Raw genomic sequence first — 42,615 nt, forward strand, 5'->3', positions numbered from 1 at the left:
CACAACCGGCACACGGGAACACCCACCACCCGCTCGCTGATCGCCTACGACCACTGACCCGAGCACTTCGGACTTACTCGTCTAGGCCCTGTCGTTCGGACATGCCAGGCGCCCCGGGCCCGCCATGATCCGAAAGACACGGCCCAGACGCCGGGCCCGGCTCGCGGGCGGTGACCGCCGGGCTGCCGCTGCCGGCTGACCCTGACGTACTCTCGTGTCCCGTCAGGGTCAGCCTGTTCGAGCTAGTCGAGGGACTCACGTGGCAGAGGCGGAGAGCATCATCGGTACGCCGGAGGTCGGGGACGACGCCCAGCCGGAGTCCGCCGCGCCCAGGGGGCGCCGGCGGATCGTCGCGCTGCTGGTCGTCGCGCTGCTCGCCTACCTGCTCGACTTCGGCAGCAAGATGCTGGTCGTCGCGAAGCTGGAGCACCAGCCGCCGATCCGGATCATCGGTGATCTGCTGAAGTTCGAGGCGATCCGCAACCCGGGCGCCGCGTTCGGCTTCGGCGAGGCCTTCACCATCATCTTCACCTGCATCGCGGCCACCGTGATCATCGTGATCGTGCGGCTGGCCCGGAAGCTCTACAGCCTGCCGTGGGCGATCGCGCTGGGCCTGCTGCTCGGCGGCGCGCTGGGCAACCTCACCGACCGGATCTTCCGTTCGCCGGGGGTGTTCCGCGGTGCCGTGGTCGACTTCATCGCTCCCGCGCACTTCGCCGTCTTCAACCTCGCGGACTCGGCGATCGTGTGCGGCGGCATCCTGATCGTGCTGCTGTCGTTCAGGGGTCTGGACCCGGACGGCACCGTCCACAAGGACTGATCCGGGTCTCGTCGCGGGCTCTTCGGGGGCTCGTCACGGGCTCCCGGCGGGTTCGTCACGGGCTCATCGCGGGACGGGTGCGCCGTCGAGTCCTGCATACTCGACGGGTGAGTACGATTCCCGAGATCCGCACCCTGCCCGTTCCCGATGGCCTCGAAGGCGAGCGCGTGGACGCCGCCATCGCCCGTATGTTCGGTTTTTCCCGGACGAAGGCGGCCGAGCTCGCCGCCGCGGGGAAGGTGTCGGTCGACGGCAGCGTCGTCGGGAAGTCCGAGCGCGTGCACGGCGGCGCCTGGCTCGAAGTCGAGATGCCCGCGCCGCCGCGGCCGGTCGAGCTCGTCGCCGAGCCGGTCCCCGGCATGGAGATCGTCCATGACGACGACGACATCGTCGTGATCATGAAGCCGGTGGGCGTCGCCGCCCACCCGAGCCCCGGCTGGACCGGCACCACCGTCATCGGCGGCCTCGCCGCAGCCGGCTACCGGATCTCCACCTCCGGTGCCTCCGAGCGCCAGGGCATCGTGCACCGCCTCGACGTCGGCACGTCCGGCCTGATGGCCGTCGCCAAGTCCGAGCGCGCGTACACCTCCCTGAAGAACCAGTTCCGCGAGCGCGTCGTCGACAAGCGCTACCACGCGCTCGTCCAGGGCCACCCGGACCCGATGAGCGGCACGATCGACGCGCCGATCGGCCGCCACCCCAGCGCGGACTACAAGTGGGCCGTGACCCAGGAGGGCAAGCCCTCCGTCACCCACTACGACCTGATCGAGGCCTTCCGCGCCGCCTCGCTCCTCGACATCAAGCTGGAGACCGGGCGCACGCACCAGATCCGCGTGCACATGTCCGCGCACCGCCACCCGTGCGTCGGCGACCTCACCTACGGCGCCGACCCGACGGTGGCGAAGCGGCTGGGTCTGACCCGGCAGTGGCTGCACGCGGTGCGGCTCGGCTTCGAGCACCCCTCGGACGGCCGGTGGGTGGAGTTCGAGAGCACCTACCCGGCGGACCTCCAGCACGCGCTGGACGTGATCCGGGCGGAGAGCGAGTGACCTCGGCCGCCGAGGTCCGGGTCGCCGTCTCGGAGCAGGACCTGAAGGCCTGCTTCGCCGTGCGGACCGAGGTGTTCGTGGTCGAGCAGTCCGTGCCGGAGTCGATCGAGTACGACGCGTACGACGCCGTCGCGGTGCACGTGCTGGCCGTGTCGCCGCACGGGGAGCCCCTGGGCACCGGCCGGCTGCTGCACGGACCGGCCGCGCTCGCCAAGACCGGCGGCGACCCGGCGGTCGGCTCCCTCGGGCGGCTGGCCGTGCGCGAGGCCGCGCGCGGTCTGGGCGTCGGTGTGGCTCTGGTACGGGCGATCGAGGCCGAGGCGCTCCGGCTCGGCCTGTCGGCCGTGGACCTCGGCGCGCAGACGCACGCCCTCGGTTTCTACGAGGCGCTGGGGTACGAGGCCTACGGCCCGGAGTTCGAGGACGCGGGCATCCCGCACCGGGCGATGCGCCGCGGCCTGCCGTAGCCCCGGCCGCGCGGGTCCGGGGGCCGCGGAGTGTCGCCGGACCGCCGGGCCCGTCCTCTGCTCCGGCGGGGGCGGCCGAGCAGCCAGGTGGGGGAGGCCACGTCGGGGCGGGCTCATCCGCGCCCGGACGTGGGGCAGGGTGATGGAGTGGATCAGCTCGCTCTGCTTTTCGTACTGCTGCTCGGCGCCGTGGTCAGCGTGCCGCTCGGGGACCGGCTCGGGCTGCCCGCGCCCGTCCTGATGACGGTCGGCGGGGTCGCGCTCGCCCTGGTGCCGGCCGTCCCGAACGTCGACATCCCGCCCGAGTACATCCTGCCGCTCGTCCTGCCCCCGCTGCTCTACGCCTCGGCGCAGCGCACCTCCTGGCGGCAGTTCGCCGCCAACGTCCGGCCCATCCTCCTGCTCGCCGTGGCCCTCGTCTTCGTCACGACGGCCGCCGTCGCCGCCGTCGCGCACGCCGTCGTCCCCGGCCTGCCGCTCGCCGCCGCGGTCGCGCTCGGCGCCCTCGTGGCCCCGCCCGACCCGGTCGCCGCGACCGCCGTCGCCGGCGCGCTCGGGCTGCCGCGGCGCATGGTGTCGATCCTGGAGGGCGAGGGCCTCTTCAACGACGTCACCGCCATCGTCCTCTACCACGTGGCCATCTCCGCCGCCGTCAGCGGCACCTTCTCCTGGCCCGACGCGCTGGGGGAGTTCGTCCTCTCCGCGGTGGTCGCCGTGGCCGTCGGGCTCGGACTGGGCTGGGCCACCAACGCGCTCATGAGCAGGCTCGGCGACGCCACGCTCCAGATCGGGCTGACGCTGCTCGTCCCCTTCGTCTCGTACGTGGTGGCCGAGGAGCTCCAGGGATCGGGGGTGCTGGCCGTACTCACGACGGCACTGTTCCTCGCCGAGTACGCCTCCGACGCGGACGACGTGCTGGGGCGGCTCGCCGGGCACACGTTCTGGGAGGTCGTGGACATGCTGGTCACGGGCGTGGCGTTCGGGCTGATCGGCCTGGAACTGCACAACGTGTTCGGCGTCGCGGCCGGCCGCGAGTGGGAGATGGTCGGGTGGGCGGCCGCCGTGACCGCGGTCGTGGTCGGCGTACGGCTGCTGTGGCTGCTGCCGGCCGGCTGGCTGGCCAAACGGCTGCACAAGCGGCGCGACTACGACGAGGAGATCCCGCTGAGCTGGCGGGAGAGCGTGGTCATGTGGTGGGCCGGGATGCGCGGAGTGGCCTCGGTGGCCCTGGCGCTGGCCATCCCGCTGAAGGTGGACGGCGGGGCGCCGTTCCCGGCGCGGGACCAGATCATCTTCATCGCCTTCGCCGTGATCATGGTGACGCTGATCTGCCAGGGGCTGACCCTGCCGCGGCTGGTGCGGCTGCTGGGCGTGGAGGCCGACGAGGACGCCGAGCGGGAGACGGAGCGGAGGCTGGCGATCCGCGCGGCGAAGGCCGCGAAGCGGAGGCTGAAGGAGATCGAGGAGGTGGAGGACCTGCCGTCGGACCTGGTGGAGGTGCTCTACCGGCGGGCGTACGACGTGGGGGCCAGGATCAGCCCCGACATGGTGGACGAGGAGCGGCGGGAGGCGTACGCGAAGCGGGTGGAGCGGATCCGGGACGTCCAGCGGATCCAGCGGGAGATGATGTCGGCCGCCCGGCACGAGGTGCTGGCCGCGCGCAGCGAGCCGGGCGCGGACCCGGAGATCGTGGACCGGGTCCTGCGCCACCTCGACGTCCGCAGCCTCCGCAGCAGCTGAGGGTCCGGCCCTGACGGCGGCCGGGGGTCAGACCTCGTAGCGGGACGGGGCGAAGAGGCCGGGGTTCGCGGCGATCCACTCCGAGGTGCGGGCCAGCCCCTCCGTGAGGCGGACCCGCGGCTTCCAGCCCGCCCACTGCCGGGCACGGGAGTTGTCCGACAGGAGGCGCTGGACCTCACTGCCCGCCGGCCGCAGGCGGGACGCATCCACCACCACCTTCGCCTCGCGGCCCGAGGCCGCGATCAGCGCCCGCGCCAGCTCCCCGATCGAGATCTCCTCGCCGGTGCCGAGGTTGACCACCTCGCCCAGCGCCCGGTCGCACTGCGCCACCGCCAGGAAGCCCTCGGCCGTGTCCGTCACGTACGTGAAGTCCCGCGTCGGGGTCAGCGAGCCCAGCCGGACCTCCCGCGCGCCCGCGTGCAGCTGCGCCAAGACCGTCGGGATCACGGCCCGCGCCGACTGGCGGGGCCCGTACGTGTTGAACGGCCGGACCACGGTCACCGGCAGCTCGAACGCGTGGTGGAAGGAGAGCGCCATCATGTCCGCGCCGATCTTCGACGCCGAGTACGGGGACTGCGGCTGGAGCGGATGCGATTCCGCTATCGGGGCCGTCAGCGCCGTCCCGTAGACCTCGCTGGTGGACGTGTGCACCAGGCGGCGCACCCCGTGCCGGCGGCAGGCCTCCGCCATGTTCTCCGTACCGGTCACGTTCGTCTGCACGTACGCGCCCGGCGAGGCGTAGCTGTACGGGATCCCGATCAGCGCCGCCAGGTGGAACACGGTGTCGCAGCCCTCGACCGCGTCGCTGACCCGGCCCGCGTCGCGGATGTCGCCCGCCCACATCTCCACCGGCCCGCCGGGGTCGGCGAGGTGGTGCGCCAGGTGGCCCTTCTGCGCGTACGGCTTGTAGTGGACGAAGGCGCGGACCCGGGCGCCGCGCTCCACCAGCAGGTCGACCAGGGTGGACCCGATGAACCCCTCGGCTCCGGTGACGAGGACCGTGCGGCCGGTCCAGGGGTTCACGGTGTTCGCTGCGGTGTTCATACGTGCTCCAAGGTGGGAAGGGGGAGGCCGGCCACGCGGAGGACCTCCGCCGCCAGCAGTTCGGCGGCCCGGGCGTGCGGGCCGGGGTCGGCGGCCCCGGCCATGGAGGCCAGCCGGGCCGGATCGGCCAGCAGCGGGCCGAGGAGGACCGCCAGCCGGTCGGCGGTGGTCGCGTGGTCCGGCAGCAGCAGGCCCGCCCCCGCGTCGACGAGGACCCGGGCGTTGTGGGTCTGGTGGTCGCCGGGGGCGTGCGGGTACGGGACGAGCACGGCCGGGACCCCGGTCGCCGCCAGCTCGGCCACGGTCGCGGAGCCGGCCCGGCACACCACCAGGTCGGCGGCCGCGTACACGAGGTCCATCCGGTCCAGGTACGGCACGGCCCGGGCGATCCGCTGCCCGCCGCAGGCGGCGAGGTCGGCGGCGGTGTCCGCCAGCGCCCGCGGGCCCGTCTTGATCAGCAGCTGTACGTCGTCCCGCCCCTGCCAGAGCCCGGCCAGCCCGACCGCGGCCCCGGTCAGGCGGACCGCGCCCAGGCTGCCGCCGTTGAAGACGACCAGGCGGCGGCCGTCGGGGACGTGCAGGGCCCGCCGGGCCTCGGCGCGCAGCGCCGCCCGCTCCGGCCGGGAGCGCTCCGCCAGCCGTGCGAGGGCCGCCGAGATCGGCATTCCGGTGGTCAGCGCCCGCGCCCCGCCCGCCAGATGGGTGCGGCTGCGGTCGAAGGCCACGGCGACGTGCGGGGTGAGCCGGGCCGCGAACCGGTTGGCGCGGCCCGGCACCGCGTTGGACTCGTGGATGAGGGCCGGCAGCCCGGCCATCCGCGCCCCCAGCACGGCCGGCGCGCTCGGGTAGCCGCCCATGCCGACGACGGCGTGCGCGCCCTGGGCCCGGATCACCGAGCGCGCCTGCCCGGCCGAGCGCAGCAGCGCGGCCGGGAGAAGGTAGCGCTTCGCGCCGAGCGAAGGGTCGAACGGGATCATGTCGACGGTGTGCAGGCGGAATCCGGCGCCCGGGACCAGCTCGGTTTCCAGGCCCCGCTCGGTCCCGATGAACGAGACCACGGCATCCGGAACGGCCGCGCGCAGGGCCTCGGCGAGGGCGAGCCCGGGGTAGATGTGGCCGCCGGTGCCGCCCGCGCCGATCACCACGGACAGGGGTCGGAGGGAGGTGCGTCGTGTGGTCATGGGCGCAGCCTCCCGGTGCGCCCTAAGAAGGTTCTAAGAGGTCGTTTTATCCCGCTGTTTCATCCCGGCATGGGATGGTTCGTGGATATTTTTGGGTCGCGCCAGGAGATGGTGTTCTCGCCGGTGATGCGGCGGGCCATGAGGTCGGTCATGGCTAGGCTGACCAGGGCTTCGGAGCGGGTGGTCAGGGTTTCGTAGTCGCGGGCCAGGCGCCGGCGGAGCATGAGCCAGCCGTAGGTCCGCTCCACTGCCCAGCGCTTGGGGATCGGGGTGAAGCCCCTGGTCCCGGGCTTGCGGACGGTGATTTCCATGTCGATGCCGAGGGCGGCGGCATGCTCGACGAGATGCTGACGGTAGCCGCCGTCGACCCACACCTTCCGAACGGTGGGGTGTTCGGCTGCGACCTGGTCGATGAGGCGGGTGCCGGCGACGGAGTCCTGGACGCTGGCTGCTGTGACCAGCACCGCGAGGAGGAGGCCGAGAGTGTCGGTGACGATGCTTCGTTTGCGGCCCGCGATCTTCTTGCCCGCGTCGATGCCCTGACTTGCGGCAGGCACGCTGGTGGAGGTCTTGACGCTCTGCGCGTCGATCACACACGCCGATGGCTGCGCGTCCCGTTCTTCCTTCTCCCGCAGCAACTGGCGGAGGAGGCCATTGAGCTGGGCAAATATCCCCTCCTCCGCCCACCTGGCGAAGTAGCCGTAGACGCTTTGGTGCGGCGGGAAGTCATGCGGCAGGTAGGCCCACTGACAGCCGGTGCGGTCCACGTAGAGGATCGCGTTCATGATCTCGCGCAGGTCATGCCGCGGTGGTCGGCCGAAGTCCAGAGCCCGGCCACGGCGCTCGAAACGCCACGCCGACAGCACCGGCTCGATCAACTCCCAGCGAGCATCGGACAGATCACTCGGATACGGACGTCGCGTCGTCATGAATCCGGCGTACCGCGACGGACCGAGTGCGCCCAGGCGCACAGCCGCGACACCCGAAGCACGGGCCACCGAGGGCCGGACATCCTGGAATGAGACGGGAACAGGACCCGTCCCGCCCCACTCGCCACCCCACCCGTCCCACAGCCATCCACTGCATACGTGGCCACGACCGCACCACGACCGATCATCTTGAAAATCACACCAAAATAGGCTGATGAAGATTAAAACGACCTCTAAGAGGTTCTCTCAGAACCGTTTGGCAGGCTTTGCCCCATGAACACGGGCACGGGTGGCGCGCAGCGGATCCTGGTCGTGGACGACGAGCCCGAGGTGCGGGCCGCCGTCCAGGACGGGCTGGCCGTCGAGGGGTACGAGGTACGGGGGGCCGGCGACGGGCTGGCCGCGCTGTCGGAGGTGGCACTCTGGCAGCCCGACGCGGTGGTGCTCGACGTGATGATGCCCGTACTGGACGGGCTCGGGGTCTGCCGGCGGCTGCGCGCGCTGGGCGACCGTACGCCCGTACTCGTCCTGACCGCGCTGGACTCGGTCAGCGAGCGGGTCGACGGGCTGGAGGCGGGCGCCGACGACTACCTCGTCAAGCCGTTCGCACTGGACGAGCTGGTGGCCCGGGTCCGGGCCCTGCTGCGGCGGGCCGCACCCGATCCGGCCGGTGCGGCCCCGCTCGGCTTCGCCGACCTCGTACTCGATCCCGGGACGCGGACCGGCAGGCGCGGCGGGCGGCCGCTGGAGTTCAGCCGGACCGAGGCGGCGCTGCTGGAGCTGCTGCTGCGCCATCCCGGGCAGGTGCTGCCGCGGGAGCTGATCTTGGAGCTGGTGTGGGGGCGGGACTTCGGCCCGGACTCCAATTCCCTCGCGGTGTACGTGGGATACCTGCGGCGGAAGCTGGAGGCCGACGGTGAGCCGCGGCTGGTGCACACCGTCCACGGGGTCGGCTACCGGCTGGGAGCGGCGTGAGCGGCGGCGGCCGCGGCCGGCGCCGGCTCGGGGCGGCCTGGCGCAGGCGCCGGCCGCTGCGGACCCGGCTGGCGCTGGCGGCCACCGCGGCCGTGGCGCTGGTCGCGGTCGGGGTGTGCGCGGCGGCCTTCCTCGTCGTACGCAGCGCCCTGTACGAGCAGCTGAACCTGAGCCTGACCCAGTCGGCGCGGCTCGCGGCGCAGCGCAACCCGGACTCCGGGCCGGGGACCCTGGCCGGGGAGTGCCGGTTCCTGGCGGCGCCCGCCTGCGCCGAGGTGGTGCCGGCGGACCCGGCGAAGGACCCGGCGGCGCCGTACCTGCTGCCGGTGGACGCGGGGACGCGGGCGGTGGCGGCCGGGCGGCGCGCCCCGTTCTACACGGACGTCGTGCACGCCGGGCATCCGGCGCGGATGCTCACCACCGACTACGCGAAGGGGCGGGCGCTCCAGGTCGCGCTGCGGGCCGGCACCGTCGAGGACGGGATCGAGCAGGCGGCGTGGTGGCTGGCGCTGATCGGCGCGGGCGGCGTGCTGGTGGCGGCCGGGCTCGGGTACTGGGTGTCGCGGACCGGCCTGGCCCCGGTGACGCGGCTGACGGCCACCGCCGAGCGGATCGCGGCGACGCGCGATCCCCGGCACCGCATCGAACTGCCGCCGCCCGGGCCGCCGGGCTCGCCTGCCCGGGAGGACGAGATCACGCGGCTGGCCGGGAGCTTCAACACCATGCTGGCCGAGCTGGAGCAGTCGGTCACGGCGCAGCGGCGCCTCGTCGCGGACGCCTCGCACGAGCTGCGGACCCCGCTGACGGCGCTGCGGACCAACGCCGAGCTGCTGGCGAGGGGGGAGCGGCTGACGCCGGAGCAGCGCGAGCGGGCCTCGCTGGCGCTGGGGCGGCAGCTGCGGGAGGTGACGGGGCTGGTGAACGACCTGATCGAGCTGGCCCGGGACGAGGAGCCGCAGCCGCTGGTGGAACAGGTGCGGCTGGCCCCGCTGGTGGAGCACTGCGCGGCGGCGGCCCGGGCGCACCGGCCGTCGGTCCCGGTCCGCGTCCGCGTGGACGAGGTGGTGGTGGCGGGGGTGCCGGCGAGGCTGACGCGGCTCCTGTCGAACCTGCTCGACAACGCGGCGAAGTTCAGCCCGGCGGGGGCTCCGGTGGAGGTGGAGCTGGTGGCGCGGGCCGGGGGCGGGGCCGAGCTGACGGTACGCGACCACGGGCCGGGCATCGCGGCCGAGGACCTTCCGTACGTCTTCGACCGCTTCTACCGGGCGGGCGCGGCGCGGGCCCTGCCGGGCTCGGGGCTGGGCCTGGCGATGGCCCGCCAGATCGCCCGGGCGCACGCGGCGGAGCTGGTGGCGGAGGCCGCCCCGGGCGGGGGCGCGCTGTTCCGGCTGACGTTCTGAACCGGAGACCCGCCCCGGCCGTCAGGACGCGCCGGGGCGGGGGTCCGCCGGGGCGGTGGCGATGCGGGGGAGGGCGTACGGGTGGTGGGCCAGCAGCCAGCCGATCAGGCGTTCGCGGACCAGGCAGCGGACCGTCCAGAGGTCCGTGCCGTCCTTCGCCGTGACCACCGCCCGGACCTGGATCGTGTGCGGGGTGGTGTCCGTGACCGCGAGGGTGCCGGTCCGGCCGTCCCACTCCGGAATCCCCCTCAAGATCTCCTGGAGCCGCTCCCGCATGAGGTCCAGCGGCGCGCTGTGGTCCAGGTGCCAGAAGACCGTTCCGGTCATCTGGGCGCCGCCGCGCGACCAGTTCTCATACGGCTTTCCTGTGAAATACGACACAGGCATCGTGATCCGCCGCTCGTCCCAGGTGCGGACCACCAGGAAGGTCAGGGTGATCTCCTCGACCGTTCCCCACTCCTTGTCCACCACCACCGTGTCCCCGATCCGCACCGTGTCGCCGAAGGCGATCTGCAGTCCGGCGAACAGGTTGCCCAGCGAGGACTGGGCCGCGATGCCCGCCACGATGCCGAGCAGGCCCGCCGAGGCCAGCACCGAGGCGCCGACCGCCCTCATCGGCGGGAAGGTGAGCAGCATCGCCGACACCGCGACCACCACGACCACCGCCGTGACCACCCGGTGGATCAGCGTCACCTGGGTGCGCACCCGCCGCACGCGCGCGTCGTCCGGGTTCTGGGCGGCGTAACGGGCGTACGAGGAGTCCACGACCGCCGTCGCGATCCGCACCAGCAGCCACGCCGCCGAGCCGATCAGCACGAGGGTCAGCGTGCGGCCGACGGCGAAGAGGTACTCCCGCGGGATCCCCGCCCGCCGGTGCGCCCCGTACAGCAGCGTCGTGCACAGGACGAGTTGGAAGGGCGGGCGGCAGTGGCGCAGCCGGGCCCACAGCGAGGTCTCGTCGTGCCGGGCGTCGGTCCGGCGCAGCAGCAGGTCCAGCAGCCATCCGGCGAGCAGGGTGACGACCAGGGCCCCGCCGACGACGGCGATCGGGCGCAGAACGGTGTCCGTGTCCATGCACGTCAACGTAACCGGAACGCGGGCTCCGGCCGCTCGCATTCAACGAATGGCACGATGGGGTGCATGAACATCGTGCTTTTCCATTCGACGTACGGGCTGAGGCCCGCGGTGCACGCGGCGGCCGACCGGCTGCGCGCGGCCGGTCACCAGGTCAAGGTGCCGGATCTCTTCGAGGGGCGCACCTTCGAGACCGTCGAGGAGGGCATGGCGTACCGGGACGAGATCGGGCGCGACGAGCTGCTGAGGCGTGCGGTGCTCGCCTCGGCCCCCCACTCCGACCAGGGGCTGGTCTACGCAGGCTTCTCCTTCGGCGGCTCCGTCGCCCAGCACCTGGCCCTCGCCGACGAGAAGGCGCGCGGGCTGCTGCTCCTGCACGGGACGGCGGACTTGGACGAGGACACCGCGGTCGACGAACTGCCGGTGCAGCTGCACATCGCGGATCCCGACCCGTTCGAGACGCACGACTGGCTGACGGCCTGGTACCTGCGGATGCGGCGGGCGGGCGCGGACGTGGAGGTGCACCGCTACCCCGGCGCCGGGCACCTGTTCACGGACCCCGGCCTCGACGACTACGACGCCGAGGCCGCGGAGCGGACCTGGAAGGCCGCCACCGGCTTCCTCGACTCCCTGTAGGCGCCGCGGACAAGAGTGAGGGGCGGGGCACCAGTGCGTGCCCCGCCCCTCACCGCCGACGCCTCATCTCACGCGGCGACTAGCCGCGGTACGCGCTCCACATGCTCTTCATGCGGGACACCTGACCCGCGGTGAACTGGTACATGCAGGAGTCGTACGTGTAGTCCATGAAGTTGTGGATCGGGTCGACGCCCGCCTTGCTGGTGCAGCTGTCGCGGCCGGTCGGGCACTCGAAGGCCGCGCTCTTCTCGGCCGGGGTGTCGGAGACGGAGTCGCCGCTGCCCGAGCAGCCGCCCTGGAAGGTGTGGTACAGGCCCATCCAGTGGCCGACCTCGTGGGTGGCGGTGTCGCCCTCGTTGTAGTTGGCGGCGGAGCCGCCCGGCAGCGAGGTGTTGAGGATGACGACGCCGTCCATCTTGGGCTGCGAGGCGTAGGAGCTCGGGAAGGTCGCCCAGCCGAGGAGGCCGCCGCCGAGGTTGGCGGTGTACAGGTTGAGCGCGTTGGAGCCGCCCTTGCGCAGGGCGTTCTTCATGTCCGTCTCGGCCTGGGTGCCGTCCGAGACGTTGTACCAGGCGGCGTTGTCGGTGTAGTCGGTGGAGACCAGCGAGAACTGGTAGCCCGAGTCGACGTTGCCCGTGCCCTTGCCGCTGTACGCGGCGTTGAGGACCGCGATCTGGTTGCTGATGTCCGTGGCGGTCAGCTTGCCGGCGGAGCCGGACGTGATGACGTGGACGTACACCGGGATGGTCGTCGCGGCGGTGGCCTCGGCGGCGCGCATCTGGCGCTGCGGGCCCAGCTCGGCGCTCTTCTTGGCCAGGTCGGCGTCCATGGCCTTGACCTGGGCGTCCGTCACCTCGTTGGGGTCGGCCGCGCTCTTGTCCTTCGGGCGGGCGACGCGGGCGTTGGCGGAGGCGGTGCCGGCGTCGGCACAGGCCTCGGCGCCGGTCTTGGGCGCCGCGGCCACGGTCGTGGGGGCCGTGAGCGGGGCGAACGCCAGGGTTCCGGCCAGAACGGCCGTTCCCATGAGGCGGCGTCGGAGCATGGGGGATATGCGGGCGGAAGCGCGCACGTTGACTCCTCGCGGAAGCGTGGTGGGGGGTGAGGGAGTTCCTCACGCTGGCGCGAAGCTTATGTGTCCATGTCATGCACTGAGCAAGCCCTTTGCGTAAAAGATTTGTTGCGTCTGATGACGAAGGGGCACCTGGTCTGCACCAGGCGCCCCTTCCAGCAGGAGATTTGACGGGTCGTCAATAGGACCTCAGCCCACCGGCTGGTACGACCGCTCCACCTTCTGCGTGCCGTTCGCCGTGCGGTACGAACGGGTCCACGCGGCGGTGGCGGCCGGATTCCGCTTGTCGGACACGGCGTAGTAGTCCATCTGCGAGCGCTCGGCCGTCACGTCCAGCACCCCGTAGCCGTGGGCGTCCATGTCCAGCCACTTCACGTGCCAGTTGGCGGCCTTGACCGCGGCCTCCGCTACGAGCGAGGCGGTGTCCGCCGGCACGTGCAGGAGGTCGTCGATGTTGTCGGAGGTCACCGACGTCACCACGAACTCGGTGGCCGCCGTACCCGAGCCCGGGTAGGTCGCCATGTTCATCGGGACCTCGTTGGCCCAGGCCATGTGGATGTCGCCGGTGAGGAAGACCGTGTTCTTGATCTTCTGGTCCTTGAGGTGGTTCAGCAGCTCCTTGCGGTCGTCCGTGTAGCCGTCCCACTGGTCCACGTTGATCGCGAGGCCGCCCTCGGGCAGGCCCAGCAGCTTCGCCAGCGGCGCCAGCAGGTGCGCGGGCAGCGAGCCGAAGGCCACCGGTGAGATCATCACCGAGGTGCCGACCAGCTTCCAGGTCGCGTTCGAGCTCGCGAGACCCGACTTGAGCCAGTCCAGCTGGGCCCGGCCGGTGATGGTGCGCTCGGGGTCGTCCACCGCGCCGCTGCCGACCTTGGCCTGCTGGGAGCGGAAGGTGCGCAGGTCCAGCAGGTGCAGGTCGGCGAGGTTGCCGAAGCGCAGCCGCCGGTAGACGGTGCCGGCCGTGGAGGTGCGCACCGGCATCCACTCGAAGTACGCCTGCTTGGCGGCGGCCGCGCGGGCCGCCCAGTCGCCCTCGGTGGCGGGGGTGTGGTTCTCGGCCCCGCCCGACCAGGAGTCGTTGGCGAACTCGTGGTCGTCCCATATCGCGACGATCGCGTGGGCGGCGTGCAGCGCCTGGAGGTCGGTGTCGGTCTTGTACGTGCCGTGCCGGGTCCGGTAGTCGGCGAGGGTGAGGATCTCGTGCCGGGGCTCGTGCGCGCGTACGACGTACTTCGCCTCGGGGTAGGCCCCGTTGGCGTACTCGTAGATGTAGTCGCCCAGGTGCAGGATCGCGTGCAGGTCGGTGCGGGCGGCCAGGTGGCGGTAGGCCGAGAAGTAGCCGGCCTCCCAGTTGGCGCAGGAGACCACGCCGAAGCGGACCCCGGGGGTGCTCGCGTCGTGGCCCGGTGCCGTCAGGGTGCGCCCCACCGGGGAGACGGCCGCGCCCGCGGTGAACCGGTAGAAGTACGGGGTCTGCGGCCGCAGTCCGCGGACGTCCGCCTTGACCGTGTGGTCGGTGGCGGCGGTCGCGGTGACGGAGCCGCCGGCCACGATGCGGGAGAAGGCCTTGTCCTCGGCGACCTCCCAGGTCACCTGGGTGGCAGGGCCGGCGCCGGAGCCGGGCACGGCTTCGGGGGTCGGGGTGACGCGGGTCCACAGCAGGATCCCGTCGGGCAGCGGGTCACCGGAGGCGACGCCGTGCAGGAAGGCGGGCCCGTTCGAGGCCGCCGACGCGGGGGAGGCGCCCAGGGCGGCTGTCGCGAAGGGCGCGAGGGCGGCGGTGGCCGCAGCGGCCTTGACGACCGTACGGCGGCGCGGGGTCGCCGCGGTGGCGGAGGGGAGATGACTGGTCACGGACCGGCATATTACTGACGGGTACACCCAGGGGAACACCCCTCGTAAGGCAACGGGCGGGCGAACTCTTCGAGTGCGCCCGCCCGTTGCCCCACCGGCCTGTTCGGCGGGTCAGCCCGCGAGGGCCTTGTCGACCTCGGCCGTGAACTCCTGCGGGGTCATCTTGACCTCGACCTTCTTGCCGTCCATCTTCAGCGACGGGGTGCCCGTCATGCCGCTCTTGTCGAAGACCTTCGACATCTCGATGGCCCAGCGGTTGTACGTGCCGTCCTCGACGGCCTTCTTGAACTCGGCGTTGCCCTTGAGCGCCGGCACCTGGTCCGCGATCTTGAGCAGGTAGTCGTCCTTGCCGAACTTGTCGTCGCGCTCCTCGGGGTGGTTCTCCTTGGAGTACAGGGCGCTCTTGTACTCCAGGAAGGCCTCGGGGCTGACGTTCAGGGCCGCGCCCAGCGCGCTCAGCGCGTTCTTCGCACCGGTGCCGCCGAAGCCCTTGTCCAGGAAGGTGGCACCGATGTACTGGATCTTGTACTTGCCGGCGTCGACGTCCTTCTTGATCTGCGGGCCCACGGACTGCTCGAACTGGGAGCAGACCGGGCAGCGCGAGTCCTCGTAGACCTCCAGGGTCTTCTTGGCGTCGGCCTTGCCTATGACGACGGTGGTGCCGTTGTCGCCCGAGGTGTTCTTCGGGGCGACCAGGGTCGCGTCGGCGGCCTTCTCCCACTCGCTCGGCTTGTTCGACTGGACGACCAGGTAGCCGACGCCGCCGGCCACGGCCAGGACGGCGACGACGGCGCCGGCCACCAGGACCTGGCGGCGCGCCTTCGCCTTCTTGGCCTGCTTCTCGCGCTCGGCGCGCAGCCGCTCGCGGGCCGCCGCCTTGTTGGCCTGGCTGTTGCGTGAACTCATGGTGATCTCCGTGGGGTGTGGCGGGGGAAAGGGGACTGCGTACGTGGGTCAGGCGCAGACGAGCGCGCCGCGTACGGGAGGTCCCCGGCGGCCCACGGAGTGGGCGGGGAAGCGGGTACGGGCCCCCGCGCCCGCCGGGGCCGGGCGCGGCATCCGCCGCACCGGGCCGAGGGCGGCGACCGCCGAGGCCGCCGCCAGCAGCAGGGGCCGGAACGCGGAGGCGGCCACCGCGCGCAGCAGCTGGCCCAGCGCCTTCTCCCCGTACCGCAGCCAGGCCGCGGCGAGCAGCCCGACGGAGACGTGGGCGCCGAGCAGCAGCCACGGGGTCCAGGCCCCGGCCGAGGCGAGCAGGGCCACCGGGTCGGGGACGGCCCCGGGCACCTCGGCCAGCGGGCCGCCCAGCGGCGGGCCGCCGCACAGTTCGTCGAAGCCCATGGCCCGCAGCGGCCCGGCCACGGGCCCGCCGGCCGGGCCGTAGCAGACGTGCTGTCCGGCCGTGAAGACCGTGTCGGCCGCCAGCTCCAGCGGAACGAGCAGTCCGGCGATGGGGCCGAAGCCCCGCTCGCGGCCGGCCAGCGCGTACGTGAGCAGGAACACGCCGGCGAAGGCCCCGGCCGCGAGGGCGGGGGGCAGCGGGACGCGGGACATCAGGACGTGCGAGCCGGCCGAGAGCAGCACGACGAGCGCGCTGAACAGCGCGGCCCGCAGCCCTCTCAGTCCTGCCCTCGATATGTCCATCGCCGCGAGTCTGCCACGAGACCCTGTGAGGAGGGGTCCCAGGCCCCGGAACGGCCGGTTCCTGCGGCCCCTCCCCGCTGCGCCCGGTGCGTGGGCCCGTCAGCGCGTGATGCGGCCGTTGCGGAACAGGTCCACGAAGATCTGGTGGTCGGCGCGGGCCCGGGCCCCGTACGCGTGCGCGAAGTCGACCAGCAGCTCCGCGAAGCCCTCCTCGTCGGCGGCGATCACCGCGTCGATGGCCCGCTCGGTGGAGAACGGCACCAGGGAGTGCCCGCTCTCGGCCTCGTCGGCCGCGGCGTGCATGGTCGCCGTCGCCCGGCCGAGGTCCGCGACGACGGCCGCGATCTCCTCGGGGTCGTCCAGGTCCGACCAGTCCAGGTCCACCGCGTACGGGGAGACCTCGGCCACCAGCTGGCCGGAGCCGTCCAGCTCCGTCCAGCCCAGCCACGGGTCGGCGTGGGCCTGCAGGGCCCGCTGGGAGATCACCGTGCGGTGCCCCTCGTGCCGGAAGTAGTCCCGTACGGCCCGGTCGGTGATGTGCCGGGAGACGGCCGGGGTCTGCGCCTGCTTGAGGTAGATCACGACGTCGTTCTCCAGGGCGTCGCTGTGCCCCTCCAGCAGGATGTTGTACGAGGGCAGGCCGGCCGAGCCGATCCCGACGCCGCGGCGGCCCACCACGTCCTTGACACGGTAGGAGTCGGGCCGCACCAGGGACTCGTCCGGCAGGGTCTCCAGGTACCCGTCGAAGGCGGCGAGCACCTTGTACCGGGTGGCCGCGTCCAGCTCGATCGAGCCGCCGCCGGAGGCGAAGCGGCGCTCGTAGTCGCGGATCTCGGTCATCGAGTCCAGCAGGGAGAAGCGGGTGCGGGAGCGGGCCGAGCGCAGGGCGCCCAGCAGGGGGCCCTCGGCGGTGTCCAGGGTGAAGGAGGGCACTTCCTCGTTCTTGGCGCCGGTGGCCAGGCGGTGGATCCGCTCGCGGTAGGCGGCCGCGTAGGTCCGCACCAGGTCGCTGATCTGCTCGTCACTGAGCGCCTTGGTGTAGCCGATCAGGGCGACGGAGGCCGCGAACCGCTTGAGGTCCCAGGTGAAGGGGCCGACGTACGCCTCGTCGAAGTCGTTGACGTTGAAGATCAGGCGGCCGTTCGCATCCATGTACGTGCCGAAGTTCTCGGCGTGCAGATCGCCGTGGATCCACACCCGGCCCGTGCGCTCGTCCAGGTAGGGCCCGCCGTGGCGGTCGCGCTCCAGGTCGGCGTAGAAGAGGCAGGCCGTGCCGCGGTAGAAGGCGAAGGCCGACGCCGCCATCTTGCGGAACTTGACCTGGAAGGCCGCGGGGTCGGCGGCGAGCAGCTCACCGAATGCCGTGTCGAACACATCGAGTATCTGCTCGGCGCGCTGCTCGTTCGTCGTCTCGGGGACCGCCATGGCGGGTGCCTCCTGGTGGCGCGGGTGGTTCGTTTTTCGGACAGGTGTCCTTGGGTCTGCAACGGATGAAGGTACCGGTCGGTGCCCGGCTCGTGTCATTCCACCGACGTAGACTTCGAGGCTGCCCCCCTCGTTCCCCCCGGAGGTCTGCCACCGTGACCAAGCCGCCGTTCACGCACCTGCACGTCCACACCCAGTACTCGCTGCTGGACGGTGCCGCGCGGCTGAAGGACATGTTCAACGCGTGCAACGAGATGGGCATGACGCACATCGCCATGTCCGACCACGGCAACCTGCACGGTGCCTACGACTTCTTCCACACCGCCCAGAAGGCCGGGATCACGCCGATCATCGGCATCGAGGCGTACGTGGCGCCCGAGTCCCGGCGCAACAAGCGGCGCATCCAGTGGGGCCAGCCGCACCAGAAGCGCGACGACGTCTCCGGTTCCGGTGGCTACACCCACAAGACCATCTGGGCCTCCAACGCCACCGGCCTGCACAACATCTTCCGGCTGTCCTCCGACGCGTACGCCGAGGGCTGGCTCACGAAGTGGCCGCGGATGGACAAGGAGACCATCTCCAAGTGGTCCGAGGGCCTGATCGCCTCCACCGGCTGCCCCTCCGGCGAGGTGCAGACCAGGCTGCGCCTCGGCCAGTTCGACGAGGCCGTGCAGGCGGCCTCCGACTACAAGGACATCTTCGGCGAGGGGCGCTACTTCCTGGAGCTGATGGACCACGGCATCGAGATCGAGCGCCGGGTGCGCGACGGGCTGCTGGAGATCGGCAAGAAGCTCGGCATCCCGCCGCTGGTCACGAACGACTCGCACTACACGTACGCGAGCGAGGCCTCCGCGCACGACGCCCTGCTGTGCATCCAGACCGGCAAGAACCTCTCGGACCCGGACCGCTTCCGCTTCGACGGCACGGGCTACTACCTCAAGTCGACCGACGAGATGTACGCCATCGACTCCTCGGACGCCTGGCAGGAGGGCTGCGCCAACACGCGGCTGGTCGCGGACCAGATCGACACCGAGGGCATGTTCAAGTTCCGCAACCTCATGCCGAAGTTCGACATCCCGGAGGGCCACACCGAGGTCAGCTGGTTCCGCGAGGAGACCATGCGCGGCATGCACCGCCGCTACCCGGGAGGCATCCCGGAGGACCGGATGAAGCAGGCCGAGTACGAGATGGACACGATCATCTCGATGGGCTTCCCCGGCTACTTCCTCGTGGTCGCCGACTTCATCATGTGGGCCAAGAACCAGGGCATCGCGGTGGGCCCGGGCCGAGGCTCCGCGGCCGGCTCGATCGTCGCGTACGCCATGGGCATCACCGACCTCGACCCGCTCACCCACGGTCTGATCTTCGAGCGCTTCCTGAACCCCGAGCGCGTCTCCATGCCCGATGTCGACATCGACTTCGACGAGCGCAGGCGCGTCGAGGTGATCCGGTACGTGACGGAGAAGTACGGCCAGGACAAGGTGGCCATGATCGGCACCTACGGCACCATCAAGGCCAAGAACGCGATCAAGGACTCGGCCCGCGTGCTGGGCTACCCGTACGCCATGGGCGACCGGCTCACCAAGGCCATGCCCGCCGACGTCCTCGGCAAGGGCATCCCGCTCTCCGGCATCCTCGACCCGGCCCACCCCCGCTACAGCGAAGCGGGCGAGATCCGCTCGATGTACGAGAACGAGCCGGACGTGAAGAAGGTCATCGACACCGCCCGCGGTGTGGAGGGCCTGGTCCGCCAGATGGGCGTGCACGCCGCCGGCGTGATCATGTCCAGCGAGACGATCACCGACCACGTGCCCGTCTGGGTGCGGCACACCGACGGCGTCACCATCACCCAGTGGGACTACCCGAGCTGCGAGTCGCTCGGCCTGCTGAAGATGGACTTCCTCGGCCTGCGCAACCTCACGATCATGGACGACGCCGTCAAGATGGTGAAGGCCAACAAGGGGATCGACATCGACCTCCTGGCCCTGCCGCTCGACGACCCCAAGACCTTCGAACTGCTCGGCCGCGGCGACACCCTCGGCGTCTTCCAGTTCGACGGCGGGCCCATGCGCTCCCTGCTGCGCCTGATGAAGCCCGACAACTTCGAGGACATCTCCGCCGTCTCGGCCCTGTACCGGCCGGGCCCGATGGGCATGAACTCGCACACGAACTACGCCCTGCGCAAGAACAAGCAGCAGGAGATCACCCCGATCCACCCGGAGCTCGAAGAGCCGCTGCGGGAGGTCCTGGACGTCACCTACGGCCTCATCGTCTACCAGGAGCAGGTCCAGAAGGCCGCCCAGATCATCGCCGGCTACTCGCTCGGCGAGGCCGACATCCTGCGCCGCGTGATGGGCAAGAAGAAGCCCGAGGAGCTGGCGAAGAACTTCGTCATCTTCGAGGAGGGCGCGCGCAAGAAGGGCTTCAGCGACGCGGCGATCAAGGCGCTGTGGGACGTCCTGGTCCCCTTCGCCGGCTACGCCTTCAACAAGGCCCACTCCGCCGCGTACGGCCTGGTCTCGTACTGGACCGCCTACCTGAAGGCGAACTACCCGGCCGAGTACATGGCGGGCCTGCTCACCTCGGTCAAGGACGACAAGGACAAGTCCGCGATCTACCTGAACGAGTGCCGGCGCATGGGCATCAAGGTGCTCCCGCCGAACGTCAACGAGTCCGAGCCGAACTTCGCGGCCCAGGGCGACGACGTGATCCTCTTCGGCCTGACCGCGGTGCGCAACGTCGGCCAGAACGTCGTCGAGTCGATCATCAAGACCAGGAAGGCGAAGGGGAAGTTCTCCTCCTTCCCCGACTTCCTGGACAAGGTCGAGGCCGTCGTCTGCAACAAGCGCACCATCGAGTCCCTGATCAAGGCCGGCGCCTTCGACGAGATGGGCCACACCCGCAAAGGCCTGGTCGCCCACCACGAGCCGATGATCGACAACGTGGTCGCGGTCAAGCGCAAGGAGGCCGAGGGACAGTTCGACCTCTTCGGCGCCATGGGTGACGAGGGCGCGGGCGACGAGCCCGGCTTCGGGCTCGACGTCGAGTTCTCCGACGTGGAGTGGGAGAAGTCCTACCTGCTCGCGCAGGAGCGCGAGATGCTCGGGCTGTACGTCTCCGACCACCCGCTCTTCGGCCTGGAGCACGTGCTCTCCGACAAGACCGACGCCGGCATCTCCCAGCTGACCGGCGGGGAGCACTCCGACGGCGCCGTCGTCACCATCGGCGGCATCATCTCCGGCCTCCAGCGCAAGATGACCAAGCAGGGCAACGCCTGGGCCATCGCCACCGTCGAGGACCTCGCGGGCTCCATCGAGTGCATGTTCTTCCCGGCGACCTACCAGCTCGTCTCCACGCAGCTGGTCGAGGACACCGTCGTCTTCGTCAAGGGCCGCCTCGACAAGCGCGAGGACGTCCCCCGGCTCGTCGCCATGGAGATGATGGTCCCCGACCTCTCCTCGGCCGGGACGAACGCCCCCGTCGTCCTCACCATCCCGACGGTCAAGGTCACTCCTCCGATGGTCACCCGGCTGGGCGAGATCCTGCGGCACCACCGGGGCAACACCGAGGTCCGGATCAAGCTCCAGGGACCGCGCTCCACCACCGTGCTGCGCCTCGACAAGCACCGGGTCCAGCCCGATCCCGCGCTCTTCGGTGACCTCAAGGTGCTCCTCGGGCCGTCCTGCCTGGCCGGATAGCGCCGGTCGCGGGAGGCCTCGTACGGGCCCGCACCCGTAGCGGAACGTGAAGAAGGGCGCGCCCAGAGCTCTGGGCGCGCCCTCGTGCGTGGTGCTCGCGGAGGCGTCAGTTGTGGCCGAACTTCTTCTGCTTGCCCTTGCGCGCCATGTCCATCGGGCTCGGGGCGCCGCCCGAGGGCTCGGACACCGATGCCGACGAGCTCTTCGACGGATCCTGCGAGGAGGAGCGGGCCTGTTGCTTCTGTTCGTGCTGGCGGTTCTTGTTCTTGGCCATGGTGGAGCCTCCGTGAGGGTCTAGGGGCCAGGACCGCCTTCACCCTCACACGACGCCACAAACCGCGCATTTTGGATCTTGACTCCGCGTAGTCGCCGGCCCCCCGTTCCGGGGCGAGTCCGAGATCCGCCACGCCGATGATCGAGTTCCGGCCGTCAACACCCTTGCGGTCGGGCAGACTCGGGGAACCCGCGACACACACAGAGGATCCCCAGGGAAGAGGGTGGTACGCGTGGACCGCTGCGTCGTCCTGGTGGACGCCGGCTATCTGCTGGGCGCCGCCGCCAGTCTTCTCGCCGGGGAGCCCTCCCGCTCCCGCATCACCGTCGACCATGCCGCCCTGATCCAGGGCCTGCGCGAGCGCGCGGAGGCCGACACCGAGCAGCCCCTGCTGCGCATCTACTGGTTCGACGGCGCACCCGACCGCGTGCCCCAGCCCGAACACCGGCGGCTGCGCGTCATGTCCCGCGTCACCGTCCGCCTCGGTGCCCTGACCCGCAGCGACGGCCGCTGGGCGCAGAAGGGCGTGGACGCCGCCATGCACGCCGAGCTGACCGAGCTGGCCCGCAACCGCGCCTGCTCCGACGTCGTCCTCGTCACGGGCGACGGGGACCTGCTGCCCGGCCTGATGTCCGCCAAGGAGCACGGGGTCGCCGTCCACCTGTGGGCCGTCCAGGCCGCCGACGGCGACTACAACCAGTCCGAGGACCTCGTCGCCGAGGCCGACGAACGCCGCGTCCTGGACCGGGCCTGGATCACCCGGGCCGTCCGCGCCAAGGACCTCGCCGGACTGTGCGCGCCGCCGCCCGCGCCCCGCCCCGAGATCGCGGCGATCCTCTCCGCCCCGCTGCCCGAGGCGGCCCTCGCCGAGGCCGCCCGCAGCGCCGGGACCAACGGCGCCGCGGCCCCCGCACCCGCCGAGCCCGCAGGGAGCGGCGCCCCCGTGCCCGCCCCCGCCGCCGGGGGCAAGGCCGTACCCACGCCCAAGGACCTCGCCGGCTCGCTGCGCGCCCCCGGCCAGCAGCCCGGTCCCGCGGGCGGCCACGGCGGCAGCGCCCAGCCCCCGGCCGGCAGCGCCCTGCGCTGGTCCTCCGACAAGGGCTGGATCGACCGGGCCGGACCGCTCGGCGAACCCGCCGAGACCGCCTCGCTGCCCACCCTCGCCCAGCTCACCAGCGCCGAGCAGCGCTGGGCGGACCGCGAGGAGGACATCACCACCGTCGGCGGCGACCCCTTCGAGGTCGGCCAGGTGTTCGCCCGGCGCTGGATGGAGCGCCTGCCGGAAACCGTCCACCTGCAGAAGCTCGCCACGATGTACCCGCGGATCCCGCACCGCATCGACGGGGAGCTGCTGCGCTACGCGGCCCGGTTCGGGCTGCTCGCGCACAAGGACGACCAGATCGACGAGCACGACCGCTACGCCATCCGCGCCGGGTTCTGGCGGGAGATCGACGTCCGCGCCGCCGCCGAACACGTCGCCGGCGCCCCCTCCGCCGTGGCCGCGGGACCGGCCTCGCCGGCGGCCGAGTAGCCCCCGTCGGGGCGCCGGCACCGGCGCCGGCCAGGACGTGGGGGGCACCTCCCGGCGGCGGCCGGACGAAAGCCGCGTAGGCTGCTCCCTCGTGAGTACGGGCACAGCAGCAGCACAACCGAACACGGCAGTGGCCGCGGACGCGGACTCGGACGTGGTCTGCGCGGTGCGTGACCTGGTCAAAACGTATCCCGCGGTACGGGGACGGCGCGGGGCTCCCGCCCTGCCCGAGACCCGCGCCACCGACGGGATCTGCCTGGACGTGAGGCGCGGCGAGATCTTCGGCCTCCTCGGCCCCAACGGCGCCGGCAAGTCCACCCTGGTCCGCCAGCTCACCGGCCTGATGCGGCCCGACTCCGGCTCCGTGACCCTGCTCGGCCACGACCTCGTACGCCACCCCGAGCGGGCGGCCCGGCTGCTCGCCTACCTCGGGCAGGAGTCCACCGCCCTCGACGAGCTCACCGTCGCACTGGCCGCCGAGACCACGGGACGGCTGCGCGGGCTCGACCTGCGCGCGGCGCGGGCCGAGCGGGACGCCGTACTGGAGGAGCTCGGGCTGACCGCGATCGCCGGGCGGCCCCTGAAGAAGCTCTCCGGAGGGCAGCGGCGGCTGGCGTGCGTCGCCGCCGCGCTGGTCGGACAGCGGCCGGTGCTGGTCCTCGACGAGCCCACGACCGGCATGGACCCCGTGGCCCGGCGGGCCGTGTGGGCGGCCGTCGACCGGCGCCGCGCCCGGCACGGGGCCACCGTCCTGCTCGTCACGCACAACGTCATCGAGGCCGAGACCGTCCTGGACCGGGTCGCCGTCATCGACCAGGGCCGGGTCATCGCCTGCGATTCACCGGCCGGGCTGAAGGCGCGGGTCTCCGGCGAGGTCCGGCTGGAGCTGGTGTGGCGCGAGAGCGCTCCGCTGGACCTGCCCGAGGTCGCGCGGCTGGCCGGGGACGCCGTCGTGTCGGGACGCCGCTGGGTGATGCGGCTGGCACCGGACGAGGCGCGCGCCGCGGTGGCCGCGGTCACGGGCGGCCCGGCCTTCGCGGCCCTCGACGACTTCACCCTGGCGACACCCAGCCTGGAGGACGTGTACCTCGCCCTCGGCGGGAAGACGAAAGGGCTGGTGAAGTCATGAGCGAGCGCTCGTCCGGCGCGCTGGCGCAGGCCGTCGGGCCCGCGCCGGAGCCGCCGCCGGTGTCCGAGGCCGCTGCGAGCGGCCCCGCGCCCCGCCCCGCGGCGCCCCTGGCCCCGCGGGCGCGGTTGCTGCCCGCGCTGGCCGCCGTCTACCGGGCGCAGCTGTCACGGGCCCGGGTGTCGCGGATCCCGCTGCTGTTCGTGGCCACCTTCCAGTCCGTCGGGATCATGATCCTGATGCGGGGCGTGGTGGACGGCGGCTCGGAGGCCCGCGCCGTCGTCGCCGGCTCCTCCGTGCTGGTCGTCGCCTTCGTCGCGCTGAACCTGCTCGCCCAGCACTTCGGGCAGCTGCGCGCCGGAGGCGGCCTGGACCACTACGCCACGCTGCCCGTGCCGCCCGCCTCCGTGGTGCTGGGCGCCGCCGCCGCGTACGCCTCCTTCACCCTGCCGGGCACGCTGGTGACGGCGGTGTTCGGATGCCTGCTGTTCGGGCTGCCGATGGGCGGGCTGTGGATCCTGGCCGCGGTGGTGCCGCTGGCCGGGGCCGCGCTGGCCGGGCTGGGGGCGGCGCTCGGGCTGCTGGCGCCGCGGCAGGAGCTGGCCACGCTGGCCGGGCAGCTCGGCATGTCTGCGGCGCTGCTGCTGGGGGTGCTGCCGCCGGAGCGGATGCCGGACGTGATCGTGTGGGCGCGGGACCTGCTGCCGTCCACGTACGGGGTGGAGGCCTTCGCCCGTACGTTCGCACCGCATCCCGACTGGGCGGCGGTCGTCCTGGACCTCGGGGTGTGCGGGGCCGTGGGCGTGCTCTCGCTGGCCGTCGCGACCTGGGCGTACCGGCGGGCGGCCGTCCGCTGAAGCGGCGCTCCCCGGGGTGATCCCCGGGCCGGCGCCGGGCGATCGCCGGATGGTCGCCGCAGGGCGGTCCTGCTGATGTCGGCTCCGTCGGCACCTGGCACGATGTGGGGGTGACCGAAGCCCTGACCACACCCTCCCCGCACGAACCGCCGCTGCCGTCCGAGAAGCCGGGCGGCTCCGCCGGGGGCATCACCCCCGCGGACATCCGCGACGGGGCCGCCGTGGCCCTGGTGATCGGGGTGGCCGGGGTGCTCCTCGGAGTGCTGTGGGCGTGGCTGGCGCCGAAGGCGCAGTACGTCTCGAACGGCGAGGCCGTCTTCCTGAAGAACTCCGAGAGCGAATCGCGGATCGGGGCCGACGGGACGTTCTTCCTGCTGTCGCTGGGCTTCGGCCTGCTGAGCGCCGTCTTCGTGTTCCTGTGGCGCCGCCGCGGCGGCGTCCCGCTGGTCATCGGGCTGATGATCGGGTCCTGCTTCGCCTCCCTGGTGGGGTGGCGGACGGGGCTGTGGCTCGGGCCGTCCTCGGACGTGGCCGCCGCCGCCGCGAAGGCGGGCAAGGGCGTGGCCTTCGACGCGCCGCTCCAGGTGCTGGCGCAGGGGGTGCTGCTGGTCTGGCCGATGGTCGCCGTGGCCGTCCACCTCGGCCTGACGGCCCTGTGGACCCCGCACGACCCGGACCCGTCCGGCCCCGGCCCCGAACCGGGGGTCTACCCCCCGCCCCACGTCCACGGGTCTCCCGCCCCGGCGGCGGACTCCTCGGACCCGGCCGCGCCGGAGCCCCCGAGGGGCTGACCGCCCGGGGTCCCGCCCGGCGGACCCCGCTGGACACTGCCTAGGCGCGGGCGATCGGCGCCACGGTGGCGTCCGTCAGCGTCGCCAGGGTGGCGGGCGCGAGTTCCACCTCCAGGCCCCGGCGGCCCGCCGAGACGCAGATCGTGGCGTGCGCCCCCGCCGACTCGTCCACCACCGTCCGCAGCCGCTTGCGCTGGCCCAGCGGGGAGATGCCGCCCCGTACGTAGCCCGTCGTGCGCTCCGCCAGCGCCGGGTCGGCCATCGCCGCCCGCTTCCCCGAGACGGCGGTCGCGAGCGCCTTCAGGTCCAGGCTCCCCGAGACCGGGACCACCGCCACCGTCAGCACGCCGTCCACCTCCGCGACCAGCGTCTTGAAGACCCGGTCGGGGGAGACCCCCATGGCCTGGGCCGCCTCCTCGCCGTACGAGGGGTGCGCCGGGTCGTGCTCGTACGCGTGCACCGTGAACTGCGCCCGGGCGGAGTTCAGGGCGGCGATCGCCGGGGTCCCCGCAGGGGCTTTCTTCTTCGCCATCAGTCCTTCGCCATCAGTCTTCCGCCATCAGTTCGGGCTCGTCGGCGTACGCGTCAGGTCCACCGCCGGCAGCGACGGCAGGTGGCGGATGACGGCCGTCTCCGCGCGCAGCAGCTTCAGTTCCTCCGCGAGCCGCGTCGCGGTGTCCGGTGCCTGGAGCAGCCGCTGTTTCGCCGGGATGTCCAGTACGGCCGCGGCCGCCACCAGGTACGAGACCACCGACGGCTCGTCCGGCAGCTCCGCCGCCGAGGCCAGGGACCGCTCCCGGGCGCCCGCCAGCCGCTTCTGGTAGTTCCGGAAGGCCCGCAGGACCCCCTCCGCCAGCGCGCCCGCGCCCTCGCCCGCGTCTTCCGGCAGTTCCTCCAGCTCCGCGACCAGGTACGGGCCCGAGGCGTCCACCGACAGCAGGCGCACCCGCGCGGTACCGGTGGCGAGCACCTCGAAGCTGCCGTCCTCCCGCTCCCGGATCGTGGCCGCGTCCGCGATGCAGCCCACCCGGTGGAAGGCCTGGGCGGGGTCCGGGCCGAAGCCCGCCGTCGGGCCCCGCTCGGGCAGCGCCGTCTGGTCCGGCAGGCCCGGCGCGGTCGGCGCGACCTCCCGGCCGTCGCGGATCGCCACGACCGCGAAACGGCGCGGCTCCTCGTCGCCGGTCTTCAGCAGCTCGCGCATCATGGCGCGATAACGCTCCTCGAACACGTTCAGCGGGAGGACGAGTCCCGGGAACAGCACCGTGTTCAGCGGGAAGAGGGGCAGGCGAACGGAGGTCACGAGGCACAGGGTAGTGGCCGGGGGCCCGGGGCTGTCACCTCAGTTGTCCGCACCCCTCCGGGGTCAGCCGCGCCTGAGCAGCCGTGAGGCGCCCGCCGCCACCGTCGTCGCCAGGGTCCAGCCCAGCAGCACCAGCGCCGCCGAGCCCCACTGCCAGGCCCCCCGCATGTCCCATTGGCCGTCCTGGCCGAGATCGATCACCGGGAGCAGGAGGTCCAGGGCGTACAGGGCGGCGTCCCAGTGCGGGTGCTCGTCCGCCTTGATCGGGGGTGGTTCGTGCCGGGAGAACAGCAGCCCGCCCGCCGCCCACAGCACCGCCATCCACAGCGCCGCCCGCCCCGGGCGGTACCCGTACGCCACCGTCCAGTCCTGGAGGTACCCCCAGGCCTTGAGCGCCGTCGGCAGGGTGGCCCGGCGCCGGCGCTGCTTGGCCAGCAGCACCTCGCGGGCGTCCGCGTCCTCGCCGCTGGCGCGCAGGACGGAGGCCAGCCGCTCGTACGGCTCCGGCGAGTACTCCGGGGTGGCCGCCGCCACCCAGTCGAGCCGGCGGGCCAGCGGGAAGTGGCCGCGGGGGGCCAGGTTCTCGTACGCGAACCCCTCCATCGAGACCCCGCCGGGGCCGGGCCAGCTGGTGGAGGTGTCGACCAGCTTGACCACCTTGGCCCCCGACAGCACCACCCGCCCCGCCTCCGGCCGCTCCCCGACGAACCGCAGCTCCGGGGTCTGGATCCGGCGCAGCGAGACCTCCTGCTCCTCGGCCAGGACGAACCGGGCGCCGTAGAAGTCGACGGCGTCGCCGAAGCGGCCGTCGTCCAGGCGCAGCCCGCCCCGGCACTCGAAGCGCTGGGCCCGCTGCCCGCGCGTGGGCGTCTGGCCCAGCCCGTACGGGGGAGTGGAGGAGCCGGAGTCGCCGGGGACGTAGTCCAGGGCGATCGAGGTCAGGTACAGGGTCCGCTCGACGGTCAGCTGCGGGGCGTTCAGCGCGCGCCGCCCCTGCGGATTGCGCAGCCGGGCCCCCCGCAGGTTCATCGACACGCCGACCTTCGCGCCGCGCAGGCTCACCTCCCCGTCCGTCTCCAGCAGCTCCCCCTGGAAGTCCTGCGCGACCGACATCCCGTCCGCGGCGATGGCCCGGCCCTTGTTGTCCCAGCGCACCACGGCCTGGCTGATCAGCAGGTCGGTGCCGATCTGCGCGTCGGTCAGCCGGATCCCGCGGGCCACGCGGCAGCGCGGCAGGTGCAGATCGCCCTCGGTGTGCAGCCGGGAGGCGTCCAGCCGGGGTATCGCGCAGTTGATCATGCGGAGGGTGATGAACCGGGTCTCGGACAGCTGGATCTCACTGTCGAAGCGACAGGACTGGAGTTCGACGTACGGCTGCACGGTCCCGCCGGACAGGTCGAGCCGACCCGTGATCCGCACCCCGCGCAGCTTCAGCGAGGCCACCCGGCCCGGCACCGGCGGCGGACCGTGCAGCAGCAGGAGCGCCACGACCTGGGCGCGGACGCTGCGCCCGGGGCCCCACGTCCGCCCGCTGTCGTGCGGATCGTCCTCGTTTGCGGCGCGGGCGCTGAGATCGCAGACGGTGCCCGTCCGGTACGCCTGCCACATGCGCCGCTCGGGATCGGTGAGATCCGCGGGTTGCTCGCCCGGCCGTGCCTCCGCCATGGCGGCCCCCCTCCGCTGTGCATACGTGTAAGGGAACGCTAGTGGGCGCCTGTGACATCCGGGGCGTGTATCAGCCAGTGATACGGGCGGACGGTGGCGGGAGGCGGTCTGAGAGAATTGGGAGGTGATCTCTCGTATCGACCTGCGCGGTGACGCCCTCCCCGAGGGTGGCGCCCTGCGCGATCTGCTGCCCCGTGCCGAGTTCGACGTGGAAGCCGCCCTGGAGAAGGTGCGGCCCATCTGCGAGGACGTCCATCATCGCGGCACGGCGGCGTTGATCGAGTACGCCCAGAAGTTCGACGGCGTCACGCTGGAGCAGGTCAGGGTCCCCGCCGAGGCCCTCAAGACCGCCCTCGACGAGCTCGACCCGGCCGTGCGGGCCGCACTGGAGGAGTCGATCCGGCGCGCCCGCATCGTCCACCGCGAGCAGCGCCGCGGTGAGCACACCACCCAGGTGGTCCCCGGCGGAACCGTGACCGAGAAGTGGGTTCCGGTCGAGCGCGTGGGTCTGTACGCCCCGGGCGGCCGGTCCGTGTACCCGTCCTCCGTCGTCATGAACGTCGTCCCGGCGCAGGAGGCGGGCGTCGAGTCGATCGCGCTCGCGTCCCCGCCGCAGAAGGAGTTCGGCGGGCTGCCGCACCCGACGATCCTCGCCGCGTGCGCGCTGCTCGGTGTGGACGAGGTGTACGCGGCCGGCGGAGCCGTGGCCGTCGCGATGTTCGCGTACGGCACGGAGGACTGCCTCCCGGTCAACATGGTGACGGGCCCCGGCAACATCTGGGTGGCCGCCGCCAAGCGCTACTTCACCGGCCGCATCGGCATCGACACCGAGGCCGGCCCCACCGAGATCGCGGTCCTCGCGGACTCCACGGCCGACCCGGTGCACGTCGCCGCCGACCTGATCAGCCAGGCCGAGCACGACCCGCTGGCCGCCGCCGTGCTCGTGACGGACTCGCAGGAGCTCGCGGCCGCCGTCGAACGCGAGCTGGCGCCGCAGGTCGCCGCCACCAAGCACGTCGAGGACCGGATCAAGCCGGCGCTCGCGGGCAAGCAGTCCGCGATCGTGCTGGTCGACAGCCTGGAGGACGGCCTCAAGGTCGTCGACGCGTACGGCGCCGAGCACCTGGAGATCCAGACCGCCGACGCCGCCGCCTGGGCCGCCCGCGTGCGCAACGCCGGCGCGATCTTCGTCGGCCCGTGGGCCCCGGTCTCCCTCGGCGACTACTGCGCCGGCTCGAACCACGTGCTGCCGACCGGCGGCTGCGCCTGCCACTCCTCCGGCCTGTCCGTCCAGTCCTTCCTGCGCGGCATCCACATCGTCGACTACACGCGCGACGCCCTCGCCGAGGTCACCCACCACGTGGTGACCCTCGCCGAGGCCGAGGACCTGCCCGCGCACGGCGCGGCCCTCAAGGCGCGCTTCGGGTGGAAGGTGCCCCTCACGTGACCTCGTACGACCAGGTCGGCATCGACGACCTCCCCATCCGGGACGAGCTGCGCGGCAAGACCCCGTACGGCGCCCCGCAGCTCGACGTGCCCGTCCAGCTGAACACCAACGAGAACCCGTACGAGCTCCCCGCCGAGCTCGTCGCGCGGATCGCCGAGCGGGTCGCCGAGGCCGCCCGCACCCTCAACCGCTACCCCGACCGGGACGCGGTCGAGCTGCGGACCGAGCTGGCCGCGTACCTCACCCGCACCGGCAAGCACCCGGTCGCGCTGGAGAACGTCTGGGCCGCCAACGGCTCCAACGAGGTCATCCAGCAGCTGCTCCAGACCTTCGGCGGGCCGGGCCGGACCGCGATCGGCTTCGAGCCCTCCTACTCCATGCACGCGCTCATCGCGCGCGGCACCGGCACGGGCTGGATCTCCGGCCCGCGCCGGGAGGACTTCACCATCGACGTGGAGGCGGCCGAGCGGGCGATCGCCGAGAGCGCGCCCGACGTCGTCTTCATCACCTCGCCCAACAACCCCACGGGTACCGCGGTCGGGGCGCAGACCGTCCTCGCGCTCTACGAGGCGGCGCAGGCGGCCAAGCCCTCCCTGGTCATCGTGGACGAGGCGTACGTGGAGTTCAGCCACCGGGACTCGCTCCTGCCGCTGATCGAGGGCAGGCCGAACCTGGTGGTCTCCCGGACCATGTCCAAGGCCTTCGGCGCCGCCGGGCTGCGCCTGGGCTACCTGGCCGCGCACCCGGCCGTGGTCGACGCCGTGCAGCTCGTGCGGCTGCCGTACCACCTGTCGGCCGTCACCCAGGCGACCGCGCTGGCCGCCCTGGAGCACACCGACACCCTGCTCGGCTACGTCGAACAGCTCAAGGCCGAGCGGGACCGCCTGGTCACCGAGCTGCGGGCCATCGGCTACGAGGTCACCGAGTCCGACGCGAACTTCATCCAGTTCGGGAAGTTCGCGCACTCGCCCACCGCCTGGCGGAAGATCCTCGACCAGGGTGTCCTGGTCAGGGACAACGGCGTACCGGGCTGGCTGCGGGTCACCGCCGGCACCCCGGCAGAGAACGACGCGTTCCTGGAAGCGGTTCGCGCACTGAAGAAGGAGCAGCACGCATGAGCCGCATCGGACGGGTCGAACGGACCACGAAGGAGACCTCGGTCCTCGTCGAGATAAACCTCGACGGCACCGGCAAGGTCGACGTCTCGACGGGCGTGGGCTTCTACGACCACATGCTCGACCAGCTCGGCCGCCACGGCCTCTTCGACCTCACGGTCAAGACGGACGGCGACCTGCACATCGACAGCCACCACACCATCGAGGACACCGCCCTCGCCCTCGGCGCCGCCTTCAGGCAGGCCCTCGGCGACAAGGTCGGCATCTACCGCTTCGGCAACTGCACCGTGCCGCTCGACGAGTCCCTCGCCCAGGTGACCGTCGACCTGTCGGGCCGCCCGTACCTCGTGCACACCGAGCCCGAGAACATGGCGCCGATGATCGGCGAGTACGACACGACGATGACCCGGCACATCTTCGAGTCCTTCGTCGCGCAGGCCCAGATCGCCCTGCACATCCACGTCCCGTACGGCCGCAACGCCCACCACATCGTGGAGTGCCAGTTCAAGGCCCTCGCCCGCGCCCTGCGCTACGCGGCGGAGTTCGACCCGCGCGCCGCCGGGATCCTGCCCTCCACGAAGGGCGCCCTCTAGCAGTGAACGGCCTGAACACCATCCTCATCGTCTTCGGCCTCTTCCTGGCCGGCGGCGTCTACTCCTTCCAGAAGCAGAAGATGCCCAAGTCGGTCGTCGTCCTGCTGGCCCTCGCCTCCGCGATGTGCCTCGCGGCGGGAGTCCTGCGAATCCAAGGGATCTGGGAATGAGCGCAGCCCGACCGACCAAGACGGTCGTGGTCTTCGACTACGGCTTCGGAAACGTACGTTCCGCGGAGCGCGCGCTGGCGCGGGTCGGCGCGGACGTGGAGATCACTCGCGACTACGACAAGGCCATGGACGCCGACGGGCTGCTCGTCCCAGGTGTCGGGGCCTTCTCCGCCTGCATGCAGGGACTCAAGGAGGCCCGCGGCGACTGGATCATCGGCCGCCGGCTCTCCGGCGGGCGGCCCGTCATGGGCATCTGCGTGGGCATGCAGATCCTCTTCGAGCGCGGCATCGAGCACGGCGTGGAGACGGAGGGCCTCGACGAGTGGCCCGGCACCGTCGAGCCGCTGCGCGCCCCGGTCGTGCCCCACATGGGCTGGAACACCGTGGACGCCCCGGCCGACAGCCAGGCCTTCAAGGGCCTGGACGCCGGCTCCAGGTTCTACTTCGTGCACTCGTACGCGGTCCGCAGCTGGGAGCTGGAGGTCACCAACCCGGCCATCCGCGCCCCCCGGGTCACCTGGGCCACGCACGGCGAACCCTTCGTCGCGGCGGTGGAGAACCGGGCCCTGTGGGCCACCCAGTTCCACCCCGAGAAGTCCGGCGACGCCGGAGCCCAGCTCCTCACCAACTGGATCGAGACCCTCTGATGACCGCCAGCAAGCTGGAACTGCTGCCCGCCGTCGACGTCCGCGACGGCCAGGCCGTCCGCCTCGTGCACGGGGTGTCCGGCAGCGAGACCTCGTACGGGTCGCCGCTCCAGGCCGCCCTCGCCTGGCAGGCGTCCGGCGCCGAGTGGCTCCACCTCGTCGACCTCGACGCCGCCTTCGGCACCGGTGACAACCGCGCCCTCGTCGCCGAGATCACCGGCGCCATGGACATCAAGGTCGAGCTGTCGGGCGGCATCCGCGACGACGCCTCGCTCGCCGCGGCCCTCGCCACCGGCTGCACCCGCGTCAACCTCGGCACCGCCGCCCTGGAGACCCCCGAGTGGGCCGCCAAGGCCATCGCCGAGCACGGGGACAGGATCGCGGTCGGGCTCGACGTGCGCGGCACGACACTCAAGGGCCGCGGCTGGACCAGCGAGGGCGGGGACCTCTACGAGACCCTCGCGCGCCTGGACTCCGAGGGCTGCGCCCGCTACGTCGTCACCGACATCGGCAAGGACGGCACGCTGACCGGCCCCAACCTGGAGCTGCTGAAGAACGTCTGCGCCGCCACCGACAGGCCGGTCGTGGCCTCCGGCGGCATCTCCTCGCTGGACGACCTGCGGGCGCTGGCCGCCCTGGTGCCGGCGGGCGTCGAGGGCGCGATCGTCGGCAAGGCCCTGTACGCGAAGGCCTTCACCCTGGAAGAAGCCCTGAAGGTGGTCTCCGCATGAACTCCGACCTGCCGCGCCGCATCTCTTCCGGCGGCCCCTACGAGGACGTGATCGGCTACTCCCGCGCCGTGCAGCTCCCGCACGGTCTCGTGCTCGTCTCCGGCTGCACCGCCGGCGACGCGGGCGGTCCGTACGACCAGACCGTCGCCGCGTTCGGCGTCGCGTTCAAGGCCCTCGCCCAGGTCGGACTCGGGCCCGAGGACGTGGTGCGCACCCGCATGTACCTCACCCACGCCCGCGACGTGGACGAGGTGGGCCGCGCCCACAAGATCCTCTTCGACGCCGTCCGGCCCGCCGCGACGATGCTGATCGTCTCCGGCTTCGTCGACCCGTCGATGGTCGTCGAGGTCGAGGTCGAGGCGTACGGCCCGGTACGGGAGGAGGAGTCCGCATGACCCTCGCCGTACGCGTGATCCCCTGCCTCGACGTGGACAACGGCCGCGTCGTCAAGGGAGTCAACTTCCAGAACCTGCGGGACGCCGGCGACCCGGTGGAGATGGCCAAGCTGTACGACGCCGAGGGCGCCGACGAGCTGACCTTCCTCGACATCACCGCGTCCTCCGGGAACCGCGAGACCACGTACGACGTGGTGCGCCGGACCGCCGAGCAGGTCTTCATCCCGCTGACCGTGGGCGGCGGCGTCCGCACCGCGCAGGACGTGGACAAGCTGCTGCGGGCCGGCGCCGACAAGGTCGGCGTGAACACCGCGGCCATCGCCCGGCCCGAGCTGATCCGGGAGATCGCGGAGCGGTTCGGCCGCCAGGTGCTCGTCCTGTCCGTCGACGCCCGCCGCACCGCCACCGGCTCCTTCGAGGTCACCACGCACGGCGGCCGCCAGGGCACCGGCATGGACGCCGTCGAGTGGGCGCACCGGGCGGCCGAGCTGGGCGCCGGGGAGATCCTGCTGAACTCGATGGACGCCGACGGCACCAAGGACGGGTACGACACCGAGATGATCGCGGCGGTGCGCAGGCACGTCACGGTCCCGGTGATCGCCTCGGGCGGGGCCGGCAAGCTGGAGCACTTCGCCCCGGCGGTCGCGGCCGGCGCCGACGCGGTGCTCGCCGCCTCGGTGTTCCACTTCGGCGACCTGCGGATCGGCCAGGTCAAGGAAACGCTGCGCGAGGCGGGTCACCCGGTCCGCTGACCGTCGCCGGCCCGCCCGGCCGGGGCGGCGCGGGGGGATCCCCCCGGTCCCCGGCCGGACGGGCGGGCGCTCGCGGAGGTCCTAGCGGAAGTCGTCGAAGGAGTCGGAGTCGCCCTGCATCTCCGGCGCCTGCTCCTGCGGCATCTGCTCCCGCGGCATCTGCTCCTGCGACGCCTGCGGCTTCTCCTGCTTGTCCGTCTGCTGCTCGTCGCGCATCTGACGGAAGACCACCGCGGCGGCGTGGAAGTCGCCGGCCTTGTCACCGGGCTGCAGGGTGGCGACCGGCTCGCCCTCACACGCCGCGTCCTCGAACATCAGGGCCGTCGAGTCGGTCCTGTTCACGACTTCGAGGACCTGCGAGGAGGCGGACGGCAGCGCGTGACACTGGTCCGCGCCGACGTCCTTGACCTGGGCGTTCTTCTCGGCGTTCTGCGGGTCGACGTACACGTAGTCCAGGACCTTGCCGTCGTCGGCGAACGCCTGGGCTCCGGCGGGGAGGACCAAGGCGAGGGCTCCGGCGAGCGCGGCGGCAGTGGTGCGAAGACGCATGGGGTTTCCGTTCCTTCCACGGTGACGACACCGAACCGGTCGGCATCCGTGACGGAGCGTAGGGAGGGGCGGAGCGCGGAAACCTTTCACCCCGGGGCGCCATGCCCGTTTTCACCGGCCCGGCGGTACCGGGGCCACCGGGGCTCCGCGGCGCCCGCCCCGGAGCCCCCGCGCCTCAGATGCCGAGCTTCGCCGTCGTCAGCCGGGCGACGGCCTCCTTCGGCCCGTCCAGTTCTACCGCGGCCGCGTCCTGGCGGCCGAAGCAGAAGAGGGTCAGCTCCCCCGGCTCGCCGGTGACCGTCACCACCGGGGTGCCCTTGTGCGCCACCGCCGTCTGGCCGTCGGGGCGGCGCAGCACCAGGCCCACCGGGGAGCGCCGGCCGGTGAGGCGGGCCAGCTTCTCCAGGCGGGACCACAGGGCGTCCGAGAACACCGGGTCCAGCGTGCGCGGCGACCAGTCCGGCTGGGCGCGCCGGACGTCCTCGGCGTGGACGTAGAACTCCACCGCGTTGGCCGCCTCGTCGATCTGCTTCAGCGAGTACAGGGACATCTTCGGCGGCCCGGTCCGGATCAGCTGGATCAGTTCCTCGTACGGCTTGGCCGCGTACTCGGCCATCACCTTGTCCAGCCGGTCCTTCAGGACGTTCAGCAGCAGGCCGCCCGCCGCGTCCGGGCGGCGCTCCCGGACCACCACGTGAGCCGCCAGTTCCCGGGCCCGCCAGCCGTGGCACAGCGTCGGCCCCTCCGGTCCCGCGGCCTCCAACAGGTCCGCCAGCAGCAGGCGTTCGCGCTTCGCATGGGTAGACATGGGGGTCACCCTACGACCGGCGGTCCCGCTTCGCCCGCTCATCAGGCGGACGGTGATCCGTCGAGGCCCCCGGGCGCGGCACAATGGCCCCCATGAGTACGTCCTCCCTCGACCCCGCCATCGCCGCCCGGCTCAAGCGCTCCGCGGACGGTCTGGTCCCGGCCATCGCCCAGCAGTACGACACCGGCGAGGTGCTCATGCTCGGCTGGATGGACGACGAGGCCCTGCACCGCACCCTGACCACCGGCCGCTGCACGTACTGGTCCCGCAGCCGCCGGGAGTACTGGGTGAAGGGGGACACGTCCGGCCACGTCCAGCACGTGAAGTCCGTGGCCCTCGACTGCGACGGCGACACCCTCCTCGTCAAGGTGGACCAGGTCGGCGCCGCCTGTCACACCGGCGACCGGACGTGCTTCGACGCCGATGTCCTTCCGCTGGCCGAGCAGGCAGGTAGGGTCCCACCCCATGGATCTTGAGACGTTCCGCAAGCTCGCGGCGGACCGCCGCGTCATCCCCGTGAGCCGCAAGCTCCTGGCCGACGGTGACACCCCCGTCGGGCTCTACCGCAAGCTGGCCGCCGAACGCCCGGGCACCTTCCTCCTGGAGTCCGCGGAGAACGGCCGCTCCTGGTCCCGCTACTCCTTCGTCGGCGTGCGCAGCGCCTCCACGCTGACCGTCCGCGACGGCCGCGCGCACTGGATCGGGACCCCGCCGGTCGGCGTCCCCACCGACGGCGACCCGCTCGAAGCCCTGCGCGCCACCGTCCAGGCCCTGCACACGCCCCGCGACCTCGCCGCCGGGATGCCGCCCTTCACCGGTGGCATGGTCGGCTACCTCGGCTACGACATCGTGCGCCGCCTGGAGCGCATCGGCGAGCACACCACCGACGACCTGCGGCTTCCCGAGCTGACCATGCTCCTCACCTCCGACCTGGCGGTCATGGACCACTGGGACGGCACGGTCCAGCTCATCGCCAACGCCATCAACCACAACGACCTCGACACCGGCGTGGACGAGGCGTACGCGGACGCCGTGGCCCGGCTCGACGCGATGGAGGCCGACCTCGCGCGGCCCGCCCCGTACACGCCCACCCCGCTGCCCGCCTCCGAGCTCCCACAGTTCTCGGCGCTGTGGGGCGGCGAGAAGTACCAGGAGGCCGTCGAGGACGTCAAGGAGCGGATCCGGGCCGGCGAGGCCTTCCAGGTGGTGCCCTCGCAGCGGTTCGAGACCCCCTGCGCCGCCTCCGCGCTGGACGTCTACCGGGTGCTGCGGGCCACCAACCCGTCCCCGTACATGTACCTGTTCCGCTTCGAGAACGGCTTCGACGTCGTCGGCTCCAGCCCGGAGGCCCTGGTCAAGGTCGAGGACGGGCGGGCCATGGTCCACCCGATCGCCGGCACCCGCCACCGCGGGGCCACCCCGCAGGAGGACCACGAGCTAGCCGAGGAGCTGCTGGCCGACCCCAAGGAGCGCGCCGAGCACCTGATGCTCGTAGACCTGGGCCGCAACGACCTGGGCCGGGTCTGCGAGCCGGGATCGGTCGAGGTCGTCGACTTCATGTCGATCGAGCGGTACTCGCACGTCATGCACATCGTCTCGACCGTCACCGGGCGGGTCGCCGAGGGCCGCACCGCCTTCGACGTGCTGACCGCCTGCTTCCCGGCCGGCACCCTCTCGGGCGCGCCCAAGCCGCGCGCCATGCAGATCATCGAGGAGCTGGAACCCACCCGGCGCGGCCTGTACGGCGGCTGCGTCGGCTACCTCGACTTCGCCGGGGACTCCGACACGGCCATCGCCATCCGCACGGCGCTGCTGCGCGACGGCACGGCGTACGTGCAGGCGGGCGCGGGGGTCGTCGCGGATTCGGTGCCCGAGCTGGAGGACCTGGAGTGCCGCAACAAGGCGGCCGCCGTGCTGCGCGCGGTGGGAGCGGCGAACCGGCTGAACGGCGCGTGACGCGGTAGGGGATAGTGGGGTACGTGAGTGCCGTACCCCCACCCCGAAACGACGCCGACGCCCCCGACGCCCCGCAGGCCCCCGACGGCCGCGGCGGCCGCCGCAGCGTGGCCGTCGCCCTGCTGCTCGGCGCGCTCGGCGCCAGCGTCGTCCTGCTCGCCTCCGGCCGCGTCTGGGCCCGGGGCACCGCCGCCGTGGGGGGCGGCTCGCTGCCGCTGACCGCGGACGGGCGCGCCGTCACCGGGCTGCCGGCCGCCCTGGCCATCGTGGGCCTCGCGGCCCTGGTGGCCGTGTTCGCCGTACGCGGCAGGAGCCGGCTCCTGGTCTCCGCGCTGCTCGCGCTGAGCGGCCTGGGCGCGGCGCTGGCCGCCGTACTGGCCGCGGACGACCGGCAGGCGCTGGACGCGCAGGCCGCCCGTACGACGGCGGACACCGCGGCGCAGGTGGGGGCGCTGACCCACACGGCCTGGCCGTATGTCACGGCCGCCGGCGGGGCGCTGATCCTGCTCGCGGGACTGCTGGCCCTGCGGTTCGCAAGCCGCTGGCCCGCGATGGGCGGCCGCTACGAGCGGGACGGCAGCCCCCGGCCCCGCAAGGCGGCCGTGGTGGACCCGGACCGGCCCGAGGACCTGTGGAAGGCCCTGGACCGCGGTGAGGACCCCACCCGCTGACCACGCATGCCGCCCGGTGCGGGACAATGAGCACCGAGCAATCGACGCAAGCAGTGCTCTCCGAACACCCTGCGTCTTCTGAACCCCCTGCGACAGAGCAAACGAGGAGCAACTCATGGCGGGCACTAGCCACGGACACACCCCGGCCGCCTGGACCGGTGTCATCATCGCCTTCATCGGTTTCTGCATCTCCGGCGCCTTCATGGTGCTCGCCAACCCGCTCGGGTTCTGGGCCGGTCTCGTCGTCGTCGCGCTCGGCGGTGTGGTCGGTCTGGCGATGAAGGCTGCGGGCATGGGCATGCCGAAGGCCGCCCACGAGGACCTGGCCGTCGTCATCGCCTCCAACAAGGCCGCCGCCAAGGTCTGACCGGTGCACACCCGAAAGGCGCGGCCCCGTTGGGCTGCGCCTTTTGTCATGAGCGGAGACAATCAGCGCGTGGACGCCCCTCACAGCCCCTCCGCCGTGCCGCCCGTGGCTCCCGTGCCGCCGGAGCCCGCGCCGGCGCCTGCGCCCGCTCCCGTGGCCGTGGCCGTGGCCGTGGCTGCGCCCGCGGCCGCCCCCGTACCCGGCCAGAGCCGCCTGCGGCGCCTGGCCCGGCCGGGGCTGACGCTGGCCGCGGCGGGGCTGGCGTTTGCGTACGTGGGCACCGTGGATCCCAATGAACCCGGCCACTATCCGGTCTGCCCGCTATTCCGGGTCACCGGAATCCTGTGCCCCGGATGTGGCGGTCTGCGCAGTGCGCACGCCTTCGCCCACGGCGACCTGACCACCGCTTTGGGGGCAAATGCCCTGGCCGTCGCCGGCTACTTCGCCTTCGCCGGCTTCATGATCCTGTGGCTGGTTCGCGCCTACCGCGGCGGTCCGACCCCGCGCTTCGCCCTGCGGCGGCCGTACTGGTGGGCCCTCGGAACGCTGGCCCTGGTCTTCGCGGTGGTCCGAAACCTGCCGTTCGGAGCCGCGCTGGCCCCGTGAGGACCTGGAGATTCCCTTATGAATCCCGGATTCCGAATGTCCATTCCATGGGACGCCGTCAACCGCGTGCGGAGGGCAAGGCCTCCTGCGGATACCATTTGATTGCTGACCTTGCAGTTGTACGTGTCTGCAAGGCGGCCGACCGTCATCGACCCGGAAGGGGGCCGCTCGCGTGAGTGTGCTCGACGAGATCATCGAAGGGGTCCGCGAAGACCTTGCCGAACGGCAGGCCCGCGTGAGCCTCGACGAGCTCAAGGAGCGTGCCGCCAAGGCGCCCCAGGCCAAGGACGGCGTCGCTGCCCTGCGCGGCGACAGCGTCAAGGTGATCTGCGAGGTCAAGCGCTCCAGCCCCTCCAAGGGCGCGCTGGCCGCGATCGCGGATCCGGCCGGGCTCGCCGCCGACTACGAGGCGGGAGGTGCGGCGGTCATCTCCGTCCTCACCGAGCAGCGCCGTTTCGGCGGCTCGCTGGCCGACCTGGAGGCCGTCCGCGCACGCGTGGACATCCCGATCCTGCGCAAGGACTTCATCGTCACGGCGTACCAGCTGTGGGAGGCCCGCGCCTACGGCGCCGACCTCGTGCTGCTCATCGTCGCGGCCCTGGAGCAGGAGGCCCTCGTCTCCCTGATCGAGCGGGCCGAGTCCATCGGCCTCACCCCGCTCGTCGAGGTCCACGACGAGGACGAGATCGAGCGCGCGGTCGCGGCCGGTGCCAAGATCATCGGTGTCAACGCCCGCAACCTCAAGGACCTAAAGGTCGACCGCTCCACCTTCGAGCGCGTCGTAGGCGAGATCCCGCCCCACATCGTCAAGGTCGCCGAGTCCGGCATCCGCGGGCCGCACGACCTGATCGCCTACGCCAACGAGGGCGCCGACGCCGTCCTCGTCGGGGAGTCCCTGGTGACCGGACGCGACCCGAAGGCGGCCGTGGCCGACCTCGTCGCCGCCGGCGCCCACCCCGCCCTGCGCCATGGACGGAGCTGACCGTCCCATGGCCCCCAACCGCCCCACCGTCCGCACCCGACCGGGCCCCGGCCCGGCCGGCGTGCCGACGGCGCACGCGCCCCTGGCGCGCGGCTGCCGCCCCCGCGGCTGCCGCGCCCCGGCCCGGCGCGTCCACGGGCGGCGGGTCCGGTACGTGATCGGCTCCGAGCCCGGTCAGGTCAACGGCATGCGATGGCGCACCGCAGGCGCGCTGTGACGAGGACCGTCGCGGTCCGGCACGCCTGACGCCGCCGTCTCCTTCTGACGGTGGCGGGCGTACCGCCCCGCACGTACGGTGCTCGCTCACGGTCCCCGCCCCGGGCCGCCGGCCCCGGGCACGGACCGCTGCGCCCGTACGCGCCCCACCCCCGCAGCGGGGTGCGCGCGCGACGGGCCCACGGCGCAATACGGTGCATCCATCCCATCGCACCCGTAGGAGTACTGGCCATGTCCAGCAACTCGTTCTTCATTCCGGACCCGGAGGGTCACACCCCGAACGCCGAGGGTTACTTCGGTGACTTCGGCGGCAAGTTCATCCCGGAGGCGCTGGTCGCCGCGGTGGACGAGGTCGCCGTCGAGTACGAGAAGGCCAAGGGCGACCCGGCCTTCACCGCCGAACTCAACGACCTGATGGTCAACTACACCGGCCGGCCCAGCGCCCTGACCGAGGTTCCCCGCTTCGCCGGGCACGCCGGCGGTGCCCGGATCTTCCTCAAGCGCGAGGACCTCAACCACACCGGCTCCCACAAGATCAACAACGTGCTGGGGCAGGCCCTGCTCACCAAGCGCATGGGCAAGACCCGCGTCATCGCCGAGACCGGAGCCGGCCAGCACGGCGTCGCCACCGCCACCGCCTGCGCCCTCTTCGGCCTCGAATGCACCGTCTACATGGGCGAGATCGACACCCGGCGCCAAGCCCTGAACGTGGCCCGCATGCGGATGCTCGGCGCCGAGGTCATCGCCGTCAAGTCCGGCTCGCGCACCCTCAAGGACGCCATCAACGAGGCGTTCCGCGACTGGGTCGCCAACGTGGACCGCACCCACTACCTCTTCGGCACCGTCGCCGGCCCCCACCCCTTCCCCGCCATGGTCCGCGACTTCCACCGCGTCATCGGCGTCGAGGCCCGCCGCCAGATCCTGGAACGCACCGGCCGCCTGCCCGACGCGGTCGCGGCCTGCGTGGGCGGCGGCTCCAACGCCATCGGCCTCTTCCACGCCTTCCTCCCCGACACCGACGTCCGCCTGGTCGGCTTCGAACCCGCCGGCCACGGCGTCGAGACCGGCGAACACGCCGCCACCCTGACCGCGGGCGAACCCGGCATCCTGCACGGCTCCCGCTCCTACGTCCTGCAGGACGAGGAAGGCCAGATCACCGAGCCCTACTCCATCTCCGCCGGCCTGGACTACCCCGGCATCGGCCCCGAACACTCCCACCTCAAGGACACCGGCCGCGCCGAGTACCGGGCCGTCACCGACGACGCGGCGATGCAGGCCCTGCGCCTGCTCTCCCGCACCGAGGGCATCATCCCCGCCATCGAGTCCGCCCACGCCCTCGCCGGCGCCCTCGACCTCGGCCGCGAACTCGGCACCGACGGACTGATCGTGGTCAACCTCTCCGGCCGCGGCGACAAGGACATGGACACCGCCGCCCGCTACTTCCACCTGTACGACACCGACGCCTGCGAGGGGGAGACCAAGTGAGCGGCAACATCGAACTCCTGTCGGCCACCCTCGCCAAGGCCAAGTCCGAGGACCGCGCGGCCCTGGTCGCCTACCTCCCGGCCGGGTTCCCCACCGTCGACGGCGCCATCGAGGCCGTCAAGGCCGTCATCGCGGGCGGCGCGGACGTGGTCGAGGTCGGCCTCCCGCACAGCGACCCGGTCCTGGACGGCGCGATCATCCAGACCGCCGACGACATCGCCCTGCGCGGCGGCGTCAAGATCGCCGACGTCCTGCGCACCGTGCGCGAGGCACACGCGGCGACCGGGGCGCCGGTGCTGGTGATGACGTACTGGAACCCGATCGACCGCTACGGCGTGGAACGCTTCACCGCCGAACTCGCCGCGGCGGGCGGCGCGGGCTGCATCCTGCCCGACCTGCCCGTCCAGGAATCCGCCCTGTGGCGCGAGCACGCCGACCAACACAACCTCGCGACCGTCTTCGTCGTCGCTCCCAGCAGCAAGGACGAACGCCTGGCGACCATCACGGCCGCCGGTTCCGGCTTCGTCTACGCCGCCTCGCTGATGGGCGTCACCGGCACCCGCGAATCCGTCGGCA

44 protein-coding genes are annotated in these 42,615 nt (G+C 72.4%); 29 read left to right on the forward strand and 15 right to left on the reverse strand.

Annotated features, from left to right (window positions below):
• The first annotated feature begins 259 nt into the window (after positions 1-259).
• From lspA to ACS04_RS31670, 4 genes are all read left to right on the forward strand, one after another.
• Positions 260-820 carry a signal peptidase II gene (gene lspA / locus ACS04_RS31655; RefSeq protein WP_048480296.1) on the forward strand — a complete coding sequence of 187 codons (561 nt, stop codon included), beginning with the start codon at positions 260-262 and terminating at the stop codon, positions 818-820.
• Between the two features lie 107 nt (positions 821-927).
• Positions 928-1,869, forward strand: coding sequence for an RluA family pseudouridine synthase (locus tag ACS04_RS31660; RefSeq protein WP_048480297.1), 942 nt, complete (start codon positions 928-930; stop codon positions 1,867-1,869).
• Positions 1,866-2,336: a GNAT family N-acetyltransferase gene (locus tag ACS04_RS31665; protein WP_048480298.1), complete on the forward strand. Its 471-nt coding sequence runs from the start codon at positions 1,866-1,868 to the stop codon at positions 2,334-2,336. Before ACS04_RS31660 ends, ACS04_RS31665 begins: the two co-directional genes overlap by 4 nt.
• 147 nt (positions 2,337-2,483) lie before the next feature.
• Positions 2,484-4,076, forward strand: a complete 1,593-nt coding sequence (locus ACS04_RS31670) for a Na+/H+ antiporter (protein ID WP_048480299.1) — start codon at positions 2,484-2,486, stop codon at positions 4,074-4,076.
• 27 nt (positions 4,077-4,103) lie between these two features.
• On the opposite strand, the gene ACS04_RS31675 is transcribed toward ACS04_RS31670, so the two are convergent.
• Genes ACS04_RS31675 through ACS04_RS31685 form a run of 3 tightly spaced genes read right to left on the reverse strand, consistent with a single transcriptional unit; the run spans position 4,104 to position 7,230 of the window.
• Positions 4,104-5,120 carry an SDR family NAD(P)-dependent oxidoreductase gene (locus ACS04_RS31675; RefSeq protein ID WP_048480300.1) on the reverse strand — a complete coding sequence of 339 codons (1,017 nt, stop codon included), beginning with the start codon at positions 5,118-5,120 and terminating at the stop codon, positions 4,104-4,106.
• Positions 5,117-6,301 carry a UDP-N-acetylglucosamine--N-acetylmuramyl-(pentapeptide) pyrophosphoryl-undecaprenol N-acetylglucosamine transferase gene (locus ACS04_RS31680; RefSeq protein WP_048480301.1) on the reverse strand — a complete coding sequence of 395 codons (1,185 nt, stop codon included), beginning with the start codon at positions 6,299-6,301 and terminating at the stop codon, positions 5,117-5,119. The genes ACS04_RS31675 and ACS04_RS31680 overlap by 4 nt, the downstream gene beginning before the upstream one ends.
• A gap of 59 nt (positions 6,302-6,360) precedes the next feature.
• Positions 6,361-7,230, reverse strand: coding sequence for an IS5 family transposase (locus ACS04_RS31685; RefSeq protein WP_078865559.1), 870 nt, complete (start codon positions 7,228-7,230; stop codon positions 6,361-6,363).
• A gap of 273 nt (positions 7,231-7,503) precedes the next feature.
• On the opposite strand from ACS04_RS31685, the gene ACS04_RS31690 reads away from it, so the two are divergent.
• Together ACS04_RS31690 and ACS04_RS31695 are read left to right on the forward strand one after the other, a co-directional pair.
• Entirely contained in the window at positions 7,504-8,205 is a 702-nt protein-coding gene (locus ACS04_RS31690) for a response regulator transcription factor (protein WP_048480303.1), read from the forward strand.
• On the forward strand, positions 8,202-9,605 hold the full coding sequence (locus tag ACS04_RS31695; protein ID WP_048480304.1) for a sensor histidine kinase: 1,404 nt from the start codon (positions 8,202-8,204) through the stop codon (positions 9,603-9,605). The genes ACS04_RS31690 and ACS04_RS31695 overlap by 4 nt, the downstream gene beginning before the upstream one ends.
• A 21-nt stretch (positions 9,606-9,626) precedes the next feature.
• Here the strand turns inward: ACS04_RS31695 and ACS04_RS31700 are convergent, their stop codons facing one another.
• Entirely contained in the window at positions 9,627-10,679 is a 1,053-nt protein-coding gene (locus tag ACS04_RS31700) for a mechanosensitive ion channel family protein (protein ID WP_048480305.1), read from the reverse strand.
• Between the two features lie 57 nt (positions 10,680-10,736).
• Here ACS04_RS31700 and ACS04_RS31705 point away from each other — a divergent pair, with 57 nt between their 5' ends.
• Complete coding sequence (locus ACS04_RS31705) at positions 10,737-11,315, forward strand: dienelactone hydrolase family protein (RefSeq protein ID WP_209441823.1); 579 nt, start codon at positions 10,737-10,739, stop codon at positions 11,313-11,315.
• Between the two features lie 79 nt (positions 11,316-11,394).
• Here ACS04_RS31705 and ACS04_RS31710 read toward each other — a convergent pair whose 3' ends face one another.
• The 5 genes from ACS04_RS31710 to ACS04_RS31730 form a co-directional block, all read right to left on the reverse strand.
• On the reverse strand, positions 11,395-12,339 hold the full coding sequence (locus ACS04_RS31710; RefSeq protein ID WP_048480349.1) for a zinc metalloprotease: 945 nt from the start codon (positions 12,337-12,339) through the stop codon (positions 11,395-11,397).
• 234 nt (positions 12,340-12,573) lie between these two features.
• On the reverse strand, positions 12,574-14,238 hold the full coding sequence (locus ACS04_RS31715) for an alkaline phosphatase D family protein (RefSeq protein ID WP_048480307.1): 1,665 nt from the start codon (positions 14,236-14,238) through the stop codon (positions 12,574-12,576).
• Positions 14,239-14,349: 111 nt separating this feature from the next.
• A complete protein-coding gene (locus ACS04_RS31720; protein ID WP_048480308.1) occupies positions 14,350-15,144 on the reverse strand; it encodes a thioredoxin domain-containing protein in 795 nt (264 codons plus the stop codon).
• A 48-nt stretch (positions 15,145-15,192) separates the two neighbouring features.
• Positions 15,193-15,882, reverse strand: a complete 690-nt coding sequence (locus ACS04_RS31725) for a hypothetical protein (protein WP_048480309.1) — start codon at positions 15,880-15,882, stop codon at positions 15,193-15,195.
• A 99-nt stretch (positions 15,883-15,981) separates the two neighbouring features.
• The gene (locus ACS04_RS31730; protein ID WP_048480310.1) at positions 15,982-17,307 is read right to left on the reverse strand and encodes a DUF2252 domain-containing protein; all 1,326 of its coding nucleotides are present in this window, start codon (positions 17,305-17,307) and stop codon (positions 15,982-15,984) included.
• A 155-nt stretch (positions 17,308-17,462) separates the two neighbouring features.
• Here ACS04_RS31730 and dnaE point away from each other — a divergent pair, with 155 nt between their 5' ends.
• The gene (gene dnaE, locus ACS04_RS31735; protein WP_048480311.1) at positions 17,463-21,005 is read left to right on the forward strand and encodes a DNA polymerase III subunit alpha; all 3,543 of its coding nucleotides are present in this window, start codon (positions 17,463-17,465) and stop codon (positions 21,003-21,005) included.
• 106 nt (positions 21,006-21,111) lie between these two features.
• Here the strand turns inward: dnaE and ACS04_RS38740 are convergent, their stop codons facing one another.
• On the reverse strand, positions 21,112-21,279 hold the full coding sequence (locus tag ACS04_RS38740; RefSeq protein ID WP_167352613.1) for a hypothetical protein: 168 nt from the start codon (positions 21,277-21,279) through the stop codon (positions 21,112-21,114).
• 223 nt (positions 21,280-21,502) lie between these two features.
• Between ACS04_RS38740 and ACS04_RS31740 the strand changes: the two genes are divergently transcribed.
• The 4 genes from ACS04_RS31740 (at position 21,503) to ACS04_RS31755 (ending at position 25,584) form a co-directional block, all read left to right on the forward strand.
• Positions 21,503-22,810 carry an NYN domain-containing protein gene (locus ACS04_RS31740; protein ID WP_078865560.1) on the forward strand — a complete coding sequence of 436 codons (1,308 nt, stop codon included), beginning with the start codon at positions 21,503-21,505 and terminating at the stop codon, positions 22,808-22,810.
• 130 nt (positions 22,811-22,940) lie between these two features.
• Positions 22,941-23,939 (forward strand): ABC transporter ATP-binding protein, encoded by a 999-nt coding sequence (locus ACS04_RS31745; protein WP_048480313.1) that lies wholly within the window; start codon positions 22,941-22,943, stop codon positions 23,937-23,939.
• Positions 23,936-24,793 carry an ABC transporter permease gene (locus ACS04_RS31750; RefSeq protein WP_078865562.1) on the forward strand — a complete coding sequence of 286 codons (858 nt, stop codon included), beginning with the start codon at positions 23,936-23,938 and terminating at the stop codon, positions 24,791-24,793. Before ACS04_RS31745 ends, ACS04_RS31750 begins: the two co-directional genes overlap by 4 nt.
• A gap of 110 nt (positions 24,794-24,903) precedes the next feature.
• Positions 24,904-25,584, forward strand: coding sequence for a DUF2567 domain-containing protein (locus ACS04_RS31755; RefSeq protein WP_078865563.1), 681 nt, complete (start codon positions 24,904-24,906; stop codon positions 25,582-25,584).
• A gap of 40 nt (positions 25,585-25,624) precedes the next feature.
• On the opposite strand, the gene ybaK is transcribed toward ACS04_RS31755, so the two are convergent.
• From ybaK to ACS04_RS31770, 3 genes are all read right to left on the reverse strand, one after another.
• Entirely contained in the window at positions 25,625-26,116 is a 492-nt protein-coding gene (gene ybaK, locus ACS04_RS31760) for a Cys-tRNA(Pro) deacylase (RefSeq protein WP_048480314.1), read from the reverse strand.
• Between the two features lie 27 nt (positions 26,117-26,143).
• On the reverse strand, positions 26,144-26,884 hold the full coding sequence (locus ACS04_RS31765; protein WP_048480315.1) for an LON peptidase substrate-binding domain-containing protein: 741 nt from the start codon (positions 26,882-26,884) through the stop codon (positions 26,144-26,146).
• Positions 26,885-26,947: 63 nt separating this feature from the next.
• Entirely contained in the window at positions 26,948-28,549 is a 1,602-nt protein-coding gene (locus ACS04_RS31770) for a hypothetical protein (RefSeq protein WP_048480316.1), read from the reverse strand.
• 124 nt (positions 28,550-28,673) lie between these two features.
• Between ACS04_RS31770 and hisD the strand changes: the two genes are divergently transcribed.
• Genes hisD through hisF form a run of 8 tightly spaced genes read left to right on the forward strand, consistent with a single transcriptional unit; the run spans position 28,674 to position 34,399 of the window.
• Positions 28,674-29,996, forward strand: coding sequence for a histidinol dehydrogenase (hisD, locus tag ACS04_RS31775; protein ID WP_048480317.1), 1,323 nt, complete (start codon positions 28,674-28,676; stop codon positions 29,994-29,996).
• Entirely contained in the window at positions 29,993-31,114 is a 1,122-nt protein-coding gene (locus ACS04_RS31780; protein ID WP_048480318.1) for a histidinol-phosphate transaminase, read from the forward strand. Before hisD ends, ACS04_RS31780 begins: the two co-directional genes overlap by 4 nt.
• A complete protein-coding gene (gene hisB / locus ACS04_RS31785; RefSeq protein ID WP_048480319.1) occupies positions 31,111-31,704 on the forward strand; it encodes an imidazoleglycerol-phosphate dehydratase HisB in 594 nt (197 codons plus the stop codon). The genes ACS04_RS31780 and hisB overlap by 4 nt, the downstream gene beginning before the upstream one ends.
• A gap of 2 nt (positions 31,705-31,706) precedes the next feature.
• Positions 31,707-31,874 (forward strand): hypothetical protein, encoded by a 168-nt coding sequence (locus tag ACS04_RS38745; protein ID WP_048480320.1) that lies wholly within the window; start codon positions 31,707-31,709, stop codon positions 31,872-31,874.
• A complete protein-coding gene (gene hisH, locus ACS04_RS31795) occupies positions 31,871-32,521 on the forward strand; it encodes an imidazole glycerol phosphate synthase subunit HisH (RefSeq protein WP_048480321.1) in 651 nt (216 codons plus the stop codon). Before ACS04_RS38745 ends, hisH begins: the two co-directional genes overlap by 4 nt.
• Complete coding sequence (priA, locus tag ACS04_RS31800) at positions 32,521-33,252, forward strand: bifunctional 1-(5-phosphoribosyl)-5-((5-phosphoribosylamino)methylideneamino)imidazole-4-carboxamide isomerase/phosphoribosylanthranilate isomerase PriA (RefSeq protein WP_048480322.1); 732 nt, start codon at positions 32,521-32,523, stop codon at positions 33,250-33,252. The genes hisH and priA overlap by 1 nt, the downstream gene beginning before the upstream one ends.
• A complete protein-coding gene (locus ACS04_RS31805; RefSeq protein ID WP_048480323.1) occupies positions 33,249-33,647 on the forward strand; it encodes a RidA family protein in 399 nt (132 codons plus the stop codon). Before priA ends, ACS04_RS31805 begins: the two co-directional genes overlap by 4 nt.
• Positions 33,644-34,399: an imidazole glycerol phosphate synthase subunit HisF gene (gene hisF / locus ACS04_RS31810; protein ID WP_048480324.1), complete on the forward strand. Its 756-nt coding sequence runs from the start codon at positions 33,644-33,646 to the stop codon at positions 34,397-34,399. Before ACS04_RS31805 ends, hisF begins: the two co-directional genes overlap by 4 nt.
• A gap of 81 nt (positions 34,400-34,480) precedes the next feature.
• Here the strand turns inward: hisF and ACS04_RS31815 are convergent, their stop codons facing one another.
• Positions 34,481-34,948, reverse strand: a complete 468-nt coding sequence (locus tag ACS04_RS31815) for a single stranded DNA-binding domain-containing protein (RefSeq protein ID WP_048480325.1) — start codon at positions 34,946-34,948, stop codon at positions 34,481-34,483.
• A gap of 175 nt (positions 34,949-35,123) precedes the next feature.
• Positions 35,124-35,756: a TIGR03085 family metal-binding protein gene (locus ACS04_RS31820; protein WP_048480326.1), complete on the reverse strand. Its 633-nt coding sequence runs from the start codon at positions 35,754-35,756 to the stop codon at positions 35,124-35,126.
• An 83-nt stretch (positions 35,757-35,839) separates the two neighbouring features.
• Between ACS04_RS31820 and hisI the strand changes: the two genes are divergently transcribed.
• From hisI to trpA, 9 genes are all read left to right on the forward strand, one after another.
• Positions 35,840-36,232 carry a phosphoribosyl-AMP cyclohydrolase gene (hisI, locus tag ACS04_RS31825; protein ID WP_048480327.1) on the forward strand — a complete coding sequence of 131 codons (393 nt, stop codon included), beginning with the start codon at positions 35,840-35,842 and terminating at the stop codon, positions 36,230-36,232.
• Positions 36,222-37,712: an anthranilate synthase component I gene (locus ACS04_RS31830; protein WP_048480328.1), complete on the forward strand. Its 1,491-nt coding sequence runs from the start codon at positions 36,222-36,224 to the stop codon at positions 37,710-37,712. Before hisI ends, ACS04_RS31830 begins: the two co-directional genes overlap by 11 nt.
• 14 nt (positions 37,713-37,726) lie before the next feature.
• On the forward strand, positions 37,727-38,383 hold the full coding sequence (locus tag ACS04_RS31835) for a TIGR02234 family membrane protein (protein WP_048480329.1): 657 nt from the start codon (positions 37,727-37,729) through the stop codon (positions 38,381-38,383).
• A gap of 115 nt (positions 38,384-38,498) precedes the next feature.
• Positions 38,499-38,750 carry an HGxxPAAW family protein gene (locus ACS04_RS31840; protein WP_048480330.1) on the forward strand — a complete coding sequence of 84 codons (252 nt, stop codon included), beginning with the start codon at positions 38,499-38,501 and terminating at the stop codon, positions 38,748-38,750.
• Positions 38,751-38,819: 69 nt separating this feature from the next.
• The gene (locus ACS04_RS31845; RefSeq protein WP_245236649.1) at positions 38,820-39,356 is read left to right on the forward strand and encodes a DUF2752 domain-containing protein; all 537 of its coding nucleotides are present in this window, start codon (positions 38,820-38,822) and stop codon (positions 39,354-39,356) included.
• Between the two features lie 172 nt (positions 39,357-39,528).
• Complete coding sequence (gene trpC / locus ACS04_RS31850) at positions 39,529-40,338, forward strand: indole-3-glycerol phosphate synthase TrpC (protein ID WP_048480331.1); 810 nt, start codon at positions 39,529-39,531, stop codon at positions 40,336-40,338.
• Between the two features lie 7 nt (positions 40,339-40,345).
• Positions 40,346-40,555, forward strand: coding sequence for a tryptophan biosynthesis modulator TrpM (gene trpM, locus ACS04_RS31855; protein WP_048480332.1), 210 nt, complete (start codon positions 40,346-40,348; stop codon positions 40,553-40,555).
• 230 nt (positions 40,556-40,785) lie between these two features.
• Positions 40,786-42,039 carry a tryptophan synthase subunit beta gene (gene trpB / locus ACS04_RS31860; protein ID WP_048480333.1) on the forward strand — a complete coding sequence of 418 codons (1,254 nt, stop codon included), beginning with the start codon at positions 40,786-40,788 and terminating at the stop codon, positions 42,037-42,039.
• Positions 42,036-42,615: tryptophan synthase subunit alpha (gene trpA, locus ACS04_RS31865; RefSeq protein WP_048480334.1), on the forward strand; the 580-nt coding region annotated here is incomplete at its 3' end. The genes trpB and trpA, both read left to right, overlap by 4 nt.

The sequence above is a fragment of the Streptomyces roseus genome (genome assembly GCF_001044425.1).
Classification (GTDB): Bacteria; Actinomycetota; Actinomycetes; order Streptomycetales; family Streptomycetaceae; genus Streptomyces; species Streptomyces roseus.

Bases quoted from the DNA above. Each gene is read 5' to 3' on its own strand.
- ACS04_RS31685 (WP_078865559.1), bottom strand. From the start codon at position 7,230: ATGACGACGCGACGTCCGTATCCGAGTGATCTGTCCGATGCTCGCTGG.
- ACS04_RS31710 (WP_048480349.1), bottom strand. From the start codon at position 12,339: ATGGGAACGGCCGTTCTGGCCGGAACCCTGGCGTTCGCCCCGCTCACG.
- ACS04_RS31680 (WP_048480301.1), bottom strand. From the start codon at position 6,301: ATGACCACACGACGCACCTCCCTCCGACCCCTGTCCGTGGTGATCGGC.
- hisF (WP_048480324.1), top strand. From the start codon at position 33,644: ATGACCCTCGCCGTACGCGTGATCCCCTGCCTCGACGTGGACAACGGC.
- ACS04_RS31830 (WP_048480328.1), top strand. From the start codon at position 36,222: ATGGATCTTGAGACGTTCCGCAAGCTCGCGGCGGACCGCCGCGTCATC.
- hisH (WP_048480321.1), top strand. From the start codon at position 31,871: ATGAGCGCAGCCCGACCGACCAAGACGGTCGTGGTCTTCGACTACGGC.
- ACS04_RS31840 (WP_048480330.1), top strand. From the start codon at position 38,499: ATGGCGGGCACTAGCCACGGACACACCCCGGCCGCCTGGACCGGTGTC.
- ACS04_RS31725 (WP_048480309.1), bottom strand. From the start codon at position 15,882: ATGGACATATCGAGGGCAGGACTGAGAGGGCTGCGGGCCGCGCTGTTC.
- priA (WP_048480322.1), top strand. From the start codon at position 32,521: ATGACCGCCAGCAAGCTGGAACTGCTGCCCGCCGTCGACGTCCGCGAC.
- ACS04_RS31705 (WP_209441823.1), top strand. From the start codon at position 10,737: ATGGGGTGCATGAACATCGTGCTTTTCCATTCGACGTACGGGCTGAGG.
- ybaK (WP_048480314.1), bottom strand. From the start codon at position 26,116: ATGGCGAAGAAGAAAGCCCCTGCGGGGACCCCGGCGATCGCCGCCCTG.
- ACS04_RS31815 (WP_048480325.1), bottom strand. From the start codon at position 34,948: ATGCGTCTTCGCACCACTGCCGCCGCGCTCGCCGGAGCCCTCGCCTTG.
- ACS04_RS31690 (WP_048480303.1), top strand. From the start codon at position 7,504: ATGAACACGGGCACGGGTGGCGCGCAGCGGATCCTGGTCGTGGACGAC.
- trpM (WP_048480332.1), top strand. From the start codon at position 40,346: ATGGCCCCCAACCGCCCCACCGTCCGCACCCGACCGGGCCCCGGCCCG.
- trpB (WP_048480333.1), top strand. From the start codon at position 40,786: ATGTCCAGCAACTCGTTCTTCATTCCGGACCCGGAGGGTCACACCCCG.
- ACS04_RS31720 (WP_048480308.1), bottom strand. From the start codon at position 15,144: ATGAGTTCACGCAACAGCCAGGCCAACAAGGCGGCGGCCCGCGAGCGG.
- ACS04_RS31750 (WP_078865562.1), top strand. From the start codon at position 23,936: ATGAGCGAGCGCTCGTCCGGCGCGCTGGCGCAGGCCGTCGGGCCCGCG.
- ACS04_RS31700 (WP_048480305.1), bottom strand. From the start codon at position 10,679: ATGGACACGGACACCGTTCTGCGCCCGATCGCCGTCGTCGGCGGGGCC.
- ACS04_RS31770 (WP_048480316.1), bottom strand. From the start codon at position 28,549: ATGGCGGAGGCACGGCCGGGCGAGCAACCCGCGGATCTCACCGATCCC.
- ACS04_RS31820 (WP_048480326.1), bottom strand. From the start codon at position 35,756: ATGTCTACCCATGCGAAGCGCGAACGCCTGCTGCTGGCGGACCTGTTG.
- ACS04_RS38740 (WP_167352613.1), bottom strand. From the start codon at position 21,279: ATGGCCAAGAACAAGAACCGCCAGCACGAACAGAAGCAACAGGCCCGC.
- ACS04_RS31805 (WP_048480323.1), top strand. From the start codon at position 33,249: ATGAACTCCGACCTGCCGCGCCGCATCTCTTCCGGCGGCCCCTACGAG.
- ACS04_RS31730 (WP_048480310.1), bottom strand. From the start codon at position 17,307: ATGGCGGTCCCCGAGACGACGAACGAGCAGCGCGCCGAGCAGATACTC.
- hisB (WP_048480319.1), top strand. From the start codon at position 31,111: ATGAGCCGCATCGGACGGGTCGAACGGACCACGAAGGAGACCTCGGTC.
- hisI (WP_048480327.1), top strand. From the start codon at position 35,840: ATGGCCCCCATGAGTACGTCCTCCCTCGACCCCGCCATCGCCGCCCGG.
- ACS04_RS31675 (WP_048480300.1), bottom strand. From the start codon at position 5,120: ATGAACACCGCAGCGAACACCGTGAACCCCTGGACCGGCCGCACGGTC.